Genomic DNA, 57,671 nt, shown 5'->3' on the forward strand with positions numbered 1-57,671 from the left:
TCCGCACCCTCGCCTGGAAGACGATCCTCGCCGACGGCGGCCCGGTCGTCGGCGCCCTGAACACGCTGCACGTCCTGGACGTCACCAACTGGCTCGGCTGGACGGCCGGCGACCGCGTGCTGGCCACTCCGCTCGCGGTGGTGTGCGGTCTGACGTACAACTTCCTGCCGTTCATGATCCTGCCGCTGTACACGTCCCTGGAGCGCATCGACGGGCGGCTGCACGAGGCGGCCGGCGACCTGTACGCGCGGCCGTGGACCACCTTCCGCAAGGTGACCTTCCCGCTGTCCATGCCGGGCGTGGTCTCCGGCACGCTGCTCACCTTCATCCCGGCGGCCGGCGACTACGTCAACGCCGAACTGCTCGGCTCCACCGACACCCGCATGATCGGCAACGTCATCCAGACACAGTTCCTGCGAATCCTGGACTATCCGACGGCCGCGGCGCTGTCCTTCATCCTCATGGCCGCGATCCTTCTCATGGTCACCTTCTACATCCGCAGGTCCGGGACGGAGGATCTGGTCTAAATGCCCTTCGTCAACTGGCTCAAGAAGAAGCTCGTCGTCATCGCGGGCCTGATCACGCTCGCCTATCTGCTGCTGCCGAACATCGTCGTCACGGTGTTCTCCTTCAACAAACCGAAGGGCCGCTTCAACTACCAGTGGCAGCAGTTCTCCACGGACGCCTGGAAGGACCCGTGCGGCGTCGCCGACATGTGCGGCTCGCTCGGCATCAGCCTGCAGATCGCGGTGTGGGCGACGATCGGCGCCACCCTGCTCGGCACGATGATCGCCTTCGCGCTGGTGCGCTACCGCTTCCGCGCCCGGGGTGTGGTCAACTCGCTGATCTTCCTGCCGATGGCGATGCCCGAGGTCGTCATGGCGGCCTCGCTGCTCACCCTGTTCCTCAACATGGGCGCGCCGCTGGGCTTCTGGACGATCCTGATCGCGCACATCATGTTCTGCCTCAGCTTCGTCGTCACCGCGGTCAAGGCGCGCGTGATGTCGATGGACCCGCGCCTGGAGGAGGCCGCCCGGGATCTGTACGCCGGTCCCGCGCAGACCTTCCTGCGGGTCACCCTGCCCATCGCGGCCCCCGGAATCGCCGCGGGCGCGCTGCTCGCCTTCGCGCTCTCCTTCGACGATTTCATCATCACGAATTTCAACGCGGGCTCGACCGTCACCTTCCCCATGTTCGTGTGGGGTTCGGCGCAGCGCGGCACGCCCGTGCAGATCAATGTCATCGGTACGGCGATGTTCCTCGTCGCCGTGCTGCTGGTCCTGACCTCCATGCTGATCGGCAATCGCCGCGGCAAGCAGAAGGCGTAAGGCGCGAGCACCCTTTCGCCGTACCCTCGTAGGGAGTTGAAATCATGGCCCCAAGCGCCATGAGCCGTTGGACAGAGTCTCTTTCCGAAGCGCAGCCGGTGCCGTACTGGCTGGACGACCCCGGCAGGCCGCGCCCCGAGCCCGCGCTGACCACCGCCGACACCTGCGACCTGCTGGTCGTGGGCGGCGGGTACAGCGGACTGTGGACCGCGCTGATCGCCAAGGAGCGCGACCCGCAGCGGGACGTGGTCCTGCTCGAAGGCCGTGAGGTGGGCTGGGCCGCCTCCGGCCGCAACGGCGGCTTCTGCGCCGCCTCCCTGACCCACGGCCTGCCCAACGGGCTGACCCGCTGGCCGGACGAGATCCACACGCTGGAGGAGCTGGGCCGGCGCAACCTCGACGAGATCGAGCGGGCCGTCGCCCGCTACTCCATCGACTGCGACTTCGAGCGCACCGGCGAGATCGACGTGGCGACCGAGCCGTACCAGGCGCGGGAACTGCGCGACTGGTACGACGAGCTGCAGGCCAAGGGGCTCGCCGAGGGCATCGAGTTCCTGGACGCCGACGCGGTGCGCGCACAGGTGAACTCACCGACGTTCGAGGCGGGCCTGTGGGACCGCCGGGGCGTGGCGATGCTGAACCCGGCCAAGCTCGCCTGGGGTCTCAAGCGCGCCTGCCTCGACCTCGGCGTGCGCGTCCACGAGCACACCCCCGCCCTCACGCTGAAGGCGTACGGCGCGGGCATGGCCGTACGCACGCCGTACGGCCAGGTCCGCGCCCGGCAGGTGGCGCTCGGCACGAACATCTTCCCGAGCCTGGTCAAGCGGGTGCGGTCGTACACCGTCCCCGTGTACGACTACGCGCTGATGACCGAGCCGCTGACGGCCGAACAGCTGAAGTCGATCGGCTGGGAGAACCGGCAGGGCCTCGGGGACTCGGCGAACCAGTTCCACTACTTCCGGCTGTCCGCCGACAACCGGATCCTGTGGGGCGGTTACGACGCGATCTACCCCTACGGCGGCCGGGTGCGGGCCGAGTACGACGACCGCCCGGAGACCTACGCCAAGCTCGCCGGGCACTTCTTCACCTGCTTCCCGCAGCTGGAGGGCGTGCGGTTCACGCACGCGTGGGGCGGCGCCATCGACACCTGCTCGCGCTTCTCGGCGTTCTTCGGCACCGCCCACCAGGGCCGGGTGGCCTACGCGGCCGGCTTCACGGGCCTCGGCGTCGGCGCGACGCGGTTCGGCGCGGACGTGATGCTGGACCTGCTGGCGGGGGAGCGCACCGAGCGCACCGCGCTGGAGATGGTCCGCAAGAAGCCGCTGCCGTTCCCGCCGGAGCCGTTCGCCTGGACCGGCATCGCCCTCACCAAGTGGTCCCTGGCCCGCGCGGACGCTCACGGCGGCCGCCGCAACCTGTGGCTGCGCACCATGGACAAACTGGGCCTGGGCTTCGACAGCTGACCCCGTCACGTGACCCGGATCACTCCAACGGGTTGCCGGAACCCGCGTAATGCTCCTCGGGGGACCTCCCTCTGAACTCGTGACGTCCGCGACGCGCACCGCGTCGTGGCAGGTGTGCGAGGCAGGGAGGTCTTCTCATGGCAGGGGCGAAGACGGCGGTGGAGTGGCTGGCATCGGCGGCGCCGGACCCCGAGGCCTGCCGCTGGGAGTGGGAGCGCAATCCGCTCGGGATCGCGCTGCTGCCCGCCGGCCGGGCCTGGGACGTGCTGATCCTGCCGGGCGACCTCGGCTATCCGACGCTCGACGTCCTCACCCGCATCCTCGACCGGCCGGGCCCGGTCCTGGCCGACTTCGGCGAGAACCGCATGGGCTTCTTCGTGCCGCCGGGGACCGCCGCGCGCTGGGTCGGCACCGGCATCCGCGGCGCCGGGTTCGGCACCTGGATCGTGGTGCCCTACCCGGGCCGGTCCACCGGTGCGGTCCGCTGGCTGCTCCAGCCGGACGGCTCCGGCACGCTGACCGACCCGGCGCTGCTGGAGCTGGCGATGCACGAGGCGGCGGCGGGCCTGGCGGCCGGGGGCGAGCAGGGGTGACCCGCCGGAAGCCTTGACAACGGGATTGGTCTGGACCAAGTTGGCGCGCTCCACCCCTCCACTTCCCCCATGCCCGGAGGCACTTGTGGACCGCACCAGACCCCTGGCCGTCCTGATCACGGCCGCCGTCCTGACCGTTCCCGGCATCACCGCGCTCTCGTCGGCCGCCCGTGCGGCCGACGCGAACCTCACCGTGAACGGCGGCTTCGAATCCGGCCTCGACGGCTGGACCTGCCCCGCCGGACAGAGCGTCACCTCACCGGTGCACAGCGGCAGTCACGCCCTGCAGGCCACCCCGGCCGGCAACGACAACGCCCAGTGCGCCCAGACGGTGGCCGTGCAGCCGAACGCCCAGTACACGCTGTCCGGTTACGTCCGCGGCTCCTACGTCTACCTCGGCGCGAGCGGCACCGGCACCACCGACGTCTCCACCTGGACCCAGTCCGCCCCCGACTGGCAGCAGCTCACCACCGCCTTCCGCACCGGCGCCGCCACGGCCTCGGTCACGATCTACACCCACGGCTGGTACGGCACCGGCGCCTACCAGGCCGACGACCTCACGCTCACCGGCCCCGGCGGCACCAGTGCACAGCCCCCCGCCGCTCCCGCCGGCCTGACGACCGGCGCCGTCACCTCCACCAGCGTCGCCCTGTCCTGGCCGGCGGTGCCGGGCGCCACGGGATACGCCGTCTACCGCGACGGCACGAAGGACCGGACGGTGACCGGCACGACGGCCACCGTGACGGGCCTCGCGCCCTCGACGTCGTACGCCTTCCAGGTCACCGCGCTCAACAGCGCGGGCGAGTCCGCGAAGTCGGCGGCCGTGACGGCGACGACCGGCGCCGCGACGGGCGGCGGCAGCGGCGACCTCCCCGCGCACGCCCTGGTGGGCTACCTCCACGCGAGTTTCGCCAACGGCGCCGGCTACACCCGCCTGGCCGACGTCCCCGTCAGCTGGGACGTCATCGACCTGGCCTTCGGCGAGCCCACCTCGGTCACCTCCGGGGACATCCGCTTCACCCGCTGCCCCCTCACCCAGTGCCCGACCGCCGAATCCGACGCCGACTTCAAGGCGGCGATCAAGGCCAAGCAGGCGGCCGGCAAGAAGGTCCTCATCTCCATCGGCGGCCAGAACGGCCAGGTCCAGCTGACGACGACAGCGGCCCGCGACACCTTCGTCACGTCCGTCTCGAAGATCATCGACACCTACGGCCTCGACGGCCTCGACGTCGACTTCGAGGGCCACTCCCTGTCCCTGAACACCGACGACACCGACTTCCGCAACCCGACGACCCCGGTGATCGTCAACCTGATCTCGGCGCTGAAGACCCTGAAGGCGAAGTACGGCGCGAAGTTCGTGCTGACGATGGCCCCGGAAACCTTCTTCGTGCAGAACGGCTACCAGTACTACGGCACCGGCAAGTGGGGCGGCCAGGACCCGCGCTGCGGGGCGTATCTGCCGGTGATCCACGCCCTGCGCGACGACCTGACCCTGCTGCACGTCCAGGACTACAACTCGGGCCCGATCATGGGCCTGGACAACCAGTACCACTCCATGGGCGGCGCGGACTTCCACATCGCGATGACCGACATGCTGCTCACCGGCTTCCCCGTCGCCGGTGACCCCACCCGCGTCTTCCCGCCCCTGCGCCCCGACCAGATCGCCATCGGCATGCCGGCCTCCACCAACGCCGGCAACGGCTACGTCGCCCCCGCCGAGGTCACCAAGGCCCTGGACTGCCTGACGAAGAAGACCAATTGCGGCTCCTACGCCCCCCACGGCACCTGGCCGTCGCTGCGCGGCCTGATGACCTGGTCGATCAACTGGGACCGCTTCGGCGGCGGGGAGTTCCAGCGCACGTTCGACGGCTACTTCGGCTGATCACGCGCCACAGGCCCGCCAGCAGGACGGTGGCCAGGCACCAGCTGGCCACCACGTCCAGCGGCCAGTGATAGCCCCGGACCAGCAGGCCGGTGGACACCGCCAGGGCGAGGAGCGCGCACCCGGCGACGGTGACGCGGCGCGCGGTGGGGGAGGCGAGCCAGGGCAGCAGGAGCAGGGTGGCGGCGCCGTACGCCACCAGAGCCGTCGCCGTGTGACCGGAGGGGTAGTAGCCGACGGCCGGTGGCATCACCGGGGTGGCGGGGCGGGCGGTCCAGTCCTTCAGGGGGACGACCAGAGCCGGGACCAGCGTCATGGTGAGCGCCGCCGCGGCCGGCGGGAGCCACCAGCGGTCCAGTCCGGCGGACCGGCCGCGCAGGGCGGCGTACGCCAGTGCCAGGGCCAGCACCGGCACCGCGACCTCGACGTTGCCGAGGTCGGAGAGCAGCTCCCAGAAGCGGCCCGGGTGCACGATGACGCCGCTGAGGCGCTCGTCCACCGTCAGCAGCGGGCCGTCGGTGACGACCTGCCAGGTGATCAGGGCGAAGAGCAGGACCGGCAGGAGCAGCAGAAGCATGGGGCCCATGATCCGTCAGCGGACGGCGGGCCGGGGAGAGAAGGAGGCCGGCCGCCCCGGAACAGGGGGGGTGGTTCCGGGGCGGCCGAACTGACCGGAACGTCGCGCGCCCCGGGGGGTTTGGGGCGGGCGACCGTCCGATCGGTGAGGAGATCCGGAGCCGTAGGGCTCCGTGTGTGCGCGAGGGCACGACCAGGTCGAAGCTGGGGAGGCCTCGGCCTGAGATCACCCACAGTCCCCTGTGGGTGGGGGTGTATCTCTCATCTGGTGAGAACCTACGGCAGCGGATGCGCGGGGAACAGCAGGAACGTCCTCCTGTCATCCACCTCGCACACGTTCTTCACACCCTCTGCCGCAGGGCTGCCGGACGTGCGTACGCCGTGCGCGCGCACGTCCGGAATCAGATGCGGGTGAAGGCCTGCTCGATGATGTCGAGGCCCTCGTTGAGCAGGTCGTCGCCGATGACCAGCGGCGGCAGGAATCGCAGCACGTTGCCGTAGGTGCCGCAGGTCAGGACCAGCAGACCCTCCTGGTGGCAGGCCTTGGCCAGGGCGGCGGCGGCCTCGGCGTTCGGCTCCTTGGTGTCGCGGTCCTTGACCAGTTCGATGGCGATCATGGCGCCACGGCCGCGGATGTCACCGATGACGTCGAACTTCTCGGCCATGGCGGCGAGGCGCGACTTCATGATCGCCTCGATGTTCTTCGCCTTGGCGTTGAGGTCCAGCTCCTTCATCGTCTCGATGGCGCCGAGCGCACCGGCGCAGGCCACCGGGTTGCCGCCGTAGGTGCCGCCCAGGCCGCCCGCGTGCGCGGCGTCCATGATCTCGGCGCGGCCGGTCACCGCGGCCAGCGGCAGACCGCCGGCGATGCCCTTGGCGGTGGTGATCAGGTCCGGGACGATGCCCTCGTCCTCGCAGGCGAACCACTGGCCGGTGCGGCAGAAGCCGGACTGGATCTCGTCGGCGACGAAGACGATGCCGTTGTCGTTGGCGAACTTCACGATCTCCGGCAGGAAGCCCTTGGCCGGCTCGATGAAGCCGCCCTCACCGAGCACCGGCTCGATGATGATCGCGGCCACGTTGTCCGCGCCGACCTGCTTGGTGATCTGCTCGATGGCCTGCTTGGCGGCCTCGGGGCCGCAGTTCTCCGCACCGGTGGGCCAGCGGTAGCCGTAGGCGACCGGGACGCGGTAGACCTCGGGCGCGAACGGGCCGAAGCCGTTCTTGTACGGCATGTTCTTCGCCGTCAGCGCCATCGTGAGGTTGGTGCGGCCGTGGTAGCCGTGGTCGAAGACGACGACGGCCTGGCGCTTGGTGTACGCACGGGCGATCTTGACGGCGTTCTCGACGGCCTCGGCGCCCGAGTTGAACAGGGCCGACTTCTTCGCGTGGTCACCCGGCGTGAGCTCGGCCAGCGCCTCGGCGACGGCCACGTAGCCCTCGTAGGGGGTGACCATGAAACAGGTGTGGGTGAAGTCGGCGAGCTGCGCGGAGGCGCGGCGCACCACGGCCTCGGCGGAGGCGCCGACGGAGGTCACGGCGATGCCGGAGCCGAAGTCGATCAGGCTGTTGCCGTCGACGTCCTCGATGACGCCGCCGCCGGCGCGCGTGACGAACACCGGCAGCGTGGAGCCCACGCCCTGCGCGACCGCGGCGAGACGGCGGGCCTGAAGCTCCTGCGACTTCGGACCGGGGATGGCGGTGACGACGCGGCGCTCCTGCGGAAGTGCGGTCATGCGGGGCTCCTGGGGGTTTTGCGGATGCTTGCCTTCTTTTCTCGCAGGCTAAGACGGGGGAGGAGGGGCGGGCATGCTCCATGTGGGCGTTGTCGGGGATGCCCGTTGTCCGCGATGGATATAGAGGTGAGGGCGGCCGGTGACGCTCCCGCGGTGCGGGACCGGCCGCGCATTCGGTGAACTCCCTTGGTAGGGGCGTTAGATTGGCTCGCTAGTGGTCGACGGAACGGCTGGTCAGGGGGCAGGGTCGATGGAGAGCGACGGGACGCACGAGGCGCGGGGCACCGGGCCGGGTGCCCAGCCGGGCACCCGGCCAGGCATCCACGCCAACCCCGTGCCGCGCCCGGCGGGGCCACCGCAGGTGCCGGGAGCCGCTCCAGGGCCATCCGGGGCGCCCGGGGCTCTCGGGGCGCCCGGGGTGCCGCCGCGGCCGGCGCACGCGCCCGGCCAGGCCGCCGTGCCGGGTCAGGCGCCGGGTCAGGCCCCCGCGTCCTCCGTCGCCGAGTGGCTGGACGCGCCGCGCCCGGACGCCGAGCCCGGGATCTGGCGGCTCGGCTACCGCCGGCCCGACGGCGGACCCGGCCGTGAGCGGCTCGCCCCCGTCACCCTCGTCGGCGTGGCCGTCCCGCTGGTCGTGGGACTGCTGCTGTGGTCGCTGTGGCGGCACGGCAGCGTCCCCTACCAGTGGAGCCTGCTGCGCCTGGTCACCCCCGACGACTGGTGGTGGGGCGGCACCTTCGCCTCCCCCAAGGGCTGGCAGGGCGCCGAGGCCACCGTCGTCTACGGCGGCGTCTTCTTCGGCGTGCTCGTCTACGCCATGGGCCGGCTCGGCAGCTGGCCCGGCGTCGTCCGGCACGTGGTGGCCCGCCGCCCGCAGCCCGCCCGCGCCCTGCTCGCGCTGCTGTGCGCCCTGGTCACCCTGAGCTTCGTCTTCCCCAGCGCCTTCCCCGGCGTCGGCTGGGACGCGCTGCCCGTCGTGGGCCCCGCGTTCTCCCTGGTCGCCCTGGTCACCGGCGGCTACGACGTCTTCGCCTCGCCCTGGGTGACCGATCTGCTGTACGCGGTCATCACCGCGCTCGTGGTGTGGCCGTTCGCCCGCCTCGGCGCATGGCTGCCGTACGCGAAGGAGCTGGTCGCCGCCCGCCGGGAGGCGCCGACCGACGCCGTACCGGACAGGACCCTGCCGCCGACCCAGTGGCCCGCCCTGCGCGAGGCCGGTCAGTACCAGGCCGCCGATCTGCTCACCGCCGACGTGCTCGCCGGGCGGATGAACGACGTGGACTGCGCCCGGCTGGAGCACGCCTGGACCCGCGCCCGCGGCCGGGGCCGCCTCGCCGAGTTCACCGACGCCGTCCTGCGCCACGGCTCCGCCGCGCTCACCCACCCCTCCGGCGCCCGCGACCTGCCCGCCCGCACCGCCCGGCACGACCTGCGCGCCGGGCAGGTGCGCATCGGCCGCTGGGTCGCCGGGGAACGCACCCCCCTCGCCTACGGCGACGCCGGAGCCGCCCTCGACCCGGCCGCCCTCGGCACCTCCCTGCTGGTCGTCGGCCCCTCCGGCGCCGGCAAGACCCGGCAGGTGATCGCGCCGCTCGTCGAGTCCCTCGCCCTGCAGGCGCTGACCGGGCAGTGTGCCGTCGTCGCGGTCGGCGCCGGATGCGGACCCGACGCCTCCTTCGACGTGGTGGTCCGCATCGGCGACCCCGCCTCCGTGCACGACCTCGACCCGTACGCCGGCACCACCGACCCCGACGAGGCCGCCGCCCTGCTCGCCGAGGCCCTCGCCGGCGACCTCGACACCGTCGGCGCCCAGCGCGCCGTGACCGCGCTCGCCCAGCTGCTCGGCCCCTGGCAGGCGGCGTACGGCGCCTTCCCCACCCTGCCCGTGCTGCGCGAACTGCTCGCCGGGGAGAACGCGCCGCTCACCGACCTGCGCGCGGCCCTCGCCGAGGAGCGGCACGCGGTGATGCGGCGCGAGCTGGACGCCCGGGTCCGCCAGTCCGGCACCCCCGGCGACCCCGGCCTCGCGCTCGCCGACCGGCTCGCCCTGCTGGACCGGCCGGTGTTCGCGGAGTTCTTCGGCGCGGGCCACCGCGCGGGCGGCGCCGGCGGCGACACGATCCGGCCGTTCTCGCTGCGCGCCCTCGCCCACCACCCGCTGCGTGTGCGCATCGACCTGCCCGAGCACGGTCACGAGGAGGCCGCCCGGCTGCTGACCCGGCTGGTCCTCGCCCAGTTCGCGGCCGTCGCCCGGGAGAGCGGCCGCGACCACTTCGCCTGCCTCGTCCTCGACGACGCCACCGGCGCCGTCACCGCCGAGTCCGTCCGCCGTGTCCAGCGGCTGCGCTCGCAGAACGCCGGGGTGGTCCTCACGCTGCGCACCGTCGCCGACGTGCCCGAGGCGCTCCACGGGCCGCTGTACGCCGCCGTCGGCTGCCGTATGGCCCTGTCGGGGGTCAGCACCTGGGACGGCAGCCGCTTCGCCGGGGCATGGGGCACCGAGTGGGTGGAGACCCGGGACGTCGCCCAGCACACCGTCTTCGCCGACCAGCCCATGACCCGCGCGCTGCACGCGCTGCGCAAACTGGTCACCGGCAAGGCCGTCACCACGGAGGCGGTCACCGTCCGCCAGGTCGAGCGGGAGCGGTGGTCCGCGTCCGAGCTGGCGCACTCGGTGCCGCCGGGGCACGCGGTGCTGTCGCTGACCACGGTTGCCGGCGAGCACGCGCCGCCGCTGCTGGTGGACCTGCGCGGCTGACCGGATCTCCGGGCAGCGCGGCGCGCGGCGACCGTACGGTGAGGCAGAATCGACATAGGTCGTTCATACGTGGCGGCCAAAGGATCACAGCGATCACACCGATCGCATGGATCACACCGATCACACCGATCACACCGATCACCTCTTCGGTTCACACCACGCCCGCAGACCTGCCGCAGACCTGAAGGTCCCATGCCCCTCACGCTCGCCTCCCTCGTCCACCACTCGGCGCTCAAGCTGACCGTGCGGGCGGGCGAGGACCGCCTGGACGTGCCCGTGCGCTGGGCGCACGTCAGCGAGCTCGCCGACCCTGTCCCGTACATGGAGGGCGGGGAGCTGCTGCTGATCACCGCGCTGAAGCTGGACGCCGAGGAACCCGAGATGATGCGGCGGTACGTGCGGCGACTGGCCGGCGCGGGCGTGGTCGGCCTCGGCTTCGCGGTCGGAGTCAACTACGACGAGACCCCGAAGGCCCTGGTCGACGCCTGCGCCGAGGAGGGCCTGCCACTGCTGGAGGTGCCCCGCCGCACCCCCTTCCTCGCGATCAGCAAGGCCGTGTCCGCCGCGATCGCCGCCGACCAGTACCGTGCCGTCACCGCCGGCTTCGCCGCCCAGCGCGAATTGACGAAACAGGCGCTGAACTCCGGTCCCGAGGGGCTGCTCGCCGCGCTCGCCGCGCAGGTCGACGGCTGGGCGGCGCTGTACGACGCCTCCGGCGCCGTGGTCGCCACCGCACCCGACTGGGCGGTACGGCGGGCGGCGCGGCTCACCGCCGACGTGGAGCGGCTGCGCGAGCGGCCCGCCCCCGCCTCCTCCGTGGTCGGCGGCCCGGACCACGAGGACCGCGTCGAACTGCACTCCATCGGCACCGGCCGCCGCCCCCGCGCCGCCCTCGCCGTCGGCACCGCCGCCACCCTCGGCACCGCCGAGCGCTACGCCGTCCACTCCGCGATCGCCCTGCTCACCCTCACCACCGAGCGCTCCCGCTCGCTGCACGCCGCCGAGCAGCGGGTCGGCGCCGCCGTACTGCGCATGCTGCTCGCCGGGGAGCCGGACCACGCGCGCGCCGTCGCCGGGGATCTGTACGGGACGCTGCTGGACGCGCCGTTCCGGATGATCGTCGCCGAGTCGGCGTCCGCCTCCGCCGCCCGGGCGCACGCCGACGCCCACGCGCACGTGACGGCGACGAAACCGGCGCCCGCCGGGCCCGCGGCCGCCGTCGACTCCTCGGGCGACCCGCTCGGCGGCCTCGCGGAGACCGTCGAGGCCGCCGCCGCCCGCGCCGGGGAGGCCGTGCTCGTCGTCCCCGACGGGGAGCGGCTCGTGGTGCTCGCCGGCGACGGCGGCGCCGCGGTCGCCGCCTGCACGGCCTACGCGGCGGCCCTGGAGGCGGGACGCACCACGGAGCTGCACGAGCAGTCCGGCGGCGAGGAGGACGAGCTGATCGTGGGCCTGTCCGCGCCCTCCGGTCCGATCGCGGCCGCCGCCGCGTACAAGCAGGCCGAACAGGCGCTGTCGGTGGCCCGCCGGCGCGGCCGGGTGTGCGTCGAGCACGAACATCTGGCGTCCGGTTCGGTGCTGCCGCTGCTCGCCGACGACGCGGTCAAGGCGTTCGCCGACGGCCTGCTGCGGGCGCTGCACGAGCACGACGCGACGGGCCGCGGCGACCTCGTGGCCTCCCTGCGGGCGTGGCTGTCGCGGCACGGGCAGTGGGACGCGGCCGCCGCCGACCTGGGCGTGCACCGGCACACCCTGCGCTACCGGATGCGCCGCGTGGAGGAGATCCTCGGCCGCTCCCTGGACGACCCGGACGCCCGCATGGAGCTGTGGCTGGCGCTGAAGGCGACCTCCAGCGAGTAGCTGAAGGCGACCTCCAGCGAGTAGCTGAAGGCAACATCCAGCGAGTAGCTGACGGCGACATCCGCCGAATAGTCGTACGCCAAAGCGGCGTACGGTCGCCGCCGACTGCTACGGGTCGGACAAACGACCCCCGTCGGCCCCGGCCCTACCGTGGTCTCGAAAGCACGCACACCTCCTACGCGGAAGGGCCGGGACTCGCACATGACTTCCACCCACGCCTTCTGGCTCGCCGGCCGCCAGGCCACCGGCGACGACACCTTCGACGTCACCTCCCCGTGGGACGGCCGGCTCGTCGGCACGGTCGCCGTGCCCACCGAGGAGCAGGTCGAGGAGGCCGTGGCCGCCGCGTACGCCGTACGGGACGAGTTCGCCGCCACCCCGGCGCACGTACGCGCCGCGGCCCTGGACCACGTCAGCAAGCGGCTCGTCGAGCGCACCGAGGAGATCGCCCAGCTGATCTCCGCGGAGAACGGCAAGCCGATCAAGTGGGCCCGCGGCGAGGTCGGCCGTGCCGTGTCCGTGTTCCGCTTCGCGGCCGAGGAGGCCCGCCGCTTCAACGGCGGCGACGGCCAGCGCCTCGACACCGACGCCGGCGGCCAGGGCCGTCTGGCGATCACCCGCCGCTTCCCGAAGGGCGTCGTGCTCGGCATCGCGCCGTTCAACTTCCCGCTGAACCTGTGCGCCCACAAGGTCGCCCCCGCGATCGCCGCCGGCGCCCCGATCATCCTCAAGCCGGCCCCGGCCACCCCGCTGTCCGGCCTGATCCTCGGCGAGCTGCTGGCCGAGACCGACCTGCCGGCCGGCTCCTGGTCGGTCCTGACCGTCCCGAACGACCGCATGCCCGCCCTGGTCAAGGACGAGCGCCTGCCGGTCATCTCCTTCACCGGCTCCGACACGGTCGGCTACGCGATCATGGACTCGGTGCCGCGCAAGCACTGCACCCTGGAGCTGGGCGGCAACGGCGCGGCCGTCGTGCTCGGCGACTGGGCGAGCGACGAGGACCTGGACTGGGCCGCGACCCGCATCGCGACCTTCTCCAACTACCAGGGCGGCCAGTCCTGCATCTCGGTGCAGCGCGTGATCGCCGACGCGTCGGTGTACGACCGTCTGCTCCCGCGCATCGTCGCGGCCGTCGAGGCGCAGGTCACCGGCGACCCGTCCGACGACACGGTGGACGTCGGCCCGCTGGTCAGCGAGGCCGCCGCCCAGCGCGTCGAGTCCTGGGTCGACGAGGCCGTGGCGGCCGGCGCGAAGCTGCTCGCCGGCGGCAAGCGCGACGGCGCCTCCTACGCGCCGACCGTCCTCGCCGAGGTCCCGGCCGACGTCACGATCGCCTGCGAGGAGGTCTTCGGGCCGGTCCTCACCGTGCAGAAGGTCGAGGGCGAGGCCGAGGCGTTCGCCGCGGTCAACACCTCCAAGTTCGGCCTCCAGGCGGGCATCTTCACGCACGACGTGCAGACCGCCTTCCGTGCCCACCGCGCCCTCGAGGTCGGCGGCGTCGTCATCGGCGACGTCCCGTCCTACCGCGCCGACCAGATGCCGTACGGCGGCGTCAAGCAGTCCGGCGTGGGCCGCGAGGGCGTCCGGTTCGCCATGGACGACTACACCTACGAGCGGGTCCTGGTCCTGACGGGCATCGCCCTCTGACCGACCCCCCCAAGGCCAACGGCCCGAGCTCACTGTGCGGGAGCTCGGGCCGTTGTCGTACCCGCCGAACGGTCCCGTTCGGCTGCGGATCACGTCGCCGTCCGGCGGCCCGGACTTCGTCCCGGACGACCTCGCGGTGAGCGGCGGTTCAGGACGGCGCGGGGCCCGAACTCGCCCGCACCGTCAGCTCCGGCGCGATCAGCACGACGTCGTCGCCGCCACGGCCGTCCAGCTCGGCCATCAGCTGCTGTACGGCGTTGCGTCCCATCTCCTGCGCCGGCACGGCGACGGTCGTCAGCCGCACCGAGCCCTGCGTGGCGACCTGCTCGGGGCAGATGGCCACCACCGACACGTCCTCCGGCACGGCACGGCCCTGCTGGCGCAGCAGGGCGAGCAGCGGCTCCACCGCCGCCTCGTTCTGCACGACGAACCCCGAGGTGCGGGGCCGCTCGTCGAAGATCCGGGCGAGCGTGGCGGCCATCGCGTCGTACCCGCCCTCGCTGGGCCGGTGCAGCACGCGCAGGCCCAGGTCGCGGGCGCGCGAGCGCAGCCCGTCCAGGGTGCGCTCGGCGAAGCCGGTGTGCCGTTCGTAGACGGCCGGGGCCTCGCCGATGGCAGCGATGTCACGGTGGCCGAGTGCCGCGAGGTGCTCCACGCACAGCGCTCCGGTCGCGCTCCAGTCCAGGTCGACGCAGGTCAGCCCGGTGGTGTCGGCGGGCAGGCCGATCAGGACGCTCGGCTGTCCGCTGCCGCGCAGCAGCGGGAGCCGCTCGTCCTCCAGCTGGACGTCCATCAGGATCATCGCGTCGGCGAGCCCGCTGCCGGTGACCCGGCGCACCGCGTCGGGGCCCTCCTCACCGGTGAGCAGCAGCACGTCGTAGCCGTGGGTGCGGGCGGTGGTGGCGACCGCGATGGCGATCTCCATCATCACCGGCACGTACATGTCGGTGCGCAGCGGGATCATCAGCGCGATGATGTTCGAGCGGCTGCTGGCCAGGGCGCGCGCCCCGGCGTTGGGGTGGTAGCCCAGCTCCCGGATGCTCTCCTCGACGCGCTGCCGGGTGGTCGCGGAGATGGACCGCTTGCCGCTGAGGACATAACTCACCGTGCTCGCCGACACTCCGGCGTGCTGGGCGACCTCGGCGAGGGTGACCATCCGGCTCTCCAAGCGACATGGCGATGTGAAGCGCTTCGACAGCGCTAGGGTGCACAGGGTGATTCTGGGTCCTTCGACCCTAGCTCTCCTCGGTGGCGACTGTCCACGTAGGGGCGTCGAAGCGCTTCGACGAATCCTTCCGGAGGACGGTCGGCCGTCTCTGCCTCCCGCGCCCCGAAGGTACCGGCATCGGCTGAACGGACGCGCGAGGACTGGTGGGGACGTCCGCTTTCGGGTACCAACGATCCAGTAGCACTGGTCGGTAACGAACGGTCCCCGAACATCCCTCTTCGCGGCGAGGTGACCCTCATGTCCGCCCCCACCACTCCCTCCTCCTCTCCCGCCACCCCACCGCCCTCCCGGCCCGCCGTCAGCGAGCGCGAGGCCCGCGAGGTGGCGGAGGCCGCCCGGGAACAGCACTGGCGCAAGCCCAGCTTCGCCAAGGAGCTGTTCCTCGGCCGCTTCCGGCTCGACCTCATCCACCCGCACCCGCTCCCCGCCGACGACGCCGTCCAGCGCGGCGAGGCCTTCCTCGCCAAACTGCGCGACTTCGTCGAGACCCGGGTCGACGCGGCCCGCATCGAGCGCGAGGCCCGCATCCCCGACGAGGTCATCGACGGCCTCAAGGAGCTCGGCGCCCTCGGCATGAAGATCGACCCCAAGTACGGCGGGCTCGGCCTCACCCAGGTGTACTACAACAAGGCGCTCGCCCTGGCCGGCTCGGCGTCCCCCGCGATCGGCGTGCTGCTGTCCGCGCACCAGTCGATCGGCGTGCCCCAGCCGCTGAAGATGTTCGGCACCCAGGAACAGAAGGAGACGTTCCTGCCGCGCTGCGCCCGCACCGACATCAGCGCCTTCCTGCTCACCGAGCCCGACGTCGGCTCCGACCCGGCCCGGCTCGCCACCACCGCCGTGCCCGACGGGGACGAGTACGTCCTCGACGGGGTGAAGCTGTGGACCACCAACGGGGTGGTCGCCGACCTGCTCGTCGTCATGGCCCGGGTGCCGCGCGGCGAGGGCCACAAGGGCGGCATCACGGCCTTCGTCGTGGAGGCCGACTCGCCCGGCATCACCGTCGAGAACCGCAACGCCTTCATGGGCCTGCGCGGCATCGAGAACGGCGTCACCCGCTTCCACCGGGTCCGCGTCCCCGCCGCGCACCGCATCGGCGAGGAGGGCCAGGGCCTGAAGATCGCCCTGACCACCCTGAACACCGGCCGGCTGTCCCTGCCCGCCTCCTGCGTCGCCGCCGGCAAATGGTGCCTGAAGATCGCCCGCGAGTGGTCGGCGGCCCGCGAACAGTGGGGCAAGCCCGTCGCCCAGCACGAGGCGGTCGGCGCGAAGATCTCCTTCATCGCGGCCACCACCTTCGCCCTGGAGGCCGTCACCGACCTCGCCTCCCAGATGGCCGACGAGGACCGCAACGACATCCGCATCGAGGGCGCGCTGGCCAAGCTGTACGCCTCCGAGATGGCGTGGCTGATGGCCGACGAACTCGTCCAGATCCGCGGCGGCCGCGGCTTCGAGACCGCCGAGTCCCTGCGCGCCCGCGGCGAACGCGCGGTCCCCGCCGAGCAGCTGCTGCGCGACCTGCGTATCAACCGCATCTTCGAGGGCTCGACGGAGATCATGCACCTGCTGATCGCGCGGGAGGCCGTCGACGCCCACCTGTCGGTCGCGGGCGACCTCATCGACCCCGGAAAGTCCCTGTCCGACAAGGCGAAGGCGGGCGCCAACGCCGGCGTCTTCTACGCCAAGTGGCTGCCGAAGCTGATCGCCGGACCGGGCCAGCTGCCCACCGCCTACGCCGAGTTCAAGCGCGAGGTCGACCTCTCCCCGCACCTGCGCTACGTCGAACGCACCGCCCGCAAGCTCGCCCGCTCCACCTTCTACGGCATGTCCCGCTGGCAGGGCCGCATGGAGTCCAAGCAGGGCTTCCTCGGCCGGATCGTCGACATCGGCGCCGAACTCTTCGCGATGAGCGCCGCCTGCGTGCGCGCCGAGCTGCTGCGCTCCGAGGGCCGCAACGGCCGCGAGGCCTACCAGCTCGCGGACGCCTTCTGCCGCCAGTCCCGGCTGCGCGTCGAGGAACTCTTCGGCCGCCTGTGGAACAACACCGACGACCTGGACCGCACGGTCGTCAAGGGCGTCCTCACGGGCACGTACGCGTGGCTGGAGGACGGCATCATCGACGCCTCCGGCGACGGCCCCTGGATCGCCGACACCACCCCCGGCCCGAGCGCGAAGGAGAACGTGCACCGCCCGATCCGGTGACATCGAGCGCTTCCCGCCCCGGGACGTGGTGCACAATCGTCGATCAGTCGACCGACGGCACACGAGGCACAGGGGTGGGAATGCTCGGCGCACGGGCACGACACACGGCGGCCGCCGCGCTCGCGGCGGCCGTCCTCACGGCCACGGCCGCCTGCGGCGGGGACGGCGCAGGCCGCACGGCCGCCTCCGCACCCGCCCCGCCGCCCGTCTCCTCATCCGGCCCGCCGCACGCCTCGCGCGCCGCGACGCCCGCCGCCGCCCCGGCCGGCCCGGGACCGCTCACCCGGACCCAGCTGCTGGCCGCGGCCCTCTCCGAGGACGACGACGCCGGGGCGTACACGGCGGAGGAACCCGTCGACGGAGAGCCCCCCGTCAGCGACCTGTACACCGCCGAGCCGGACGTCTGCCAGCCGCTCGTCAGCCTCACCAAGGGCGCCACCCGGCACGACCCCGCCGCCGAGATCGTCCGCACCGTCTGGGACCCGGACGCCGAACGCGGCGTCGACATCGACCTGCACCTGCGCTCCTACACCGCCGCCGACGCCGCCGCCGTCATGAAGGCCCTCGCCAGGGCGGGCCGGGAGTGCGCGCACGGCTTCACCGAGCAGCGGGTGATCACCGACGCGAAGGTCCTGCGGGTGGAGAGCCTCCGCCCGCCCGCCGCAGGCGACGAGGCGTACGCCTTCCGGATCACCACGCAGGACGTCAAGGACGCGCGCCTGAAGCTGTACGACTACCTCACCGTCATCCGCTCCGGCTCCACCACCCTCTCCTTCCGCGCCGACACGCACAGCACCGAGGACGTCGGCGGCGTACCGCAGGACGTGGTGGACGCGCAGTGGCGCAAGTTCCGGCACGCCACCCCGTGAACACGTTCCGAGCGGCGGAGGGGCAAGAATGGGGGGCATGAGTGACAGTCCCGCACCCCGAGGGCTCGGGCCGGAGGGCCCGTCCGCCCCGCGACCCCTCGCCGACCCGCACCTCGTCTACGACCCGGTGACCGCGGACGGCCCGAAGGACGTCGTGATCCTCGGCTCCACCGGCTCGATCGGCACCCAGGCCGTCGACCTCGTGCTGCGCAACCCCGGCCGGTTCAAGGTCACCGGCCTGTCCGCCAACGGCGGCCGCGTCGCCCTCCTCGCCGAGCAGGCCCACCGGCTGAAGGTGCGCACCGTCGCGGTGGCCCGCGAGGACGTCGTACCGCACCTGCGCGAAGCGCTCGCCGGGCAGTACGGCGCCGGGCAGCCGCTGCCCGAGATCATCGCCGGGCCCGACGCGGCCACACAGCTCGCCGCTTCCGACTGTCACACCGTCCTCAACGGCATCACGGGCTCCATCGGCCTCGCACCCACCCTCGCCGCCCTGGAGGCGGGCCGCACCCTCGCGCTCGCCAACAAGGAGTCGCTCATCGTCGGCGGCCCGCTGGTCAAGGCGCTGGCCAAGCCCGGCCAGATCATCCCCGTCGACTCCGAGCACGCCGCGCTCTTCCAGGCGCTCGCCGCCGGCACGCGCGCGGACGTGCGCAAGCTCGTCGTCACCGCCTCCGGCGGCCCCTTCCGCGGCCGCACCCGGGCCGACCTCGCCCACGTCACCGTCGAGGACGCCCTCGCCCACCCCACCTGGGCCATGGGACCCGTCATCACGATCAACTCCGCGACCCTCGTCAACAAGGGTCTGGAAGTCATCGAGGCGCACCTGCTGTACGACATTCCCTTCGACCGCATTGAGGTCGTCGTGCACCCGCAGTCGTATGTCCACTCGATGGTGGAGTTCACGGACGGATCGACGATGGCCCAGGCGACGCCCCCCGACATGCGCGGACCGATCGCCATCGGTCTGGGCTGGCCCGAGCGCGTGCCCGACGCCGCGCCCGCCTTCGACTGGAGCAAGGCCTCCACGTGGGAGTTCTTCCCGCTGGACAACGAGGCCTTCCCCTCCGTGAACCTCGCCCGGCACGTGGGTACGCTCGCGGGCACCGCCCCGGCGGTGTTCAATGCGGCCAACGAGGAGTGCGTGGACGCGTTCCTGCGCGGCGCACTGCCGTTCGACGGGATCATGGACACCGTCATCCGGGTGGTCGAGGAACACGACACGCCGGTCACGGGAACTTCACTCACCGTGCCGGACGTCCTCGAAGCGGAGACCTGGGCGAGGGCCCGGGCCAGGGAACTGACAGCGAAGACGGCGGAGGCCCGTGCATGACGACCCTGATGATGATCCTCGGCATAGTGGTCTTCGCGGTCGGCCTGCTCGTCTCGATCGCCTGGCACGAGCTGGGGCATCTGTCCACGGCCAAGCTGTTCGGCATCCGCGTGCCGCAGTACATGGTCGGCTTCGGCCCGACCATCTGGTCGCGGAAGAAGGGCGAGACCGAGTACGGCGTCAAGGCGGTCCCCTTCGGCGGCTACATCCGCATGATCGGCATGTTCCCGCCCGGCGACGACGGCCGGATCACCGCCCGCTCCACCTCCCCGTGGCGCGGCATGATCGAGGACGCCCGCTCGGCCGCCTTCGAGGAACTCCAGCCCGGCGACGACTCCCGCCTGTTCTACACGCGCAAGCCGTGGAAGCGGGTCATCGTGATGTTCGCGGGCCCCTTCATGAACCTGATCCTCGCCGTCGCCCTGTTCCTCGTCGTCCTCATGGGCTTCGGCATCCAGCAGCAGACCACCAGCGTCAGCTCCGTCTCGCCCTGCGTGATCTCGCAGAGCGAGAACCGCGACACGTGCAAGAAGACCGACCCCGCCTCCCCGGCGGCGGCCGCCGGCATGAAGGCCGGCGACAAGATCGTCGCCTTCGACGGCCGGCGCACCGACGAGTGGAACACCCTCTCGGACCTGATCCGCGACAGCGCCGGCAAGACCGTGCCGATCACCGTCGACCGGGGCGGCCGGGAAGTGACCCTGCACGCGAAGATCGCCACCAACATGGTCGCCAAGAAGGATGCCTCCGGCGCCTACGTCCAGGGCCAGTACGTCAAGGCCGGCTTCCTCGGCTTCAGCGCCGCCACCGGCGTCGTCCGGCAGGACTTCGGCCAGTCCGTCACCTGGATGACCGACCGGGTCGGCGACGCCGTCGACTCCCTCGCCGCGCTCCCGGCGAAGATCCCCGCCCTGTGGGACTCCGCCTTCCACGGCGCCCCCCGCGCCCCCGACTCGCCCATGGGCGTCGTCGGCGCGGCCCGCGTCGGCGGTGAGATCTTCACCCTGCACATCCCGCCCACCCAGCAGCTCGGCATGGCCCTGATGCTGGTCGCCGGCTTCAACCTCTCGCTGTTCCTGTTCAACATGCTGCCGCTGCTCCCGCTGGACGGCGGGCACATCGCGGGCGCCCTGTGGGAGGCGCTGCGCCGCAACACCGCCAAGGTGCTGCGCCGCCCGGACCCCGGCCCGTTCGACGTTGCGAAGCTGATGCCGGTGGCCTACGTGGTGGCCGGGGTCTTCATCTGCTTCACCGTCCTGGTCCTCATCGCAGACGTCGTCAATCCGGTGAGAATCTCCTAGCCACACCGCGTTCGAGGCGGCCGGGGTGACCCGGCCGCCTCCCATCGAGTGGGTTTACGGGTGTGATGTGCCCGCGCGATCGCCCGTGCCGTAATCTCGAAATCCGGAGCCCGCCGCTGACGGGACCGGGACCTTGATCCACGACTTGGGGTTGCACAGCAGATGACTGCGATTTCTCTCGGCATGCCGTCCGTTCCGACCAAGCTCGCCGAGCGCCGGAAGAGCCGGCAGATCCAGGTCGGATCCGTGGCGGTCGGCGGAGACGCCCCCGTCTCGGTGCAGTCGATGACCACGACCCGCACGTCCGACATCGGCGCCACGCTCCAGCAGATCGCCGAGCTCACCGCCTCCGGCTGCCAGATCGTGCGCGTGGCCTGCCCCACCCAGGACGACGCCGACGCCCTCGCCACCATCGCCCGCAAGTCGCAGATCCCGGTCATCGCCGACATCCACTTCCAGCCGAAGTACGTCTTCGCCGCCATCGAGGCCGGCTGCGCCGCGGTCCGCGTCAACCCCGGCAACATCAAGCAGTTCGACGACAAGGTCAAGGAGATCGCCAAGGCCGCCAAGGACCACGGCACCCCGATCCGCATCGGCGTCAACGCCGGCTCGCTGGACCGGCGCCTGCTCCAGAAGTACGGCAAGGCGACCCCCGAGGCCCTGGTCGAGTCGGCCCTGTGGGAGGCGTCCCTCTTCGAGGAGCACGACTTCCGCGACATCAAGATCTCGGTCAAGCACAACGACCCGGTCGTGATGATCGAGGCCTACCGTCAGCTCGCCGAGCAGTGCGACTACCCCCTCCACCTCGGCGTCACCGAGGCCGGCCCCGCCTTCCAGGGCACGATCAAGTCGGCTGTCGCCTTCGGCGCCCTGCTCTCCCAGGGCATCGGCGACACCATCCGCGTCTCCCTCTCGGCCCCGCCCGCCGAGGAGGTCAAGGTCGGCCTGCAGATCCTGCAGTCCCTGGGCCTGCGCCAGCGCGGCCTGGAGATCGTCTCCTGCCCGTCCTGCGGCCGCGCCCAGGTCGACGTCTACAAGCTCGCCGAAGAGGTCACCGCCGGCCTCACCGGCATGGACGTCCCGCTGCGCGTCGCCGTCATGGGCTGCGTCGTCAACGGCCCCGGCGAGGCCCGCGAAGCCGACCTCGGCGTCGCCTCCGGCAACGGCAAGGGCCAGATCTTCGTCAAGGGCGAGGTCATCAAGACCGTCCCCGAGTCCAAGATCGTCGAGACGCTGATCGAAGAGGCGATGAAGCTCGCCGAGCAGATGGAGAAGGACGGCACCGCCTCCGGCGAACCCTCGGTGACGGTAGCGGGCTGAACACCCGGGGCGCCGGGCGGATCAAGCACCCCGAAGGGGCGCGGGGCTGTGCCGACATACGGCTCCGCCGCGTGGGCGCGAGCAGCCACGACGGAGCCGCAGGCGCCCGCGACCAGGAACTCCCTGATCGAAAGGCGCCCGGCAAAGCGGCGCAGCTATAGTGCGGAGATCAGTGCACACCCGACCGTGAGGCCCCGCCCGTGCTGACCCAGACCACCTCACGGGTCCTCGAACCGAGCGACCTGGACGCCGCGCTCGCCGTCCTGAACCGCGAGCCCGTCATGAACGCTTTCGTGACCTCCCGTGTCCAGGTCGCGGGCCTCGACCCGTGGCGGCTCGGCGGCGAGATGTGGGGCTGGTACGAGGACGGCATGCTCACGTCCCTGTGCTACGCGGGCGCCAACCTCGTCCCGATCTGCGCCACCCCCCGCGCGGTGCGGGCCTTCGCCGACCGCGCCCGGCGGGCCGGCCGCCGCTGCTCCTCGATCGTCGGCCCCTCCGGCCCGACCTCCGAGCTGTGGCGCCTCCTCGAACCCAGCTGGGGCCCCGCCCGCGACGTCCGCGCCCACCAGCCCCTGATGGTCACCGACCGCATGCCCGGCGACATCGCCCCGGACCCCTACGTCCGCCGCGTCCGCAAGGACGAGATGGAGACGATCATGCCGGCCTGCGTGGCGATGTTCACCGAGGAGGTCGGCGTCTCCCCGCTGGCCGGCGACGGCGGCCTGCTGTATCAGGCCCGGGTCGCCGAACTCGTCGGCTCCGGCCGCTCCTTCGCCCGCGTCGACGAACACGGCAAGGTGATGTTCAAGGCGGAGATCGGCGCGGCCACCCCGCAGGCGTGCCAGATCCAGGGCGTGTGGGTGGACCCCGAGTACCGCGGCAAGGGCCTCGCGGCCCCCGGCATGGCTGCCGTCCTGCGCTACGCGCTGGCCGACGTGGCACCCGTGGTGAGCCTGTACGTCAACGACTTCAACACCCCCGCCCGCCGGACGTACCGCCGCGTCGGCTTCCGCGAGGCCGGCGAGTTCATGAGCGTGCTTTTCTGATCCCCGTGCACAAGCCCCCCTGTAGGCTCCCGGCATGGATGTCGTGATCGGCCCGCTGGACCTGTCCGCCCACGTCGACGAGGCACTGGCCGTCCAGGCCGTCGCCTTCGGACTGGGCGCCGACGAGGTGGCCGTACGCCGTCAGATCGTCATCCGCCACATGAGCCACCCGGGCGCCCGCGCCCTCGGCGCCACCGTCGAAGGCCGCCTCGTCGGCTTCGTCTACGGCATGCCCAACGACCGCACCCACTGGTGGTCCACGGTCGTCGAGCCCTATCTGCGGGCCCAGGGCCACGAGGAGTGGCTCGACGCCGCCTTCGTGATCACCGAGCTGCACGTCCACCCCGACCACCAGAACCACGGCATCGGCCGCAGCCTGATCACCACGATCACCGACAGCGCCACCGAGCCCCGCTCGATCCTCTCCGCGATCGACACCGAGAGCCCCGCCCGCGCGCTGTACCGCTCCCTCGGCTACCGCGACCTCGCCCGCCAGGTCCACTTCCCGAGCGCCCCCAAGCCGTACGCCGTGATGGGCGCCCCCCTCCCGCTGCGCCACCGGTAACGGATTTCCGGCCACGGCAGCCGCCCGGCTAACCTCCTAGCCATCACCTACACGTAGCGGGAGTAAGAGAGCCATGGCGAACGCACCGGTCCAGCGCATGTCCCAGTTGATGGCGAAGACGCTGCGCGACGACCCGGCGGACGCCGAGGTCCTCAGCCACAAGCTCCTCGTCCGCGCCGGCTACGTCCGCCGCACCGCCGCCGGCATCTGGACCTGGCTGCCGCTCGGCAAGAAGGTCCTCGCCAACGTCGAGCGGATCGTGCGCGAGGAGATGGACGCCATCGGCGCCCAGGAGGTGCTCCTCCCCGCCCTGCTGCCCCGCGAGCCGTACGAGGCGACCGGCCGCTGGGACGAGTACGGCGCCGAGCTGTTCCGCCTCCAGGACCGCAAGGGCGGCGACTACCTGCTCGGCCCCACCCACGAGGAGATCTTCACCCTCCTGGTGAAGGACCAGGCGTCGTCCTACAAGGACCTGCCGGTGATCCTCTACCAGATCCAGACGAAGTTCCGCGACGAGGCCCGTCCCCGCGCCGGCATCCTGCGCGGCCGCGAGTTCCTGATGAAGGACTCCTACTCCTTCGACCTGGAGGACGAGGGCCTGGCGAAGTCCTACGCCCTGCACCGCGCGGCCTACCAGAAGATCTTCGCCCGCCTCGGCCTGGACTACCGCATCTGCGCGGCGACCGCCGGTGCGATGGGCGGCTCGAAGTCGGAGGAGTTCCTCGCCCCGGCCGAGGCCGGCGAGGACACCTTCGCCGACTGCCCGAACTGCGACTTCGCGGCCAACACCGAGGCGATCACCTACGAGCTGAAGCCGGTCGACGCCACCGGCGCACCCGCCGCCGAGGACATCCCGACCCCCGCCACGCCCACCATCGAGACCCTGGCCGCCCACCTCGGCGTCCCGGCCTCCGCCACCCTGAAGAACCTCCTGGTGAAGGTGGACGGCGAGATCGTCGCCGTCGGCGTCCCCGGCGACCGCGAGGTCGACATGGGCAAGGTCGAGGCGCACTTCGCCCCGGCCACGGTCGAGATGGTCACCGAAGAGGACTTCGCGACCCGCACCGACCTGGTCCGCGGCTACGTCGGCCCGCAGGGCCTCGACAAGGTGAAGTACATCGCCGACCCGCGCGTCGCCCCCGGCACCGCGTGGATCACCGGCGCGAACAAGGCCGACACCCACGCCAAGAACGTCGTCGCCGGACGTGACTTCGAGGTCGACGAGTACGTCGACGTCGTGGTCGTCCAGGACGGCGACCCCTGCCCCCGCTGCGGCACCGGCCTCAAGCTGGACCGCGCCATCGAGATCGGCCACATCTTCCAGCTGGGCCGCAAGTACGCCGACGCGCTCAAGCTGGACGTCCTCGGCCAGAACGGCAAGCCGGTCCGCGTCACCATGGGGTCCTACGGCGTCGGCGTCTCCCGCGCGGTCGCGGCCCTCGCCGAGCAGACCGCCGACGACAAGGGCCTGTGCTGGCCCCAGGAGGTCGCCCCGGCCGACGTCCACGTGGTCGCCGCGGGCAAGGCGCTGCAGACCGAGCTGGCCCTCGACGTCTCCGAGCAGCTCGCCGCGGCCGGCGTCCGCGTCCTCGTCGACGACCGCGCGGGCGTCTCCCCGGGCGTGAAGTTCACCGACGCGGAACTGATCGGCGTGCCCTGGATCCTGGTCGCGGGCCGCCGCGCGGCCGAGGGCGTCGTAGAACTGAAGGACCGCCGCACGGGAGAGCGCGAGGAACTCCCCGTAACCGAAGCGGTCACCCGCCTCACGCGCTGACCCCACCACCCACCACGTTGCAAACGCCCCCGGCATCGGCACCGGGGGCGGGCTACGTGTCCCGGCGTCCAGTGGCGCGCGGGGGAGGCACGACGGCCCGCAGCTGCGCACGCGCGGGCGGAATGGGCGACGGCCCGCAGTCGCGCGCGGCGGGGAGGGGACGGGGTGGGGGGTGTCCGCCCGCAGCGGCCGGCACCGGGCAACGGCACAGGCCCGGAAACGGGCGGCCGGACCGAGGACGGACACCCCCCACCCCGGCCCCGACCCACAAACCGCCGGTAGGCGCGACGCACGCCACGACGCAACCGCAACGGGCCGCCGCAGGCATCAAAGGGGCGCGGGGAACTGCGCGAGCAACCACAACGCTCCCGCAGACGAACAACCGCCAAGGCGCCGCAGGCACCCGGCACCCCCCTACAACCACCCCGCAAACTCCAACAACAACTCCGCATCCCCCTCCCGCCCCACCCGCCGAGCCCGCACCCCCGACTCCACGGCCCGAAACAGCGTCCACCCCCGCAACCGCTCCTGATCGACCTCCAGCGACTCCGCGAGCCGCTTCACCCGCCGCCGCGTGGTCGTCGCCCCCGACGGCGACGCGATCAGATCCTCCACCCGGTCCCGCACCAGCCGCGCCAGATCGAAGGCGCACTCGCCCACCACCGGATCCGGCCCCACCGCCAGCCACGGCATCCGGTCCCCGGCCAGCACCTTGCTCTGCCGGAAGGTCCCGTGCAGCAGCCGCCCCTCGGGCGGAGCCACCAGCAACGCGTCCCGCGCGGCCAGCGCCTCCGTCACCAACGGCGCCACCTCGGCGTCCCGCTCGGCGCTCGCCCGCATCGCGTCCGCCTGCCGCCCGGTCCGCTCGGCGACCGTCTCGAAGGTGTACTCCGTGGGCGGCTCCACCCACAGCCGCCGCAAGGTCCCCGCGGCCTCCAGCAACGCCCGCGCCTCCGGCAACGACCGCACGGACACCTCGGGATGCAGCCGCTCCAACAGCAGCACCCCCGGCGAGGCGACCGCCTGATCCACCCCCGCGGACAGCAACTGCACGGCCCCGCGCCCACCCCAGTGGGCCAGCGCCGCCCGCTCCGCCTCCGGCCGGGCCCGCCGCGGCGCCAGCTTCAGCACCGCGGGCGTCCCGTCCGCACACCGCACCAGCAGCACGAGGCTGCTGCGACCGCCCGGCACCTGCACCCGCTCGACGGTCAACTCGCGTAGCGCGACGGCCTGCGCCACGGCCTCCGGCAGCCCTTCCAGCCACTCGTCACCGCCCGGTGCCGTCTCACTCAGCGCCCTCAACAGACGCCGCGGCGGTTCGAAAGCCATACGCGAGCCGCTCCTTCCTTCCGCTACGCCGTGGGCGTCCCGACCCGTTCGGCGAGCCCAGGGAAGGCTACGCTCCCGCCGCGCCACCGCACCGCCCGGACCGCCGCCTCCCGCAGCGCGCCGGCCGCGTCCCGCCGCCGCTCCCCGGCGCTGGCCCGCACCAGGTCGGAGTACACCCCGGCGACACGTTCCTCCAGGTCGGCGGCGAGCCGTGCCGCCGCCGCGGTGTCCGGCACCGGGAACGGCAGCGCGTATCCGGCCGCCGCGGCGACCGGCCGCGCGCCCCGGTCGCGCACCTCGCGCGCCAGGGCGTCCCGCCGCGCCCGGTGCGCGTCGTACGCCGCCCGGGCCTCCGCGCGCCGGGCGGTGCCGATCCGGCCGCCGACGACGCCGTAGCCGTACACGGCGGCGTGCTCGGCGGCCAGTGCCGCCTGCAGCGCTGCGATCACCCCGGTGTCTCTCATGCGGCCCCCTCCGTCAGCAGAAACGCGTGCGCCGCCCCGGCCGCCGCCACGGAGGCCAGCAGCCGCGCCAGCTCGCCGTCGACGTCGACCAGCTCGGCGGTGCGCCGGTCGGCCAGCTCCCGCTCGGCGGCGGCCAGCTGCGCCAGCGCCTCCGTCTCGGTCCCGGGAACGCCGGGCGCCGGGGACACCGACGCGGAAGGAGAAGCCGCCACCGAAGAGGACGCCGACGGACTCCCCGGCGGACTCACCGACGGAGACGCCGACGGACTCCCCAAAGGACTCCCCAACGGACTCCCTGACGGGCTCCCGGAAGCCGTGGACGTGCCCACCGCACCCCCCGCCCCCCCGAACGCCTCCACATGCCGCACGACCTCCGCCCGCAGCGCCCCGATCCGCCCCGCCAGCGGCGGGTGGGCGGCGAGCACGGCGTCGTACCGCTCCACCAGCCCGGCGCTGTCCCGCGCCGCACGCGTGCGCGTGCGCTCGGTCACCGACGTACTGCCGCCCGTGCCTCCGTCACCGTTCCCGGAGCCGCCGGAGCAGCCCGTGACGAGGAGGGCGCCCGCGGCGGACGCGGTGAGCAGGGTTCGTCTGCGCGGCCCCGAGGGCAGGCGCGGCGGAGGGAACGGCACGGCAGTCGTCCTCAGGGAACTCGTACGAGCGAAACCGGCGGGCACACGGCCCGTGATCACCGTACCCGCGCCGGTGCCGGCCACCACTCAGCGGCACCACCCACCACCCGTCGGCACCCCGGACCGGCCCGCCACCACGCACCGGCGCCGAGCCCGCACGGCCACCACGCACCGGCACCGCCCGTACACAGGTGGACGGCATCACCGTCCGGGACCGGATACCCTTTGACCTGACACGCGACCCATCCCACAACAGCACACGCGGCCGAGGAGTCACCCGGATGAGCACCACCCACAACGAGAGGCTGCGGGAACTGCTGGAACCGCTCGTGACCTCCCAGGGCCTGGATCTCGAAGAGATCGCCGTGGACTCCGTCGGACGCAAGCGTGTGCTGCGCGTCGTCGTGGACTCCGACACCGGAGCCGACCTGGATCAGATCGCCGATGTGAGCCGCGAGCTCTCGGCGAAGCTCGACGAGACCGACGCGATGGGCGAGGGGGAGTACACCCTCGAGGTCGGCACCCCCGGCGCGGAGCGCCCTCTCACCGAGCACCGGCACTACGTGCGTGCCACGGGCCGGCTGGTGAGGTTCCAGCTGGCCGAGGGCGGCGAGTTGGTCGCGCGGATCCTGACGGTCGACGACGAAGGACTCGACCTCGAGGTGCCCGGGGTCAAGGGACGCAAGGCCACCAGCCGCCGAATCGCCTTCCCGGAGATCGAGAAGGCGCGCGTGCAGGTGGAATTCAGCCGCAAGGACAAGAACGAGAACGCAGAGGAGGCGTAGCCGTGGACATCGACATGAGTGCCCTGCGGGGCTTGGTCCGGGAGAAGGAGATCTCCTTCCCCCTGCTGGTCGAGGCGATCGAGTCGGCCCTCCTCATCGCCTACCACCGCACCGAGGGAAGCCGCCGACACGCGCGCGTGGAGCTCAACCGGGAGACCGGGCATGTGACCGTGTGGGCGAAGGAGGACCCGGACGACCTCGAGGAGGGCCAGGAGGCCCGCGAGTTCGACGACACCCCCTCCGGCTTCGGCCGGATCGCCGCGACCACCGCCAAGCAGGTGATCCTCCAGCGCCTTAGGGACGCGGAGGACGACGCGACGCTCGGCGAGTACGCCGGCCGCGAGGGCGACATCGTCACCGGCGTGGTCCAGCAGGGCCGCGACCCGAAGAACGTGCTGGTCGACATCGGCAAGCTGGAGGCCATCCTGCCGGTGCAGGAGCAGGTCCCCGGTGAGACCTACCCGCACGGCCTGCGCCTTCGGTCGTACGTCGTACGGGTGGCGAAGGGTGTGCGCGGTCCGTCCGTCACGCTCTCGCGCACCCACCCCAACCTGGTGAAGAAGCTGTTCGCGCTGGAGGTCCCGGAGATCGCCGACGGTTCCGTCGAGATCTCCGCGATCGCCCGTGAGGCCGGCCACCGCACCAAGATCGCCGTCCGTTCCACCCGCTCGGGCCTGAACGCCAAGGGCGCCTGCATCGGCCCGATGGGCGGCCGGGTGCGCAATGTCATGGGCGAGCTGAACGGCGAGAAGATCGACATCGTCGACTGGTCGGACGACCCGGCCGAGATGGTGGCGAACGCGCTGTCACCCGCACGGGTGTCGAAGGTCGAGATCGTCGACATGTCGACCCGTTCCGCCCGGGTGACCGTCCCCGACTACCAGCTGTCGCTGGCGATCGGCAAGGAAGGCCAGAACGCCCGGCTCGCGGCCCGGCTCACCGGCTGGCGGATCGACATCCGCCCGGACACCGAGCAGGCCGGTCAGCCGCAGGAGCAGTCCTCCGGGGAATAAATACCGGCCGCGCGTGGCTGAGATCACGACAGGTTGGTGTACAGCAACTGTTCGAATCCTGCCCCGAAGGGGTGGGGTGCGTACGGGGAGGTAGACTTAAGGGTGTCTGGCCGGACACGGGACCGAGCATGCCCTGAACGCACCTGTGTGGGGTGCCGGGAACGAGCGGCCAAGACAGAGCTGCTGCGCATCGTGGCGATCAAGGACGAATGTGTCCCCGATCCACGCGGTACGCTGCCCGGCCGGGGTGCGTACGTGCACCCCGCCCTGGTCTGTCTCGATCAGGCGGTACGCCGCCGGGCGTTCACGCGGGCACTGCGCGCCCCGGGAACGCTCGACACAAAGGCGTTGCGCCAGTACGTCGAGCAGGCAACAGTTGCCGAGCAGGCAACACGGTAAGGAAGAAGACGTGCCGCACGGCACCCCGTGCGGTGTAGGTACCTCGCGAGTCGAAAGCAGGTCGAGATTGCGATGAGCACTCGATGAGTACGCGATGAGTACGCCCATGAACTAGCGACGGTCCGGCTTCACCCGGACCTCAAAGGAGCGAAGTGGCTAAGGTCCGGGTATACGAACTCGCCAAGGAGTTCGGTGTCGAGAGCAAGGTCGTCATGGCCAAGCTCCAGGAACTCGGTGAATTCGTCCGTTCGGCGTCTTCGACGATCGAAGCGCCAGTGGTACGCAAGCTGACCGACGCCTTCCAGGGAGGTGGCTCCGGCAAGTCCGGCAAGCCCGCCGCCCCGAAGAAGGCCGCCCCCAAGCCCGCCGCGCCCGCCCCGGCGCAGGCGGCTCGTCCGGCTGCTCCCAAGCCGCCGGCCGCACCCAAGCCCGCGGCGGAGCAGCCCGCGGCCCCGTCGGCGCCCGCGCCGGCCGCCTCCGGCCCGCGTCCGGTGCCGGGTCCCAAGCCCGCGCCGCGCCCGGCTCCGGCCGCCCCGGAGTTCACCGCTCCGCCGGCCGCCCCCGCCGCTCCGCAGGCTCCCGCCGCCCAGCCCCCGGCCGCCCAGGCTCCGCGCTCCGGCGCGCGTCCCGGCGCTCCGCGGCCCGGCGCCCGTCCCGGTGCTCCGGGTCAGGGCCGTGACGGTGGCCAGGGCCAGCGTCCCGCCGCCGCTCAGGGTGGCGCGCGTCCCGGTGGCGGTGCGCCGCGTCCGGGTGCCCGTCCGGCCGGCCCGCGTCCGGGCAACAACCCCTTCACCTCCGGCGGCAACGCCGGCATGGCGCGTCCGCAGGCTCCCCGCCCGCAGGGCGCCCCGCGTCCCGGCGGTCCCGGTGCTCCCGGCGGTCCCCGTCCGCAGGGCTCCGGCGGCCAGGGCGGCGGTCCTCGTCCGCAGACTCCGGGCGGCGCCCGTCCGACCCCGGGCGGCATGCCTCGCCCGCAGGGCGCAGGCCCCGGCGGTCCGCGTCCCGGCGGTCCGCGTCCGAACCCCGGCATGATGCCGCAGCGTCCCGCTGCCGGCCCGCGTCCCGGCGGCGGCCCCGGCGGTCGTGGTCCGGGCGGCGCGGGTCGTCCCGGCGGTGGCGGCGGTCGTCCGGGCGGCGGCGGCTTCGCCGGTCGTCCCGGCGGCGGTGGCGGTGGCGGCTTCGCCGGTCGTCCCGGTGGTCCCGGCGGCGGTGGCGGTGGCGGCTTCGCCGGTCGTCCCGGCGGTCCCGGTGGCGGCGGTGGCCGTCCCGGCTTCGGTGGCCGTCCCGGCGGTCCCGGTGGCCGCGGTGGCACGCAGGGCGCCTTCGGCCGTCCCGGCGGTCCCGCGCGTCGCGGTCGCAAGTCGAAGCGGCAGAGGCGCCAGGAGTACGAGGCCATGCAGGCCCCGAGCGTCGGCGGCGTGATGCTGCCGCGCGGCAACGGTGAGGCCATCCGTCTCTCCCGCGGCGCGTCGCTCACCGACTTCGCGGAGAAGATCAACGCCAACCCGGCGTCGCTCGTCGCGGTCATGATGAACCTCGGCGAGATGGTCACCGCCACGCAGTCCGTCTCCGACGAGACCCTGCAGCTCCTCGCCGGCGAGATGAACTACACGGTTCAGATCGTCAGCCCGGAGGAGGAGGACCGCGAGCTTCTCGAGTCCTTCGACATCGAGTTCGGCGAGGACGAGGGCGACGAGGAGGACCTGGTGGTCCGCCCGCCGGTCGTCACCGTCATGGGTCACGTCGACCACGGTAAGACCCGACTGCTCGACGCCATCCGCAAGACGAACGTCATCGCGGGCGAGGCCGGCGGCATCACCCAGCACATCGGTGCCTACCAGGTCTCCACCGAGGTCAACGACGAAGAGCGCAAGATCACCTTCATCGACACCCCGGGTCACGAGGCGTTCACCGCCATGCGTGCCCGTGGTGCGAAGTCGACCGACATCGCGATCCTGGTCGTCGCGGCCAACGACGGCGTCATGCCGCAGACGGTCGAGGCGCTCAACCACGCCAAGGCGGCCGACGTGCCGATCGTGGTCGCGGTCAACAAGATCGACGTCGAGGGCGCCGACCCGACCAAGGTGCGCGGTCAGCTGACCGAGTACGGCCTGGTGGCCGAGGAGTACGGCGGCGACACCATGTTCGTCGACATCTCCGCCAAGCAGGGTCTGCACATCGACTCGCTGCTGGAGGCCGTGGTCCTCACGGCCGACGCCTCGCTCGACCTGCGGGCCAACCCGAACCAGGACGCGCAGGGCATCTCGATCGAGTCCCGTCTCGACCGCGGCCGCGGTGCCGTGGCGACGGTCCTCGTGCAGCGAGGCACCCTGCGGGTCGGCGACACGATGGTCGTGGGCGACGCCTACGGCCGTGTGCGCGCCATGCTCGACGACAACGGCAACAACGTCGCCGAGGCCGGCCCGTCGACGCCGGTCCAGGTCCTGGGCCTGACCAACGTCCCGGGTGCGGGTGACAACTTCCTGGTGGTCGACGAGGACCGTACGGCCCGTCAGATCGCCGAGAAGCGTGCCGCCCGTGAGCGCAACGCCGCGTTCGCCAAGCGCACGCGCCGCGTGTCGCTGGAGGACCTGGACAAGGTGCTCAAGGCCGGCGAGGTCCAGCAGCTGAACCTGATCATCAAGGGTGACGCTTCTGGTTCCGTCGAGGCCCTGGAGTCCTCCCTGCTCCAGCTGGACGTCGGCGAAGAGGTCGACATCCGCGTCCTGCACCGCGGTGTCGGTGCGGTCACGGAGTCCGACATCGACCTGGCGATGGGCTCCGACGCCATCGTGATCGGCTTCAACGTCCGCGCGGCCGGCCGCGCGGCGCAGATGGCCGAGCGCGAGGGTGTGGACGTCCGGTACTACTCGGTCATCTACCAGGCGATCGAGGAGATCGAGGCGGCCCTCAAGGGCATGCTCAAGCCGGAGTACGAAGAGGTCGAGCTCGGTACGGCGGAGATCCGCGAGGTCTTCAAGTCGTCCAAGCTGGGCAACATCGCGGGTGTTCTCATCCGCTCCGGCGAGGTCAAGCGCAACACCAAGGCGCGCCTGGTCCGCGATGGCAAGGTCATCGCGGAGAACCTCAACATCGAGGGTCTGCGTCGCTTCAAGGACGACGTCACCGAGATCCGCGAAGGCTACGAGGGTGGTATCAACCTCGGAAACTTCAACGACATCAAGGTCGACGACGTCATCGCGACGTACGAGATGCGCGAGAAGCCGCGGGTGTGACACCCCCGGTGCGTGCCGGCCGACGGGACCGAGTGTCCCGTCGGCCGGTGCGCCGTTTGCGGCCCCTTCCCACGGTCCACGGAGCGTAATATCCGTCGATCGTGCGGGCCGCTTCGTTGTACGGTTCTTGATGTCCCCGGCCGCACGGCTGCGGGCCATCGATCCCGTACCGGCGGGTGAACCGGTTACACACATGTACGTGGGGACGCTGTCCTTCGACCTCCTCCTCGGCGATGTCCATTCGCTGAAGGAGAAGCGCTCCGTCGTCCGCCCGATCGTCGCCGAACTCCAGCGCAAGTACGCCGTGAGCGCGGCCGAGGTGGACCACATCGACCTCCACCGGCGGACGATCATCGGCCTCGCCGTGGTCTCCGGCGACGCGGGGCACCTCACCGACGTACTCGACCGGTGTGAACGGCTGGTCGCCGGCCGCCCCGAGGTGGAGCTGCTGTCCGTACGACGGCGGTTCCACGGCGAAGACGACGACTGACCACAGAACGCAAGCAGAAAGAAAGAACGGGAGACGGACCAGTGGCCGACAACGCGCGGGCGAAAAGGCTGGCGGACCTCATCCGAGAGGTGGTGGCCCAGAAGCTGCAGCGCGGGATCAAGGACCCGCGGCTCGGCTCGCACGTCACCATCACGGACACCCGGGTCACGGGTGACCTGCGGGAGGCGACCGTCTTCTACACGGTGTACGGCGACGAAGAGGAGCGCAAGGCCGCGGCCGCCGGTCTGGAGAGCGCCAAGGGCGTCCTCCGCTCGGCCGTCGGGGCGGCCGCCGGTGTGAAGTTCACGCCGACCCTGACCTTCGTGGCCGACGCCCTTCCGGACACCGCCAAGAACATCGAGGACCTGCTCGACCGGGCGCGCCAGTCCGACGAGAAGGTGCGCGAGGTCTCCGCCGGCGCCGCCTACGCCGGTGAGGCCGACCCGTACCGCAAGCCGGGCGAGGACGACGACGAGACGGACGACGCCGCCGAATGACCAGCAAGCCCACCCCGCCCGACGGCCTCGTCATCGTCGACAAGCCGTCGGGCTTCACTTCGCACGACGTGGTCGCCAAGATGCGCGGGATCGCCAGGACCCGCCGTGTCGGCCACGCCGGCACCCTCGACCCGATGGCGACCGGCGTACTCGTCCTCGGCGTCGAGAAGGCCACCAAGCTCCTCGGCCACCTCGCGCTGACCGAGAAGGAGTACCTGGGCACCATCCGCCTCGGGCAGAACACGATCACCGACGACGCCGAGGGGGACCTCACCTCCTCCACCGACGCCTCGCAGGTCACCCGGGACGCCATCGACGCCGGCGTCGCCCGGCTGACCGGCGAGATCATGCAGGTGCCGTCCAAGGTCAGCGCCATCAAGATCAACGGCGTGCGCTCCTACAAGCGGGCCCGCGAGGGCGAGGAGTTCGACATCCCGGCCCGCCCGGTCACCGTCTCCTCCTTCGCGGTGTACGACGTCAGTGAGGCCGTCGCCGAGGACGGCACCCCGGTGCTCGACCTGATCGTGTCCGTGGTCTGCTCCTCCGGCACCTACATCCGCGCCCTGGCCCGCGACCTCGGCGCCGACCTCGGCGTCGGCGGCCACCTCACCGCCCTGCGGCGCACCCGGGTCGGCCCGTACAAGCTGGACGCGGCCAAGACCCTGGACGAGCTCCAGCAGGAGCTGACGGTGATGCCGATCGCCGACGCGGCCGCCGCTGCGTTCCGCCGCTGGGACGTGGACGCCCGGCGCGCCCGGCTGCTCGGCAACGGCGTACGGCTGGAGATGCCCGACGAGTACGCGGACGCCGGTACCGTCGCCGTCTTCGGCCCGGAGAACCGGCTGCTCGGCCTCGTCGAGTCGCACAAGGGCAAGGCCAAGAGCCTCGCGGTCTTCGCCTGACCGAGGGGACCTGCCCGTGGAGCGGCGGTCACGGGGTACTCACTGCCGCCGCTCCACGGTCCCCCCTCGGTTCCCCCCTCCCTAGGGTGTACACAGCACCCCCGCTCCATTCACCCGTCCGGCAGGCGCTCGGAGTGAACCAAGGGAGCGCAGGGGGGCGCGTTCCCCACGCCGTCTGTCCCGCCGATCACCCCGCGCCTACCGTCGAGGCAAGAGGCGCAGGGCGGGAGGTACGACGATGGCGGGACGGAGCCTGCGGGACCGCTCCCGGCACCCGCACGACACCCCGTCCTCCCGGCACCCGCATGACACCCCCTCCCCGGCCGGTCCCGACGCGGCCCTCGTCCGCATCCACGACCTGGCCGGGCGCCTCCGCGGCCTCGGCTTCGCCGCCGACCACCACGGCACCGTCGTCACCAGTCACGAGACCGTCGACGGCCTGGCCCGCCTCGCGCTCCACGGCACGGACGACCGCGGCTGCGTCGTCACCGCCGACGCCGTCACCCCGCTGCCCGAGCGCGGCCTCGCCCTCGTCCGCACCGACGGCCTCGGCGCCGGCCCGCTCCCGCTCACGGCCCGGGACCGCGCCGACACCGGCGCCTATGTCCGCCTCCCCGCCGGCCGCTGGCGCGAGGCCCGCCTCCTCGGCACGACGAGCGTGACGTACACCGCCACCGACCGCTTCCACCTCCTCGACGCGCTGGAACTGGCGATCGGCACCTCCGGCCGGGACGCCCTCCGGCTGGGCGGCGGGGCCGCCGGCGCCCCCGTGCTCGACGCCACCACCGGCGCCGTCGTCGGCGTCGTCGGGACCGCGCTGCGCGCCGGCCACCGCGACTGCGGGTTCGCCGTGCCCCTGCGGCCCGCCCCGCCCGGCCCGCTCGCCGAGCTGCTCGCCCGCAACGCGGCCACCGTCCCCGCCTACGGAGCCGACCTCAACCTCGCCGCCGTCCTGGAACTCACCGCCACCTCCGCGGGCTCCGACGGCCCGCCCCCGCTCGAGCCGCGACCGGTCGAACGCGCCCTTCCGGCACGGGAGTTCGCCGCCTTCACGACCGGCCCGGCCGCCGTCCTCGCCCTTGTCGGGGCCCCCGGCAGCGGCCGTACGACGGAACTGGCCGCCCTCGCGGAGCGCCGCCACCACGGCCCCGACCCCGCACCCACCCTGTGTCTGCGCGGCGCCGACCTCGCCGGCGACGACACCTCCGTCGCCGACGCGGCCGGCCGCGCCCTCGCCCGCGCGGCGCGCATCGTCGCCGCCTCACGCGCCACCCAGGCCCTGGGGGGCCTCGACCCCGACCGGGTGGCCCGCCTCGCCCGGGACGCCGGCCGCCCACTGCTCCTGCTGCTGGACGGCCCCGAGGAGATGCCGCCCGGCCTCGCGCACCGCCTTGGAGAGTGGACCGCGGGGACGGCGGCGTGGCTGGCGCGGACCGGGGCCCGGCTGGTGGTGGCCTGCCGGGCGGAGCACTGGGAAGAGGCCGGGGTGCGCTTCCCGCCCCGGCTGCTGCACGGACGTCCGGCGCTCGGGCTGCCGCCCTGCGTACGCCTCGACGGCCTCAGCGACGAGGAGGCCCGCCTCGCCCGCGCACGGCACGGCATCCCCGACACCACCCTCACCGGCGCCGACGCCCGCCACCCCCTCACCCTGCGGCTGCTCGGAGAGGTCCGCGCGGCTTTGCCCGACCTGCCCTCTGCTTCGCCGTCGCCGTCACCCGGCGTGGGCGCGGGCCCCTCCGACCCGCCGTCCCCTTCGCCGTCTGCGCCGGCCGCCATGGGCGCGGGATGCCCCGGGCCGCCGTCTGCTTCGTCGTCTGCGTCGGCCGCCATGGGCGCGGGATGCTCCGGGCCGCCGTCTGCTTCGTCGTCTGCGTCGGCCGCCATGGGCGCGGGATGTTCCGGGCCGCCGTCTGCTTCGTCGCCCTCGCCTCCTGACGTGGGCGCGGGCCCCTGCGAGCCGCTGTCCGCCGTCCGCGTCGACCGGCACGATGTCCTCGCCGCCCACCTGGACCTGATGTGCCTGCGCATCGCCGTCCGGCTCGCCGCCGGGCGCGGGCTGCGCGGCACGGCCGTGCGGCGGCTCGCCGCGAAGGTCGCCGGTCAGATCCACGAGGCGGCCCGGCGCAGCCTCGGCCCGGGCCAGAGCGTACTGGACCGGGACTCGTTCGAGACCCTCTTCCCCTGGGGACAGGCCCCGGCCGCACTCGGCGGCGGCACCGGCTGGGCCTCGGCCGTGCTCGCCGAGGGCGTTTTCGTCCCGGCCGGCGACGGCTACCGCTTCGCCCACGAGGAGGTCGCCGACTACGTCCAGGGCATCCACCTCGACCTCGACGCGGCCCTGCGCGCCCTCGTCCACGGCAGCGACGACGACCGCCTGCCCGTCGGCAGTGACGACGACCGCCCCCTGCCCGTCGGCTGCGAAGACGGCCCCCCGCCCGTCCCGCACCACCGCATCGGCCCGGTCGTACAGGCACTGCTCCTGCTGGAGCGCCAGCAGGGCCCGCACGCCCTCGCCGCACGCCTGTCCGGGCTGCTCGACGCGCTGGACGCCGACCCGCAGTCCTGGTGGGCCGCCCACCTGCTCGCCGACACCCTGCCGCGCGTGCCGGACGGCACCCGTCACCTCGCCGTGCTGCGCGGCCTCGCCGACCGCATCGCCGAGCGGCGCCTCGCACCGACCTGGTTCGGGCCGGCCTTCTGGACGTCCCTCGCACTGGACCCGCCCGGCCTCCTCGACCTGCTGCGCCGGCTCGTCCTCGCCGACCCCGCCCCGCAGGACGCCGGGACACCGCGGTTCCTGGACACGGTCGCGGAACTGCTCGCCGCCGACCCCACCGCCGTACAACGGCACCTGGTGCGCTGGTTCGACGACGGGCGACCGCTGCCCGCGACCCCGCACGCCACCGTCGCGACGGCCGCCCAGGCGCTGCTGCACACTCACCGGCACCATGCCCTCGACGACCTCACCGAGGCCCTCGTGGACGCGGCCCACCCCCGCGCCGACGAACTCCTCGGCGTCCTTGCCGAGGAGGAGCCGTCCGCGCTGTGCCGGGCCGTCGACCGCTGGGCCCACGACGACCGGCCCGCCCGCCGGGCGGCAGCCATGACACACGGACTGCGGGCCGCCCCCCACGTACACACCGACGCCGACCGCACACTGCTGTGCTACGCCGCCCTCACCCTGCTCGCCGACCCCGCCCTGCACGGTGGCGCGCTCGCCCTCCTCGTCCGCGACCCCCACACCCGCGCCCGCCACCTGCCGCACGCCGTGCGCCACTTCACCGCCGGCGACCGGCAGTTGCCACCGGCCGCCCTCGCCTCCGCCCTGCCGACCCATCCCGAAGACGTCCTGGAAGCCTTCCGCACCCGGCTGCTCACGGCCGACCCGCAGGACGCGGGACGGACCCTGGCCGCACTCGCCGACGCCGCGCCGCAGGCCCTGGCCCGCCGCGTCGCCGACGTCCTGCGGGAGGCGATGCAGCGGCGGCCCGAGGTGCTGGCGGAGCGCCTGGCCGGATACGCGGCCCGCCGCCTGGACCGGGGCGGCGACGCCCGCCCGGTGCTGTTCCCGCTGCTCAGCGGCCTGCTACGGGACGGCCCCGACCGCGTGCGCACGGCCCTCGCCACCGTCCTCGCCGACCCCGGCACTCCCGCCTCCGCGGCGCTGCGCCGTGACCTGCGTGACGTCGTGCTGGCCCAGGAACGAGACCCGGCCGTGCTCGACACGCTGCTGCACGCGGCCGTCCCCGCGACCGCCGGCGACGAACAGCGCGCCCTGGTCCAGCGCGTCGGCCTCCTCCTCGTCCGCACCCCCGAGGGCGCCGCCCGCTACGACCGGGCCCTGGTCGACCTGGCCCGCCACGTTCCCGGCTTCGCCACCCGCCTGACCGGCTGGTTCACCGCCGCCCCGGCCGACTGGGCGGCGCTCGTCGGCCCCAGCGCCCGGCGCACGATCGAGCAACTGTCCGGCGTCCGGGTCCCCGCGTGACGTCCCGCATGACCGTCCCGCATGACCGTCCCGCATGGCCGTCCCGTATGAACACGCCCCGACTCGCCGCCCGGAAAGGGTCCCGGACCGGCCCCGACGGCGTGCACCCGGTCACAGCGACGATGCCGATGCAGGCAGGGCGGGCGCGGCATGGCACCCTTAGACCTGCGTAAGAACGTAGACACGGACACGGGTTCGAGGAGCGGTCACAGTGCAGCGCTGGCGTGGCTTGGAGGACATCCCCCAGGACTGGGGGCGCAGCGTCGTCACCATCGGCTCCTACGACGGGGTGCACCGGGGTCATCAGCTGATCATCCAGCACGCCGTGGACCGCGCCCGTGAGCTGGGCGTCCCCGTCGTCGTCGTCACCTTCGACCCGCACCCCAGCGAGGTCGTCCGCCCCGGCAGCCACCCGCCGCTGCTCGCCCCGCACCACCGCCGCGCCGAGCTGATGGCGGGCCTGGGCGTGGACGCGGTGCTGATCCTGCCCTTCACGACGGAGTTCTCGAAGCTCTCGCCCGCCGACTTCGTCGTCAAGGTCCTGGTCGACAAACTGCACGCGAAGGCGGTCGTCGAGGGCCCCAACTTCCGCTTCGGCCACAAGGCCGCGGGCAACGTGGAGTTCCTCACCGAACAGGGCAAGGTGTACGACTTCGAGGTCGAGGTCGTCGACCTGTACGTGTCCGGCGAGGCGGGCGGCGGGCAGCCGTTCTCCTCCACGCTGACCCGGCGCCTGGTCGCCGAGGGAGACCTGGTCGGCGCCGCCGAGATCCTCGGCCGCCCGCACCGCGTGGAGGGCGTGGTCGTGCGCGGAGCCCAGCGCGGCCGCGAACTCGGCTTTCCCACGGCCAACGTCGAGACCCTCCCGCACACCGCGATCCCGGCCGACGGCGTCTACGCCGGCTGGCTGCACGCGAACGGCGAGGCGATGCCGGCCGCGATCTCCGTGGGCACCAACCCGCAGTTCGACGGCACCGAGCGCACGGTGGAGGCGTACGCCATCGACCGCGTCGGGCTGGACCTGTACGGCCTGCACGTGGCCGTCGACTTCCTGGCCTTCGTGCGCGGGCAGGCGAAGTTCGACACGCTGGACGCGCTGCTGGAGCAGATGTCGCAGGACGTGAAGCGCTGCCGGGAACTGGTGGCGGGGTCGCAGCCGCCGCGCTGACCCAACCCCTTACGACGCCGAAGGGCGGCCGGTGCCTGAGGGCACCGGCCGCCCTTTCGTATGGCCTGCGGCTCCAGTTGGAGCTGCGACTGCGACTGCGACTGCGACTGCGACTGCGACTGTGGCTGCCGCGTGTGCTGTGGCTACTGCTGGGGCGGGGCCGGGGGCTGTCCGGGCTGCCCCGGCCGTCCCTGCTGGTACGCGGGGGGCTGCGGGTAGCCGTAGCCGGCGGGCGGGTAGGGCTGCGGGTCGGGCTGGCCCGGCTGCCCCGGCTGGGCCGCCTGCGGATCGGGCTGCTGGGCGGGCACCGCCGGCTGTCCGTGCTGGGGGTACGGCTGTCCCGGCGGGGGAGCGGCCTGGGGATACGGCTGTCCCGGCTGGGCGGCGGCCTGCGGGTAGGGCTGTCCGGGCTGGGCGGCGGCCTGGGGGTACGGCTGTCCGGGCTGGGCGGCGGCCGGGGAGAAGGGCTGACCGGGCTGGGGTGCGGCGGCCTGCGGGTACGGCTGACCGGGCTGGCCCGGCTGACCGGGGATCGGCTGGGCCGGCGCGGGCTGTCCGGTGGCGGGCTGCCCGGGCACCGACTGGCCGGGGTAGGGCTGACCGGGGAAGGGCTGGCCCGCGACCGGCGGAGGGCCGGGGTACGGCTGGTCGGGCGCCTGCGTGCCCGGGTAGGGCTGCTCGGGAGCCGGCTGGCCCGGGTACGACTGGTCCGGATACGGCTGGCCCGGGTAGGGCTGGCCGGGAGTCGGCTGGCCCGGGAAGTGCTGTCCGGGCATCGGCTGTCCGGGCATCGGTTGTCCGGGCATCGGCTGTCCGGGCATCGGCTGGCCGGGGGCGGACTGGCCCGGGAGGGGCGGGGCGGCCACCGGCGGCGGGTTGCCGTCGCTGGTCCACAGGCCGTGCGACTGCTGGTGACGGACGAAGTCCTCGGCGATCATCGCCGCGAGGTTGAAGTACGCCTCCCGCACCTTGGGCCGCATCATGTCGAGGTCGACCTCGGCACCGGCGGACAGATGCTCGTCGAACGGCACCACGATCACCCCGCGGCAGCGGGTCTCGAAGTGCGACACGATGTCCTCGACCTTGATCATCTTGCCGGTCTCGCGGACCCCGGAGATGACGGTGATGGACCGGGCGACCAAGTCGGCGTACCCGTGTGCGGACAGCCAGTCGAGCGTCGTGCTGGCGCTGCTCGCACCGTCCACGGACGGCGTCGAGATGATGATCAGCTGATCGGCGAGGTCGAGCACGCCGCGCATCGCACTGTAGAGCAGGCCGGTACCGGAGTCCGTGAGGATGATCGGGTACTGCTTGCCGAGCACGTCGATGGCGCGCCGGTAGTCCTCGTCGTTGAACGTGGTCGAGACGGCCGGGTCGACGTCGTTGGCGATGATCTCCAGGCCGGACGGCGCCTGCGAGGTGAACCGCCGGATGTCCATGTAGGAGTTGAGGTGCGGGATCGCCTGGACGAGGTCACGGATGGTGGCCCCGGTCTCCCGGCGCACCCGGCGCCCGAGGGTGCCCGCGTCCGGGTTGGCGTCGATGGCGAGGATCTTGTCCTGCCGCTCGGTGGCGAGGGTCGAGCCCAGCGCGGTGGTGGTGGTCGTCTTGCCCACGCCGCCCTTGAGGCTGATGACCGCGATCCGGTAGCAGGACAGCACGGGCGTGCGGATGAGGTCGAGCTTGCGCTGCCGCTCGGCCTCCTCCTTCTTGCCGCCCAGCTTGAACCGCGAACCACCGCTGACCGGGCGGCTGCTCTTCGCCTTCTGCTTCTTGGTGTTGAGCAGCCGGTCGGAGGACAGCTCCACGGCGGCGGTGTAACCGAGCGGCGCACCGGGATGGGTGCGCTGGCGCTGGTCATGCTGCATGGGCTGCGGCCAGGCGGCACCGAGCCGAGGATCGACCGGGGGCTGCGGGGCCGCCTGCGGAGCCTGCGCGGCGTCCGGCACGGGTGCCTGCGGCGCACCGGGGTACGCCTGACCGGGCTGACCGGGCTGACCGGGCTGACCGGGCTGGCCGGGCTGACTGGGCTGGCCCGGGTGACCCGGCTGGCCCGGGTGGGCCGGCGGCTGGGGGAAGCCGTAACCGCTGGGCTGCGCAGGGGGGTTGGGAGCAGCGGACTGCTCCGGCTGCGCACCGGGGTGCGGGAAGCCGTAACCGGCGGGCGGTTCGGGGGTGTTGGGCTGCGGGGGTGCCGCAGGGGTGGCGGTGGGCTGGGGGAAGCCGTAACCGGCGGGCGGCTGCGGGGCGTTGGGCTGCGGGGCCGGCGCTGGCGGGGTGGGTGCGCCCGGCTGCGGGAAGCCGTAGCCGCTCGGTGCCTGCGGGGTCGCGGTGGGCTGCGGGAAGCCGTAACCGGCGGGCGACTCGGGAGCGTTGGGCTGCGGAGCCTGTGCGGGCGGCGCGGGCGGGGTGGGTGCGCCGGGCTGGGGGAAGCCGTAGCCGCTTGGCGCCTGCGGGGGCGCCGTGGGCTGTGGGAAGCCGTAACCGGCGGGCGGGTGCGGCTGGCCGGGCTGCGGCGCGGCGGAGGTGTCCCAACCGGCCGGCGCGGGCTGCGGTGCCTGCGGCTGGAACGCAGGCTGCTCCTGGGCGGCGGCAGCGGGCTCCGGCTGTGACTGCACGGGCCACTGAGTCGCCGGGGCGGGCGCGGCGGGCTGATACGACGGCGGCAGCGGAGGAACTCCGGCCTGCGGAGCCGACGGGCTGTTCCAGCCGGCGGGCGGCGCGTCCTGCGGTTCGTCGGCCGCCGCGGCGACCGGCACGGCATCGGCAGACCCCGCCTGCGCCTCCTGCTCGGGGGCATCGGCGGGGGAGCCGTCCCCGGACGCGCCGGCGTCCTCGGAGCCGACCGCCTGAGCGTCGGCAGAGTCCTCTTCAACGGGCTCAGCGGACTCAGAGGACTCGTCGGTGGGCGCAGACATCTCGCCCTCGCCCTGGTTCTCACCCTCGTCGGCGTCCGCGCCCGAGTCATCCTGCGCCGCATCCGCGACCGACGACTCCGGAACCTCGGCCTCGGCCACGACGTCCGCGGAGCCGTCCTGATCGTCTGCCGCGTCAACGCTCTCATCAGCCGCGGCGACGTCCGCACGAATCTCGTCGCGTTCCTCGACCTTGGCCTCGACATCGGCCTTGTCGCCGGCCTCAGCCTCGGGCTCAGTCTTGTCGCCGGTCTCGGCTTCGGCCTGAACCCCTTCCTCGGCTTCCGCCTCCGCCTGAACCGCCGCGGCGTGCTCGGCGATCTGCCGCTTCAGCGCGACCGACGAGAAGCGCATGGTGGCACCGCTCTCGATGTCCCCGCTGCCGGACTCGGCACCGTCACCATCAGAGGCGGCAGGTGCGTCGGCCGAGGCGGAAGGAGCGTCAGCCGAACCGGCAGCCTCAGCGGAACCAACCGCCGGAGCCACCGAGGCACCCCACTGCCCCTGGAACCCAGGAACCGGAATGCTCGGCACAGCGGTCGGCGACGCGGGATGGGCGGACGGCGCCGGAGCGGGGGCCGGTGTCTCCCGCTGCGGCTCGAACCCGCTCCCCACCGGAAGCTTGGGCACGGCCACCGGGTTGCCACTCGGCGGCGGAGGCGGCATGTACGGAGCCCCCGGAGCCGGAGCCGGAGCCGAAGCCGGAGCAGACGCAGACGCCGGCGGAGTGTAGGGCGCCGGCGGAGGCGGAGAGAAGGACGACCCGGACCCACCGGCCGCGTGCGGCGGCGGCGTCAGCCCGGGCAGCGGAACGTTGGGAACGGCCGCCGGCCCCGGGGCCGCACCGCCTCCCGACGCCCCCGCCGAACCGGAACCGGACGCACCGGCCCCCGGCCCCGACCCGGAGCCCCCGCTCCCCGACCCCGCGGACGCGTTCTGCGTGTACCAGGCAGGCGGCGCGTAGTCGATGGTGAACTCGCCCGTCGTCTCGATGGCGGACTCCGCGTCGGGCTGGTCGTCGCCGGGCGTGGCCCAGCCCCCGCCGTTCCCGTCCCGATCGCTGCTCACAGTTCCTCCTGGTGTGGTCGAGCACCCCCACGCCGTGTCGGGGCGACCCTTGCGTGTCGTGCCAAGTCCTTCGAGGTCGTCCGATCCACCGGCCCTTCCCCCAGGGACACCGACGCCCCGTCCACGGGACCGGACGTCGCGCCCGCCCCCCAGCCTAATCACCAGCGGCCCCGTCTCAGCAGGCCTGCCCATCGGTCCGCGGTCGACTGCCGGGCCGCATCTACCCGTCGAGCCTCGGGCCACCTTGGCAGGAGTCGAGCAAACCGGGAGATAGCGCCAGAGAAACGCTCGCAAGAGGGGGTAGAACGGCCTCAAATATGTGCAGTTGTGCCGTGGCGACAGGACTTCAGCCGGACGTCAGTCCATCCGCCGTGGCGTACCCAACAATCCGATCTCGGCGTCCGTCGGCTGGGTCATGACGTACTGCCGGTCGCGGTCCGCACACCACAGCGTGACGCCGTCGGTGAGCGTGGGCAGGGTCTCCACGTCGCCCTGGGGCAGGACGATCGTGCGGCCCAGCTCCCTGGCCTCGTCCGGGGAGATCCGCTGGATACCGACAAGCCGGGCCTGACGTATGAGCCGCGGGGCAACCGGGCTGAGGTACGGCAGCAGGGTCAGCACCGACTGCCAGGGGCGCGACCCAACCCGTCCGCGCGGCGGTCGCATACCGCAGTCCCGCACCACCAGTACGGGTGTACCCGCCGAGGCGCCCTGCGGCGGCACGCGACCGACGTCGTACACGGCCAGCCCGTTCTGACCGCCGCCCATGGCGTGCACCATCTGCATCCATGCTTGCGCGCGACCGGTCTCCACGGCGACACGCGCCCCTGTCGCCGCGGCTCTCAGGGCGATGACCTGTGCGGTCCACAGGCCGCCGACAAGCACGACGTCGTACGGAGTCGGTCGATTGAGTCCGAGCACCGCGGGCTGTTGCCCGGCGTCGACACCGATGACGACACCGTCGTCTCCGATGGGCAGTGAGAGCATGTCCAGCTCATCCGTGGACAGTGTGTGCCGGCCGTGCCGCGGGCCGAGGAGCCCGAAGCCGGTGCGCGGCGTCCGCGGCACCGATGTCGATGACTCCGGTCTGTCCGTAGCGCCGGTCGCCCGGGCAGCACGACGGCTCAGCGGTGTCACCGGGAACCTCCCAGGGGCAGTGTGGCGAGCAAGCCGGGCAACTGCTCGTGGTCGAGGCGGACCAGTCCGATGCCTGCCTGCTTGGCAACCTCCTCCAACGCCCGTCGACCACTGCCGAGTTCCTCGTCGCTCCGACCGGTGACCCGTAGGTGCCCGCGCAATGACACCTCTTGGCGGTCCGATCGTGCGAGCGTGAGGCTGAACGTCGTGGCGAGCGCCGGTACGGCCGTGAGCGACGCGACCAGGTGCGGCAACGACCCGGCGGCGCGGTCGAGCCTGGGCCATCGGCTGATCCAGTATGTGGTGTGCCTGCGGTTGTCGCACCGCCAGTTCCGGCTGGTCTCCTGTGTGCGCCGCTCGCGGACCTCGCTTCGTCCTGCCTCCGCCGTCACCAGGGGGTTGGCGCAGGCGGAGGTGGCGAGCGCGGCGATCACCTCCTCCTCGCCGAGGATGGTGGCGCGAAATCCGGCGCCGATCAGTCGACTGGCGAGATGGTCGGCGACCCGCGCGAGGCATTTCTGTGCGCCCGCCAACCCACCTCCGCGCGCGGCCACGGCCTCGCGGCACAGCTCGGGGTCCAGTTTCAACGCGACCCAGGTGATGCGAACGGCCGGAGCGCCGGTCTGGGCCTGCAGCGGTGCGTAGTTGCTCACCGCCACGGACTGCTGCGGCAGATGCAGCGCCGGAGCCGGTTGGGTATGCACGACGACCTGTGCCGACTCCAACCGGATCTCGTCCACTTCGAGGGCGTCCCGCACCAGGGCGAGTGGCAGAGGCCGCCGGCTCCGCTCGGCCCGCAGCGCGGTCACGTCGGCCTCCACCTGCAGGACGGCGGTGACGAACGTACCGTCGCCGGCCATGCCGATGGACCGCCTGTCCCGGCCGCCGTGGGTGTACGTCCGCAGGCTGGGATCACACTCCATGACGGGGGCGAGACCGGGCTCCGTCCCCGGCGGTATCCGGGTGACGGAGGCCTGGCGCTGCCGAGCCCGCAAGCTCCGCGCTGTCATGAGCCATTCAGGCAGCGAACGGCCGCGGCGGCGCACGAGGGCGAGGACGATGAGCACCCCTGCGACCACGGCCGCGAACACCTGCGCCAGCGGACCGATCGCCCACCCGACGAGGAGCACCGCGCCGGCGAGCTCCAGCAGAACCAGGCGCCGCAGACGAAATGACCCAGCCTGCGTCCGTGAAGCCTTCAGGTGCACCGGTCCGGACCCCTGCCGTTGCGCAAGAGGCACAGCCGTTTGCCGTTGCCCGCCCGGACGGAGACCGGATGAGCCCTGTGTCCGAGACCGGTCAGCGCGGAACCCCACCCCGGAAGCCATCACTCCATCCCCCCGTCCTCTTCCCGACTCTGCGGCATCCCCCACCACACGAGGCCTGCGCAGGCCCAGGTGGCCGACCCACGACACAAGTGCTTGTCGATACCAGGCATAGTAGGGGTCGGGTGTGACATCGGTGGGAGACGGCGGTCGTCCCGCCGGCCGGTGACAGGCCACAACACGGGGAGAATCACGCACAGATGGCATCTCGGCGGGACCAGCTCAACGCCTACACCTTCGCCAAGCGCCGCATGCTCGCCGCCTTCGTCCAATCGTCCCCCGACGGCTCGGAGGAGGGTGCGCCGCGCCCACTGCGCGGCGTGCTCCCGAGCGTCGTCGTGGGCGTCGTGGTGATGGCTGTCTTCGGGGCGTGGGGCATGTTCAAGCCGACCGCTCCGAAGGGCTGGGACACTCCGGCCGAGAAGGTGATCATCGCCAGCGAGTCGACCACCCGGTACGTCGTGCTGAAGACCGACGGCAAGGCGCAGTTGCACCCGGTCCTCAACATGGCCTCGGCCAAGCTCCTGCTCAATCCCGGCAAGGGCGAGGTCGTCACCGTCGCCGAGTCCGTACTGGACAGCGGAAAGATCCCGCACGGCGTCACCATCGGCATCCCTTACGCGCCCGACCGGTTGCCCTCCGCGAAGGAGGCTGCTGCCGAAAAACGCTGGGCGGTCTGTGAGCGTCCGAGTGCGGGGGGCAGCACCCTTGAGAAGGCCGCGTTCGTCCTCGCTGCCCGCGACATGCAGAAGACCGACGGCAAGGAACGACTGAGCGGCGGCCAACTGCTGTACGTTCAGGGCCCTGACAAGGACCGTTACGTCGTGGACCGGACCGGCACGGCGTATCGCGTGGACGCGAACGACGAGCTGCTGCTGCGTGCCGTCGTCGGCTCGGGGCGGCAGCCGCAGCGCGTCTCCAAGGAGTGGCTGGCGACCCTGCAGCGGGGCGACTCGATCAGGTTCCCCGCAGTCGGCAGCGCCGTGGGTGCCGCCGCGCACGCCCCCGGGCAGCTGGACCCGTCGACCAACAGGGTCGGCATGGTGCTCAAGGCCGTGGACAACAACCAGGACCAGTACTACGTGGTGCTGCCGGGCAGGGTGGCGCCCGTGTCCGCGTTCGTCGCCCAACTGCTGCTGTTCAGCAAGGACCTCACCTCGCTCGGCCAGACCGGTCATGCACGCGAGATGAGCCCCGGCGCCATCGTTCCGGGCAAGGCCTTCGCGACCGAGTACCGTTGGCCGACCGGCGACCCGGTTGCCGTCAACGACGCCTCCGCTGGCGGTCGGAGCACCCTCTGCAACGTCCTGCGGGGCGTCAACGACCGTACAGGCGCAACCACCCTGAGTACGTGGGCGGGCACCGAGTTCCCGACGACACTGCCCACCGGCTCCTCCAGCGGCTACGTCACCCCCGGATCCGGCCAGCTCTACCGGCAGTACCAGGGCAAGGAGACCAAGGCAGGGCCGGTCTTCCTGGTGACCGACACCGGGCTGCGCTATGTGCTGCAGTCCAACGCCGACAGCACCACGAACGACGCCGGTATCGGCACCACCGCCAAGGAGCGTGAGCAACTGCAGCGGGAGGCCCAGCAGGCCCAGACACGGTTGGGGTACGCCGACGTGGACCCGGCCCCCGTTCCGGTCGCCTGGTCCGAGTTTTTGCCCACCGGGCCCCGCCTGTCGACGGCGGCCGCACGTCAGCCCCAAGGGTCGTAAGGGGCGAGGGACCGATGCCTTACGCACGTTCACTCCCGTGCCGGCGCCCGGCGGGCATGATTCGTTCGCGGCGGATCCTGAATGCCGTACTGGCGGCCGCCACTGTTTTCGCCTCAGCCGCCGTCCTCGCGCCGCCTGCCGCGGCGGACGATGCCTTCTCCGGCCAGTGCACCTTCCCCGGCAAGACCTACCCTGGCCGCCCCTGGGCCCTGCAGCGGGTCATGCTGGACCAGATGTGGAGCCAGTCCCGGGGCAAGGGTGTACGGGTGGCGGTGATCGACTCCGGCGTGGACACCAAGAATCCGCAACTGACCCACGCGGTGGACGTGAAGAGTGGTGCCAACTTCCTGCCGAAGAAGGACGCCAAGGGTGAGCCGATCGAGGACCGGGGCAATGACAGCGGCACCACGGACACCGTCGGCCACGGGACCCGGGTCGCCGGCATCATTGCCGCACGTCCGATGAAGGGGACCGGTTTCGTGGGCCTTGCCCCGGAAGCGACGATCATCCCCATCAAGCAGAACGACGCCGAAGGCCACGGCACGGCCGAGTCCCTTGCCACCGCCGTCCGTTACGCCGTTCAGGCCCAGGCCGACATCATCAACATCTCCCAGGACACCTCGAACGCCGTCAAACCCGACCCCGACCTGGAACGGGCTGTCGACGACGCTCTGGCCCGGCAGATCGTGGTTGTGGCGTCGGCCGGCAACGACGGCCTCGGCGGCAACGTCAAGAAGACCTATCCGGCGTCGTACGAAGGTGTGCTCGCCGTCGCCTCCTCCGACCGCAACAACGAACGCGCCCCGTTCTCCCAGTCCGGTGACTTCGTCGGCGTCGCCGCCCCTGGTGTCGACATCATCTCGACGGTCCCTGGAGGGGGGCACTGCTCTGACAACGGCACGAGTTTCTCCGCGCCCTACGTAGCTGCCGTAGCCGCGCTGATCAAGGGGAAACACCCGAACTGGACCGCGAGCCAGATCGTCGCCCAGATCGAACAGACAGCGGAACGCACCATCGCCGGCCACGACCCCCTGGTCGGCTGGGGAGCCGTCGACCCGGTTCGCGCGCTCACCGAGGACGACCACCCGGTCGAGTCGCCCCACCCTGAAGGCGGTCTCAGCAAGGCCGAGGCCCCCGTCCCAGCCAAGCTGCCCCTCGGTGAAACCGCGGACGAACGCAACGCCCGGCTCGCCACGTACGTGGTCGTCGGAGCGGCGGTCCTGGCGGCGGTACTGGGTGGCGCCGCGGTCGTTGTGCGCGACGCGCGCCATCGGTCAGGCCCCCGCCGTAACCCGGAGGAAGCGTAGGGGCCTGCGCAGGGGAGCGCGGTGCATGCCTTGGCCAATACTGAACGGCCGTGTTCACAGACCGGTTGGGACTGTCACACCCAGTGACTACAGTGAACAACGTTGCGGGCATGAGCGCTTTCGGCTGCACGGTCGCTCGCGACGGCACGACACAACGGGGAGGAAAGGCATCTTGCTACCTGCGGACGCGAGCGGGGGAGCGGACCTCAGGGTGGGACTGGAGGCGCTCTCGACCTTCAAGAATCGTGTGGACGGCGTCCTTGCCGGCTTCGAGAACTCACCGGGCAGCGCGCAGAAGGTAGCCGCGCACGTCCTTGCCGAGACGTCGTTCAGCGGTGGCCGCGGCTTCGGCGAGGCCAAGGGCCTGCACGCGCAGTACCAGCGCGTCCACGAGCGGCTCACCACCCTCTCGAAGAGCCTGGCGCTGCAGATAGAGGGGCTGTGGATCGCTGTCCACGCGGCGGACATCGGTTTCGACAATCTCGAAGAGGAACAGCGCCGTCGGTTCTGGGAGATCCAGACGCTGATCAACAAGCAGCAGGCCGAGTCCGAAAGGGAGAAGAGGGCTGCACAAGCCGCCGAGAACGGCAAGCCCGAGCAGCAGCGGTCGGACAGCCGGCAGAGCGGGAGGGGGTACTGATGGGGGAGCAGGACAAGGACACGACTGCGTACGGGGCAGAAGAACGCCAGGCAGTTGCGCAGGTCGGCGTCATCGACAAGGCCAACACCATGTCGCGGATCATGGGCGGCCTCATGGGGTGGAGCCCCGGCGTCTTCAGCAGGACGAACTTCGAGGGCCACGATCTCAACGACATGATCGACATGGTCGAGGCCGCAGACCCGGAAGTTCTGGAGAGCGCCAGCAAAGCCATGTGGGACGCGCAGAAGGCCGTTCACGCCGCCGCCGAGGAGCTCAAGGGACACATCGGCCGCGTCGACTGGCACGGCGAGTCGGGCGACAGTTTCCGCAAGTGGGGCACGAAACTCGTCCACCACACGTTCGTCCTGGCCGAATTCGCCGAAGTCGTGGGCACCCAGATCCAGGCCGCGGCCACAGGCCTCGCGTCCGTACGCAGTTCCATGCCGCCCCGCGACGACCGCGCAGACCGCAAGAAGGCCGAGGACATCCCCGAGGCCAAGCGTGTCCAGAGCAACGAGGAGTACGCGGCGGCGGTCAAGGCCGAGAAAGACCGCCAAGAGGCGATCAACCAGATGAACCGGCTGGCGTCCTTCTACGCGGTCTCGGAGGAGGTACTGGCGGCCCAGGAACCGCCTACGTTCGAGGCTATGCCGGAGGTGGGGGTGCCGAGGCCGATCAAGAAGCCGGACGGAGACGGGAGCGAGCCAGCACAGAAGAGGGAGGGACGGCTCTCCGGTTCTGTGGAGCCCCCGTCGGAACCAGCAGTTCATCATTCGGTGATCGCGGGGGGAGAGCGGTCAGTTCCGCACACATCCCTGCCTGGCCACCAAGGCGCCGATGTCGGCGTTGTGCCGCACAACGTCGAAGTCCCTTCCGTCAGTACCGAGATCAACAATGTCGGCGTGCTGCCGCCGCAGGAGACGGTGAATCATGGACCCACTGTGCTGCCGACCACCACGACGGCAGGCGGCGGACCCATGGGAACCGTGCCTCCCCTTCCCACCGGGGCGATGCCGCCCGCGGTCAGAGAATCCTTCGGCCGTGCCTCAGGAGTGGGAAGAACGAGCGGCGGTGGCCGCGCTCCACTCTCTCAGCGAGGACCAGGCGGTACATCCGGTGGGTCCGCAGCCGGGCGCACGACGCAGGCCATCGGCCGGGCCGCTGCCCCTGGTCAAGAAGGTGTCGCTCGTGGCCCCGCGTCGGCGGCGGGCAGAGCTCCCTTGGCTCGCGGCATCACTGGCGGTACGGAGAAGACCGTCGGCGCGACAGGCGGTCGTACGGGCGCCGCACCGATCGGCCGCGCGGGTACGACTGCTGTTCCGCCCAGGGGCTCCGAGAGCGGCGGCGCCAGGGGCGCACAGCGGACGGGCGGCATCGTAGGCGGAAAGCCGGTCACCGGACCGAACCCGGCAGTCCCCGGTTCTCGGGTACCGCGCAGCCCGGTCGTCGGTGCCGAGAACGCAACCGGTGCCCGTTCGCACGGGGAGCGGCCTGGGCAGCGAGGTGTTATCGGAGCATCTGAGCCGGCCGCCCGCCAAGCAACCCGGGCGACCAGTCCGACGGAGAGCAACCCGGACGGAGTGGTCGGAGCACCCCGCAGCGGCACACGCGGAAGCCCCTCCGAGTCCCGGCGCCGCCGGGAGACGCAGGACAAGAAGGACCCGCAGGACACCTCGGGCCGCGCTGTGGTGACCGACTGACCGCACAAGAGCGAGGACGAACAAGGCATGTTGTCAGGGAGAAAGCCCAAGGACCGGCGGACGGCTGGTCCGCGGCGGGGGATGAGGAGAGAGGCTTCCGTCCTCTCCGCCACGCTAGGCGCCCTTGCCGTTCTGTCGGTGGGTCTGGCCCCGAGTGCGGCAGCCGACGACGTCCAGTCCAGGCAGTGGTACCTCAAGGCCATGCATGCCGCCGACATGTGGAAGGTGAGCACTGGCAAGGGGATCAAGGTCGCGGTCATCGACTCAGGCGTGAACCCGGACACTCCCTCGTTGAAGGGGCAGGTGCTGGTGGGCGATGTACCGAAGGCCGTCGCCTATCAGGCTACGAAGGACGTCCTGGGCCATGGCACGAGCATGGCCGAACTGATCGCAGGCACCGGGAGTGGCGGTGGTCTGAAGGGCATGGCCCCGGGAGCGAAAATCGTGCCTTACCGGGTGCAAATCGACGGAGTGAGCAAAGCTGAGATGGCCAAGACGCCTGACACGGCGCATGCCATCAGAGCTGCAGCCGATAGCGATGCCGAGATCATCAGCATGTCGATCGGCAACCCCTACATCTATCCCGACGAGAAAGCAGCCGTTGAGTACGCTTACTCAAAGGGAAAGTTGTTGTTCGCCAGTACTGGTAACGAAGGGGACGAGAGTAACTCCGTCTCCTATCCAGCCGCCTTCCCCTACGTCGTAGGTGTCGCAGCCTCTGACGAAAAGGGGAAGGTCGGCACGTTCTCCACACACGGCGGGTACGTCGACCTGGCCGCACCCGGCCTCAACGTCCCCCACTGGTGCGACAACACCTTCCGCTCCTACTGCGACGGCCAAGGCACCAGCATGGCCACCGCCATCGCCTCCGCCTCCGCCGCCCTCATCTGGTCCGCCCACCCCGACTGGACGGCCGATCAGGTGCTGCGCTCGCTGATCGACACCGCCGGCCGCAGCTGGCCCAAGGACAAGCCGAGCAACTACTTGGGCTACGGCCTGATCCGCCCACGCCTGGTCCTCGAGAACACCAAGTTCAACCCGGGCCCTGCCAACGTCGACCCGCTGGCAGCCGAGAACGGATCGGACGGGCAGGACGCCCCCACGTCTCCGTCCCCCTCCGCATCCACGCCGACGCAACCCGCTGACCAGCCCCAGAAAAACACTGCAGGCGGAGCCACGTCAGCGGCAGGATCAAGCGCGGGCTCTCCCGACAACAACACCACGCTGTGGGCGGCCCTGGGCGCAGCAGGCGTAGTAGCGATCGGCGGCGGCGTCTTCGCCGCGATCCGCAAACGGCGGAGCAACTGACCCCACTAAAAGGTGAACCACCACGGTTCACGACGTCACGAAAGAGGAGTACAGGTATGGCCGACGGCCGCAAGCTTGACAGTAATGAAGTCCTGAAGCTCGAGCAGTCGATCGTCTCGCGCTACGACTCCATCAAGGGGCAGCTCGCCCGCCTGCAGGGCACGATCGACATGATCGAGACCAGCTGGACGGGCCTGGGCGCCGGCGCGTTCAACACCAAGCAGACAGAGATCAACCAGCACGTGGTCTCCATCGGACACCTGCTCGAGAAGGTCCTCGACGGCGTCAACCTGAACCGCAAGGACAAGGAGAAGCTCGAGGACGAGATCGACGCCTCGATGCGCCAGATCGACGTACAGGACCTGGGCGGCAAGTCCTCGGCTCTCAGCAGCTACTGACCTGCCGAACGCACCGCAATCATCCACCGACCAGACAAGGAAATCATGGCGAACGTCCATTACCAGGACCTCCAGGTCAAGTACGGAACCCTGGACGCCCTCACCACGGAACTCGGCGCCGTCGCCAAGAAGCTGGAGGAGGACATCCGGACTCTCCAGGCAGACGTCCAGAAGATCGCCGAAGCCTGGGGCGGCGAGGCCTACGAGGTCTTCACCCGGCAGCACAAGGAGTGGGACGCCCATGCCAACGGCATCCACCAGGCCCTCCTCACCATCGGCCAGCGAATCCACCAGGCGGGCGGCGACTACCGCGCCGGCGACCTGAAGGGCGCTAGCTACTTCGAGTGAGGCTGACCGGTAAGACCAGGCCGGCCGAACAAGAGGTAGTGGCCTAGCCGACCGAGGGGCGGGCATGCACGGGAGATGCCCGCCCCTCGGCCCCTCCTGAGTACGGCTACTCAGACACTTCTGGTAGCCGCGGCGGATCCGGCACCCGAGGTCGGCGCGCTACGTTGACCGTGATCATCACGGGTCACCTCGGACAGCACATGCAGCAGCGAGCTTGGCACAGGACAGGACGCAGGGAGGGAACCACGCATGGCGTGGGACGAGTGGGAGCAGCTCAAACGGACGGCAGCGGAGCGGCACGGAACACAGATGCAGCTCAACCAGCTGCCGGCCGATATCACCGGAGACACCGGTGGCGCCACAAGCACCGGCGCGGACGTCGACCTGAAGGCAACGAAAGGGCCCTGGACCAAGGCTTCTGGTGTCGCCAAGGAACTGCATCTGTCCACACAATCTGGCCTCACCGAGCTCACCGATGCCCACGCGGATGTCGGTGGCGGTACGCAGGGCTTTGCCTGTACGTCGGCGCTGGAAGAGATCCGCTCCTCGTGGGACGTGCGGCTGACCGCCGTACGTGACGAGTGCGACCGGTTGGAGGGAGCGCTCGCCAGGACGGGCAAGGACTTCGGTGAGCTCGACCCCGCCGTTGCCGCACAGGTCGGCGGCGTCCGCGTCGGCCACGAGCCGTCCTGGACGCGGTGAGCACATATGCCCACTTGGCAGCAACTGCGCGACGCGAAGTTCTCCGCTTACGAGAATGCAGCCGACGGTTGGGGAAAGGTGAGCAACCGGGCGGACGCGGCGCGGAACAGGGTCGAGCAGGAGATGGCCATGTCGATCCGCGCCAGTCAGAAGGGTGAGGCCTCTTCAAAAGCCCAGACCGACCTGACGCGATTGAGCCGGAACTACCAGTACGTCCACGGCGAGTGTGGTCTTGTCCGCGCTACCCTCAACGGTTTGGCGACGGAACTGATCGGCGCTCAGCGCAAGTTGAAAGAGGCCCTGCATGAGGCGGAGAACCTCAAGTTCACGGTGAACCCGGATGGTTCGGTGACCTACCCCACCGCACCGACCGCCCCGTCGACGCCGGGTAAGGGAACAGCAACGCCAGGCTTTCCTACCCTTCCCGACCAGCTTCCTCCCGGTCGGCCTATTCCCGGCCTGCTCCTTCCCGGCCAGGGCGAGGCCGGGAACGATGCGAACAAGGGAAAGGCTGAGAACATTGCCGAGGCCATAGCACAGGCAGTCAAGGAGGCTGCCGAGATCGACACCCGGTATGCCAGGACACTACGCAGGCTCAAGGCGCCCCCTGGCCTGACTGTGACCGACGACATGCTCGTGGACGCGGCACAGGACACAAAAACTGTACGGCAGACGGTCGGCCAGTATGTCGACAAGGACGCCATTCCACAGGGTAAGTCCCCCGCCGAGAACAGGAAGTGGTGGAACACCCTGACCGCGGAGCAGCGTGACCAGTACGCGGCCCTCTACCCCGCCGAGGTCGGCGCCCTCGACGGCCTGCCGACCGTCGTCCGGGACTCATCCAACCGCCTGGTTCTGGCCGAGGCACATGCCCAGGTGCAGCAGCAACTCGCCGCCCTGGGGGCCGAGCCGACCCAGAACATCCCCGATCCCACCGGCAAAGGCTTCGTCTCGAACCCTGATTGGATCGAGTGGAACCGGAAGAACACACGGCTCACGGAGCAGTTGAAGGGCATGGATGCCATCCAGGCCCGCTTCGACGCAAGCGGCGTACCAGGCCCGCGCGGCGAGGTCGCACTGCCCGAGGCCTACCTGCTCGGCTTCGACATGAAGGGCCTCGGCCACGCGATCGTCGCCAACGGCAACCCGGACACAGCGGACCACACGGCTGTGTACGTGCCTGGGACGGAGGCAAAACTCGAGAGGGCCGGGGGTGACATCAAGCGGATGACTGACCTGTGGCGTGAGACATATGCACAGGCCCCAGGCGAGTCGACCTCAACAATCACCTGGATTGGTTACGACGCCCCACAGAGCGTTTACACCGACTCACCTCGTCAGAGCTACGCCCTCGATGCCGCACCGAAGCTGAACGGCTTCCTGGACGGCCTGCAAACGGCGCAGGGAGGCGCCGACGCGAGCCATACCACGGTGATCGCCCACAGCTATGGGACCACCGTCGTCGGAGCAGCCGCCAACGAACACAGGATCGCCGCCGACGACCTTGTCGTCGCCGGCAGCCCGGGCATGCTCGTCAGCGATGCGAGTGACCTGGACGTGGGCAGAGACCATGTTTGGTCCGAGGCCGCCGGTGACGATCTGGTCCCCTACATCGGCCGGCCCTTTCTGGGAGGACACAAGTGGGGAGTTCAGTACTGGCATGGGTTCCCCATTCAAGCCGGTCAAATCACCACGATCCCGTCCGACGAGGCGTTCGGAGCGCACCGCATGAACGTCGACACCAGCGGGCACAGCGGCTACTGGGACACAGGATCGGTGTCCTTGGAAAACCAGGGAGCAGTGGTCGTCGGCAAGTATGGTGACGTCAAGGAAGACAAGTGAATCTACTCGGCCACGAATCGCCAAGTCAGAAGCTCAGCCTCTGTGCTGTGGCTCTGACTCTCACATTCGTCATAACGGGATGCTCGAACGACGTGACTGCTGATGACACGGGTGGTGCCAGCATGGAAGCCACTACGCTTGCTGTGGACACGGCCAGAGAGAAGACGAACAGCCTGTCCAGCCAGATTCTCGACATGATCGGTATCAAAGGAGGAAAAGTTACAGAGGGAGGAGCCGGGGTCTCTCTGTGCGACGATGATTCCGATCACCTCTACCGCATGCGTCACCCGTGGTCCATCTACGAGGTGGCACCTGCAGCACTTGAGGCCGGCTTCCAGCGCCTACGCGAAGAGCTCCCCAAGCATCAATGGAAGATCGTGGCGTACGGTCACGACTCGAGCGCCAACAAAAATCTTGAGCTCACAGCAGACTCGGAGAGAGAATCGTTTTCGGTTCACGCTTCGCTGCACGTTACAGGCCCGACAGGAACAAGACAGCCGATGATTCAAGTCCGGGTCGTCTCCGGCTGCTTCCGAGCCCCCAAAGGCACGGACCTCAACAAGGAGTACTGACACTCGGCCGATACGAGCCACACCGGCCGGCCTGGTGGCCCAGGGTTTTGTGGCCGCCGCCGTCGGGGACCTGGCCGAGTTTATTGATGTCGACGTGGACCAGTTCGCCAGGCCGGTCGCGTTCGTCGCGCCGGATGTGCTGGCCGGTGGGCCGGTCCAGAAAGGCCCGATGGTTCAGGCCGTGCCGGGTGAGGATGCGGTGCATGGTGGACGCGGGCAGGCCCAGGACGGGTCCACGGCGTGCGGGGCCGAGCTTGTGGTTCTGCTGCAGCCGACAGATACGGGCATCGGTCGTGGGGGCGGT

The 57,671-nt window shown here is 71.6% G+C and carries 44 protein-coding genes and 1 pseudogene (2 of these 45 running past the window's edge); 35 read left to right on the top strand and 10 right to left on the bottom strand.

Annotation, left to right across the window (positions count from 1 at the left end):
- From AC0B9F_RS30740 to AC0B9F_RS30760, 5 genes are all read left to right on the top strand, one after another.
- Nucleotides 1-527, top strand: partial view of an ABC transporter permease gene (locus AC0B9F_RS30740; RefSeq protein WP_472008025.1) — the 3' portion only. It extends 403 nt beyond the left edge of the window; the window shows 527 of its 930 coding nt (coding positions 404-930); the start codon falls outside the window, past its left edge; the stop codon is at nucleotides 525-527.
- On the top strand, nucleotides 528-1,328 hold the full coding sequence (locus tag AC0B9F_RS30745; RefSeq protein WP_472008027.1) for an ABC transporter permease: 801 nt from the start codon (nucleotides 528-530) through the stop codon (nucleotides 1,326-1,328).
- 44 nt (nucleotides 1,329-1,372) lie between these two features.
- Entirely contained in the window at nucleotides 1,373-2,791 is a 1,419-nt protein-coding gene (locus AC0B9F_RS30750; protein WP_472008028.1) for an NAD(P)/FAD-dependent oxidoreductase, read from the top strand.
- Nucleotides 2,792-2,928: 137 nt separating this feature from the next.
- A complete protein-coding gene (locus AC0B9F_RS30755; RefSeq protein WP_472008029.1) occupies nucleotides 2,929-3,384 on the top strand; it encodes a bifunctional DNA primase/polymerase in 456 nt (151 codons plus the stop codon).
- An 85-nt stretch (nucleotides 3,385-3,469) separates the two neighbouring features.
- On the top strand, nucleotides 3,470-5,266 hold the full coding sequence (locus AC0B9F_RS30760) for a chitinase (RefSeq protein WP_472008031.1): 1,797 nt from the start codon (nucleotides 3,470-3,472) through the stop codon (nucleotides 5,264-5,266).
- Here the strand turns inward: AC0B9F_RS30760 and AC0B9F_RS30765 are convergent.
- The gene (locus AC0B9F_RS30765; protein ID WP_472008033.1) at nucleotides 5,205-5,843 is read right to left on the bottom strand and encodes a phosphatase PAP2 family protein; all 639 of its coding nucleotides are present in this window, start codon (nucleotides 5,841-5,843) and stop codon (nucleotides 5,205-5,207) included. The two genes, AC0B9F_RS30760 and AC0B9F_RS30765, sit on opposite strands and share 62 nt — an antisense overlap.
- Nucleotides 5,844-6,243: 400 nt before the next feature.
- Nucleotides 6,244-7,578, bottom strand: a complete 1,335-nt coding sequence (gene gabT, locus AC0B9F_RS30770; protein WP_472008035.1) for a 4-aminobutyrate--2-oxoglutarate transaminase — start codon at nucleotides 7,576-7,578, stop codon at nucleotides 6,244-6,246.
- Between the two features lie 250 nt (nucleotides 7,579-7,828).
- Here gabT and AC0B9F_RS30775 point away from each other — a divergent pair, with 250 nt between their 5' ends.
- The 3 genes from AC0B9F_RS30775 to AC0B9F_RS30785 all read left to right on the top strand — a co-directional run bounded on the left by AC0B9F_RS30775 (nucleotide 7,829) and on the right by AC0B9F_RS30785 (nucleotide 13,843).
- The gene (locus tag AC0B9F_RS30775; RefSeq protein ID WP_472008037.1) at nucleotides 7,829-10,336 is read left to right on the top strand and encodes an ATP/GTP-binding protein; all 2,508 of its coding nucleotides are present in this window, start codon (nucleotides 7,829-7,831) and stop codon (nucleotides 10,334-10,336) included.
- A gap of 192 nt (nucleotides 10,337-10,528) precedes the next feature.
- Nucleotides 10,529-12,196 (top strand): PucR family transcriptional regulator, encoded by a 1,668-nt coding sequence (locus AC0B9F_RS30780; RefSeq protein WP_472008039.1) that lies wholly within the window; start codon nucleotides 10,529-10,531, stop codon nucleotides 12,194-12,196.
- A gap of 201 nt (nucleotides 12,197-12,397) precedes the next feature.
- A complete protein-coding gene (locus AC0B9F_RS30785) occupies nucleotides 12,398-13,843 on the top strand; it encodes an aldehyde dehydrogenase family protein (protein ID WP_472008040.1) in 1,446 nt (481 codons plus the stop codon).
- Between the two features lie 148 nt (nucleotides 13,844-13,991).
- Here the strand turns inward: AC0B9F_RS30785 and AC0B9F_RS30790 are convergent, their stop codons facing one another.
- Entirely contained in the window at nucleotides 13,992-14,999 is a 1,008-nt protein-coding gene (locus tag AC0B9F_RS30790; protein WP_472008041.1) for a LacI family DNA-binding transcriptional regulator, read from the bottom strand.
- Between the two features lie 309 nt (nucleotides 15,000-15,308).
- Between AC0B9F_RS30790 and AC0B9F_RS30795 the strand changes: the two genes are divergently transcribed.
- The 8 genes from AC0B9F_RS30795 (at nucleotide 15,309) to AC0B9F_RS30830 (ending at nucleotide 25,484) form a co-directional block, all read left to right on the top strand.
- The gene (locus AC0B9F_RS30795; protein WP_472008043.1) at nucleotides 15,309-17,273 is read left to right on the top strand and encodes an acyl-CoA dehydrogenase family protein; all 1,965 of its coding nucleotides are present in this window, start codon (nucleotides 15,309-15,311) and stop codon (nucleotides 17,271-17,273) included.
- A gap of 80 nt (nucleotides 17,274-17,353) precedes the next feature.
- Nucleotides 17,354-18,142 carry a hypothetical protein gene (locus tag AC0B9F_RS30800; RefSeq protein WP_472008044.1) on the top strand — a complete coding sequence of 263 codons (789 nt, stop codon included), beginning with the start codon at nucleotides 17,354-17,356 and terminating at the stop codon, nucleotides 18,140-18,142.
- 28 nt (nucleotides 18,143-18,170) lie between these two features.
- Entirely contained in the window at nucleotides 18,171-19,475 is a 1,305-nt protein-coding gene (gene dxr / locus AC0B9F_RS30805; protein WP_472008046.1) for a 1-deoxy-D-xylulose-5-phosphate reductoisomerase, read from the top strand.
- On the top strand, nucleotides 19,472-20,776 hold the full coding sequence (locus AC0B9F_RS30810) for a M50 family metallopeptidase (protein WP_472008047.1): 1,305 nt from the start codon (nucleotides 19,472-19,474) through the stop codon (nucleotides 20,774-20,776). Before dxr ends, AC0B9F_RS30810 begins: the two co-directional genes overlap by 4 nt.
- Nucleotides 20,777-20,938: 162 nt before the next feature.
- Complete coding sequence (gene ispG, locus AC0B9F_RS30815) at nucleotides 20,939-22,096, top strand: flavodoxin-dependent (E)-4-hydroxy-3-methylbut-2-enyl-diphosphate synthase (protein ID WP_472008049.1); 1,158 nt, start codon at nucleotides 20,939-20,941, stop codon at nucleotides 22,094-22,096.
- 200 nt (nucleotides 22,097-22,296) lie between these two features.
- Nucleotides 22,297-23,145, top strand: a complete 849-nt coding sequence (locus tag AC0B9F_RS30820; RefSeq protein WP_472008051.1) for a GNAT family N-acetyltransferase — start codon at nucleotides 22,297-22,299, stop codon at nucleotides 23,143-23,145.
- Nucleotides 23,146-23,179: 34 nt separating this feature from the next.
- Nucleotides 23,180-23,710, top strand: coding sequence for a GNAT family N-acetyltransferase (locus tag AC0B9F_RS30825; protein ID WP_472008053.1), 531 nt, complete (start codon nucleotides 23,180-23,182; stop codon nucleotides 23,708-23,710).
- Between the two features lie 73 nt (nucleotides 23,711-23,783).
- Nucleotides 23,784-25,484: a proline--tRNA ligase gene (locus tag AC0B9F_RS30830; RefSeq protein ID WP_472008054.1), complete on the top strand. Its 1,701-nt coding sequence runs from the start codon at nucleotides 23,784-23,786 to the stop codon at nucleotides 25,482-25,484.
- Nucleotides 25,485-25,898: 414 nt separating this feature from the next.
- Here AC0B9F_RS30830 and AC0B9F_RS30835 read toward each other — a convergent pair whose 3' ends face one another.
- From AC0B9F_RS30835 to AC0B9F_RS30845, 3 genes are read right to left on the bottom strand one after another with little or no spacing between them, the layout of a single operon-like run.
- On the bottom strand, nucleotides 25,899-26,813 hold the full coding sequence (locus tag AC0B9F_RS30835; protein ID WP_472008055.1) for an aminoglycoside phosphotransferase family protein: 915 nt from the start codon (nucleotides 26,811-26,813) through the stop codon (nucleotides 25,899-25,901).
- 23 nt (nucleotides 26,814-26,836) lie between these two features.
- Nucleotides 26,837-27,277 (bottom strand): ferritin-like domain-containing protein, encoded by a 441-nt coding sequence (locus tag AC0B9F_RS30840; RefSeq protein WP_472008057.1) that lies wholly within the window; start codon nucleotides 27,275-27,277, stop codon nucleotides 26,837-26,839.
- Nucleotides 27,274-27,909, bottom strand: a complete 636-nt coding sequence (locus AC0B9F_RS30845) for a hypothetical protein (RefSeq protein WP_472008058.1) — start codon at nucleotides 27,907-27,909, stop codon at nucleotides 27,274-27,276. The genes AC0B9F_RS30840 and AC0B9F_RS30845 overlap by 4 nt, the downstream gene beginning before the upstream one ends.
- Nucleotides 27,910-28,190: 281 nt before the next feature.
- Between AC0B9F_RS30845 and rimP the strand changes: the two genes are divergently transcribed.
- The 9 genes from rimP to AC0B9F_RS30890 all read left to right on the top strand — a co-directional run bounded on the left by rimP (nucleotide 28,191) and on the right by AC0B9F_RS30890 (nucleotide 40,387).
- Nucleotides 28,191-28,694 carry a ribosome maturation factor RimP gene (rimP, locus tag AC0B9F_RS30850; protein WP_472008059.1) on the top strand — a complete coding sequence of 168 codons (504 nt, stop codon included), beginning with the start codon at nucleotides 28,191-28,193 and terminating at the stop codon, nucleotides 28,692-28,694.
- A gap of 2 nt (nucleotides 28,695-28,696) precedes the next feature.
- Nucleotides 28,697-29,707, top strand: a complete 1,011-nt coding sequence (nusA, locus tag AC0B9F_RS30855; RefSeq protein ID WP_472008060.1) for a transcription termination factor NusA — start codon at nucleotides 28,697-28,699, stop codon at nucleotides 29,705-29,707.
- 102 nt (nucleotides 29,708-29,809) lie between these two features.
- On the top strand, nucleotides 29,810-30,106 hold the full coding sequence (locus tag AC0B9F_RS30860) for a YlxR family protein (RefSeq protein WP_472008062.1): 297 nt from the start codon (nucleotides 29,810-29,812) through the stop codon (nucleotides 30,104-30,106).
- 152 nt (nucleotides 30,107-30,258) lie between these two features.
- Nucleotides 30,259-33,342 carry a translation initiation factor IF-2 gene (gene infB / locus AC0B9F_RS30865; protein WP_472008063.1) on the top strand — a complete coding sequence of 1,028 codons (3,084 nt, stop codon included), beginning with the start codon at nucleotides 30,259-30,261 and terminating at the stop codon, nucleotides 33,340-33,342.
- A gap of 193 nt (nucleotides 33,343-33,535) precedes the next feature.
- Nucleotides 33,536-33,832 (top strand): DUF503 domain-containing protein, encoded by a 297-nt coding sequence (locus tag AC0B9F_RS30870; RefSeq protein ID WP_472008120.1) that lies wholly within the window; start codon nucleotides 33,536-33,538, stop codon nucleotides 33,830-33,832.
- A 41-nt stretch (nucleotides 33,833-33,873) separates the two neighbouring features.
- Nucleotides 33,874-34,329, top strand: coding sequence for a 30S ribosome-binding factor RbfA (gene rbfA, locus AC0B9F_RS30875; protein ID WP_472008065.1), 456 nt, complete (start codon nucleotides 33,874-33,876; stop codon nucleotides 34,327-34,329).
- A complete protein-coding gene (truB, locus tag AC0B9F_RS30880; protein ID WP_472008066.1) occupies nucleotides 34,326-35,231 on the top strand; it encodes a tRNA pseudouridine(55) synthase TruB in 906 nt (301 codons plus the stop codon). The genes rbfA and truB overlap by 4 nt, the downstream gene beginning before the upstream one ends.
- Nucleotides 35,232-35,469: 238 nt before the next feature.
- Nucleotides 35,470-39,219, top strand: coding sequence for a trypsin-like peptidase domain-containing protein (locus tag AC0B9F_RS30885; RefSeq protein ID WP_472008068.1), 3,750 nt, complete (start codon nucleotides 35,470-35,472; stop codon nucleotides 39,217-39,219).
- 211 nt (nucleotides 39,220-39,430) lie between these two features.
- Entirely contained in the window at nucleotides 39,431-40,387 is a 957-nt protein-coding gene (locus tag AC0B9F_RS30890) for a bifunctional riboflavin kinase/FAD synthetase (RefSeq protein WP_472008069.1), read from the top strand.
- 143 nt (nucleotides 40,388-40,530) lie between these two features.
- Here the strand turns inward: AC0B9F_RS30890 and AC0B9F_RS30895 are convergent, their stop codons facing one another.
- The 3 genes from AC0B9F_RS30895 to eccE all read right to left on the bottom strand — a co-directional run bounded on the left by AC0B9F_RS30895 (nucleotide 40,531) and on the right by eccE (nucleotide 46,835).
- Complete coding sequence (locus AC0B9F_RS30895; protein ID WP_472008071.1) at nucleotides 40,531-44,370, bottom strand: SCO5717 family growth-regulating ATPase; 3,840 nt, start codon at nucleotides 44,368-44,370, stop codon at nucleotides 40,531-40,533.
- Nucleotides 44,371-44,727: 357 nt separating this feature from the next.
- The gene (locus AC0B9F_RS30900) at nucleotides 44,728-45,438 is read right to left on the bottom strand and encodes a hypothetical protein (RefSeq protein WP_472008073.1); all 711 of its coding nucleotides are present in this window, start codon (nucleotides 45,436-45,438) and stop codon (nucleotides 44,728-44,730) included.
- A 65-nt stretch (nucleotides 45,439-45,503) separates the two neighbouring features.
- Nucleotides 45,504-46,835 carry a type VII secretion protein EccE gene (gene eccE / locus AC0B9F_RS30905; RefSeq protein WP_472008075.1) on the bottom strand — a complete coding sequence of 444 codons (1,332 nt, stop codon included), beginning with the start codon at nucleotides 46,833-46,835 and terminating at the stop codon, nucleotides 45,504-45,506.
- A 197-nt stretch (nucleotides 46,836-47,032) separates the two neighbouring features.
- Here eccE and eccB point away from each other — a divergent pair, with 197 nt between their 5' ends.
- The 10 genes from eccB to AC0B9F_RS30955 all read left to right on the top strand — a co-directional run bounded on the left by eccB (nucleotide 47,033) and on the right by AC0B9F_RS30955 (nucleotide 57,367).
- Nucleotides 47,033-48,550: a type VII secretion protein EccB gene (gene eccB, locus AC0B9F_RS30910; protein ID WP_472008077.1), complete on the top strand. Its 1,518-nt coding sequence runs from the start codon at nucleotides 47,033-47,035 to the stop codon at nucleotides 48,548-48,550.
- A 56-nt stretch (nucleotides 48,551-48,606) separates the two neighbouring features.
- Nucleotides 48,607-49,857, top strand: coding sequence for a type VII secretion-associated serine protease mycosin (gene mycP, locus AC0B9F_RS30915; protein ID WP_472008078.1), 1,251 nt, complete (start codon nucleotides 48,607-48,609; stop codon nucleotides 49,855-49,857).
- Nucleotides 49,858-50,068: 211 nt separating this feature from the next.
- Entirely contained in the window at nucleotides 50,069-50,497 is a 429-nt protein-coding gene (locus AC0B9F_RS30920) for a hypothetical protein (protein WP_472008080.1), read from the top strand.
- Complete coding sequence (locus tag AC0B9F_RS30925; RefSeq protein ID WP_472008081.1) at nucleotides 50,497-52,197, top strand: hypothetical protein; 1,701 nt, start codon at nucleotides 50,497-50,499, stop codon at nucleotides 52,195-52,197. The genes AC0B9F_RS30920 and AC0B9F_RS30925 overlap by 1 nt, the downstream gene beginning before the upstream one ends.
- 81 nt (nucleotides 52,198-52,278) lie before the next feature.
- On the top strand, nucleotides 52,279-53,505 hold the full coding sequence (locus AC0B9F_RS30930; protein ID WP_472008083.1) for a S8 family serine peptidase: 1,227 nt from the start codon (nucleotides 52,279-52,281) through the stop codon (nucleotides 53,503-53,505).
- Between the two features lie 56 nt (nucleotides 53,506-53,561).
- Complete coding sequence (locus AC0B9F_RS30935) at nucleotides 53,562-53,903, top strand: WXG100 family type VII secretion target (RefSeq protein ID WP_472008084.1); 342 nt, start codon at nucleotides 53,562-53,564, stop codon at nucleotides 53,901-53,903.
- A 45-nt stretch (nucleotides 53,904-53,948) separates the two neighbouring features.
- On the top strand, nucleotides 53,949-54,251 hold the full coding sequence (locus AC0B9F_RS30940) for a WXG100 family type VII secretion target (RefSeq protein WP_472008086.1): 303 nt from the start codon (nucleotides 53,949-53,951) through the stop codon (nucleotides 54,249-54,251).
- A 249-nt stretch (nucleotides 54,252-54,500) separates the two neighbouring features.
- Nucleotides 54,501-54,953 carry an amino acid ABC transporter permease gene (locus AC0B9F_RS30945; protein ID WP_472008088.1) on the top strand — a complete coding sequence of 151 codons (453 nt, stop codon included), beginning with the start codon at nucleotides 54,501-54,503 and terminating at the stop codon, nucleotides 54,951-54,953.
- 6 nt (nucleotides 54,954-54,959) lie between these two features.
- A complete protein-coding gene (locus tag AC0B9F_RS30950; protein WP_472008090.1) occupies nucleotides 54,960-56,795 on the top strand; it encodes an alpha/beta hydrolase in 1,836 nt (611 codons plus the stop codon).
- A 92-nt stretch (nucleotides 56,796-56,887) separates the two neighbouring features.
- Nucleotides 56,888-57,367: a hypothetical protein gene (locus tag AC0B9F_RS30955; RefSeq protein ID WP_472008091.1), complete on the top strand. Its 480-nt coding sequence runs from the start codon at nucleotides 56,888-56,890 to the stop codon at nucleotides 57,365-57,367.
- Nucleotides 57,368-57,398: 31 nt separating this feature from the next.
- On the opposite strand, the pseudogene AC0B9F_RS30960 reads toward AC0B9F_RS30955, so the two are convergent.
- Nucleotides 57,399-57,671: pseudogene (locus AC0B9F_RS30960) on the bottom strand (leucine zipper domain-containing protein) (its annotated part continues 202 nt past the right edge of the window); the annotation flags it as partial.

The organism is Streptomyces sp. NPDC097129, assembly GCF_055668065.1.

What these genes read in the sequence shown, in the direction of transcription:
- AC0B9F_RS30765 (WP_472008033.1), bottom strand. Translation starts at nt 5,843, where the DNA reads ATGCTTCTGCTGCTCCTGCCGGTCCTGCTCTTCGCCCTGATCACCTGG.
- mycP (WP_472008078.1), top strand. Translation starts at nt 48,607, where the DNA reads ATGATTCGTTCGCGGCGGATCCTGAATGCCGTACTGGCGGCCGCCACT.
- AC0B9F_RS30885 (WP_472008068.1), top strand. Translation starts at nt 35,470, where the DNA reads ATGGCGGGACGGAGCCTGCGGGACCGCTCCCGGCACCCGCACGACACC.
- dxr (WP_472008046.1), top strand. Translation starts at nt 18,171, where the DNA reads ATGGGGGGCATGAGTGACAGTCCCGCACCCCGAGGGCTCGGGCCGGAG.
- AC0B9F_RS30795 (WP_472008043.1), top strand. Translation starts at nt 15,309, where the DNA reads ATGTCCGCCCCCACCACTCCCTCCTCCTCTCCCGCCACCCCACCGCCC.
- truB (WP_472008066.1), top strand. Translation starts at nt 34,326, where the DNA reads ATGACCAGCAAGCCCACCCCGCCCGACGGCCTCGTCATCGTCGACAAG.
- AC0B9F_RS30925 (WP_472008081.1), top strand. Translation starts at nt 50,497, where the DNA reads ATGGGGGAGCAGGACAAGGACACGACTGCGTACGGGGCAGAAGAACGC.
- AC0B9F_RS30790 (WP_472008041.1), bottom strand. Translation starts at nt 14,999, where the DNA reads ATGGTCACCCTCGCCGAGGTCGCCCAGCACGCCGGAGTGTCGGCGAGC.
- ispG (WP_472008049.1), top strand. Translation starts at nt 20,939, where the DNA reads ATGACTGCGATTTCTCTCGGCATGCCGTCCGTTCCGACCAAGCTCGCC.
- eccE (WP_472008075.1), bottom strand. Translation starts at nt 46,835, where the DNA reads ATGGCTTCCGGGGTGGGGTTCCGCGCTGACCGGTCTCGGACACAGGGC.
- gabT (WP_472008035.1), bottom strand. Translation starts at nt 7,578, where the DNA reads ATGACCGCACTTCCGCAGGAGCGCCGCGTCGTCACCGCCATCCCCGGT.
- AC0B9F_RS30950 (WP_472008090.1), top strand. Translation starts at nt 54,960, where the DNA reads ATGCCCACTTGGCAGCAACTGCGCGACGCGAAGTTCTCCGCTTACGAG.
- AC0B9F_RS30810 (WP_472008047.1), top strand. Translation starts at nt 19,472, where the DNA reads ATGACGACCCTGATGATGATCCTCGGCATAGTGGTCTTCGCGGTCGGC.
- AC0B9F_RS30785 (WP_472008040.1), top strand. Translation starts at nt 12,398, where the DNA reads ATGACTTCCACCCACGCCTTCTGGCTCGCCGGCCGCCAGGCCACCGGC.
- eccB (WP_472008077.1), top strand. Translation starts at nt 47,033, where the DNA reads ATGGCATCTCGGCGGGACCAGCTCAACGCCTACACCTTCGCCAAGCGC.
- AC0B9F_RS30840 (WP_472008057.1), bottom strand. Translation starts at nt 27,277, where the DNA reads ATGAGAGACACCGGGGTGATCGCAGCGCTGCAGGCGGCACTGGCCGCC.
- AC0B9F_RS30775 (WP_472008037.1), top strand. Translation starts at nt 7,829, where the DNA reads ATGGAGAGCGACGGGACGCACGAGGCGCGGGGCACCGGGCCGGGTGCC.
- AC0B9F_RS30930 (WP_472008083.1), top strand. Translation starts at nt 52,279, where the DNA reads ATGAGGAGAGAGGCTTCCGTCCTCTCCGCCACGCTAGGCGCCCTTGCC.
- AC0B9F_RS30750 (WP_472008028.1), top strand. Translation starts at nt 1,373, where the DNA reads ATGGCCCCAAGCGCCATGAGCCGTTGGACAGAGTCTCTTTCCGAAGCG.
- AC0B9F_RS30835 (WP_472008055.1), bottom strand. Translation starts at nt 26,813, where the DNA reads ATGGCTTTCGAACCGCCGCGGCGTCTGTTGAGGGCGCTGAGTGAGACG.
- AC0B9F_RS30940 (WP_472008086.1), top strand. Translation starts at nt 53,949, where the DNA reads ATGGCGAACGTCCATTACCAGGACCTCCAGGTCAAGTACGGAACCCTG.
- AC0B9F_RS30745 (WP_472008027.1), top strand. Translation starts at nt 528, where the DNA reads ATGCCCTTCGTCAACTGGCTCAAGAAGAAGCTCGTCGTCATCGCGGGC.
- AC0B9F_RS30780 (WP_472008039.1), top strand. Translation starts at nt 10,529, where the DNA reads ATGCCCCTCACGCTCGCCTCCCTCGTCCACCACTCGGCGCTCAAGCTG.
- rimP (WP_472008059.1), top strand. Translation starts at nt 28,191, where the DNA reads ATGAGCACCACCCACAACGAGAGGCTGCGGGAACTGCTGGAACCGCTC.
- AC0B9F_RS30830 (WP_472008054.1), top strand. Translation starts at nt 23,784, where the DNA reads ATGGCGAACGCACCGGTCCAGCGCATGTCCCAGTTGATGGCGAAGACG.
- AC0B9F_RS30870 (WP_472008120.1), top strand. Translation starts at nt 33,536, where the DNA reads ATGTACGTGGGGACGCTGTCCTTCGACCTCCTCCTCGGCGATGTCCAT.
- AC0B9F_RS30800 (WP_472008044.1), top strand. Translation starts at nt 17,354, where the DNA reads ATGCTCGGCGCACGGGCACGACACACGGCGGCCGCCGCGCTCGCGGCG.
- AC0B9F_RS30755 (WP_472008029.1), top strand. Translation starts at nt 2,929, where the DNA reads ATGGCAGGGGCGAAGACGGCGGTGGAGTGGCTGGCATCGGCGGCGCCG.
- AC0B9F_RS30935 (WP_472008084.1), top strand. Translation starts at nt 53,562, where the DNA reads ATGGCCGACGGCCGCAAGCTTGACAGTAATGAAGTCCTGAAGCTCGAG.
- AC0B9F_RS30945 (WP_472008088.1), top strand. Translation starts at nt 54,501, where the DNA reads ATGGCGTGGGACGAGTGGGAGCAGCTCAAACGGACGGCAGCGGAGCGG.
- AC0B9F_RS30825 (WP_472008053.1), top strand. Translation starts at nt 23,180, where the DNA reads ATGGATGTCGTGATCGGCCCGCTGGACCTGTCCGCCCACGTCGACGAG.